Source organism: Pseudoalteromonas sp. SG44-8 (assembly GCF_014164125.1).
Taxonomy (GTDB): domain Bacteria; phylum Pseudomonadota; class Gammaproteobacteria; order Enterobacterales; family Alteromonadaceae; genus Pseudoalteromonas; species Pseudoalteromonas rhizosphaerae.
Map to the genome: position 1 here is coordinate 230,686 of NZ_JACJEQ010000002.1, position 57,671 is coordinate 288,356.

A 57,671-nucleotide genomic window follows, 5' to 3' on the forward strand; every position below is an offset into this window, starting at 1 on the left:
CGCTTAAATAAGGCCAGATCTCCCAGCTTGCAGCGTCAAACGCGATATTTGCTGTTTGACTGGCAATACTTGATTTATCAACAGCAAATGCGCGTTGATGCCAACGGCATAAATTGCTCAGCCCTTGGTGGGGGATCATTACCCCTTTAGGGTTACCCGTTGTGCCTGAGGTATAAATGACATACGCTAATTGCGCCGCCTCTATTTTGGGTAATTGCACTTGACTTAGTGTATTACATGCAAGGTTTAAAGTGTGCTTAAATTGCTCATTATCAAGGTAAATAAGCTGGCTGTTCGCACCACAATTATCTTCTAACAGCGCTGCAAATGCAGTGTGAGTGATAAGCCACTGCGCACCACAATCATTAATAATATAAGCAATTCTAGATGCTGGATAATTCGGATCAACAGGAACATAACAGCCACCCGCTCTCATAATCGCTAGCAATGAAACTATTAAGTCAATGCCGCTTTGCATGCTTACAACAACAGGCTGTTCAGCTTGTAAGCCTTGCTGTATCAAGTATTTTGCCAATAATTCACTACGCTGATGAATTTGCTGATAACTCGCAAATTGCCCTGAGGCTGCCTCAATAATGCCAGTGTCAGTTTTAGCATGCTGTTCGGCTACAGCAGTAAATGCATCTATGACGGTTGCAACTGGCTTATTTAGCCGTTGCTCACCTTTGAGCACGCAGTTATGCAGCTGTTTATCTGTCAACATTGTAGCTGACTGTATAGCAACCTGCGGATCGGCTGTGAATGACCTAATTAAAGTGCATAATGCCGTAGCCATGGTTTGAATTGTTTGTGGGGTAAATAACGCCGTGTTATAAGCCCAGCTAAAGCGTAACTCATCGTCATCTTCACTGCATGCCAGCTCAATATCAAATTTTACTTGCGGTGGCTGCTCATCAATCGCTGTAACCTGTATATTAGGTAATTTAAACTGTGTATTTAACCTTGGGTTTAACGAAAATGTAAGCTGAAAAACACTCTGTTGACTCATGCCACGCGGTAACTGCAAAGCATCAACAATTTTTTCAAATGGCATGGCTTGATGCTGACCAACGGCAACAATTAATTGTTTTTGCTGTGCGAGTAGCCCTTCAAAACACATATCTTCGCGCAATTGACAACGGATCGGCAGTGTATTAATAAAGAATCCAATTAAGGGAGTTAGTTGCGTTTGTGAACGCCCTGAAAATGGCGCACCAATCACAACATCATCACACTGACTATAACTAGCTACAAATGCGGCATAAGCACTATGCAGCCACATAAATAAGCTCACATCAAACTGCTGGCATTGCCTGTGGATCGCCGAAACCGTGGTTTTATCTAGCTGTATTTGATAGCTCGCACCAGCGGACGTAAGCTGTTTAGGACGTATTTTATCCAGCGGTATTTGATGTATCGGTGGGGCATCTTGTAACTGTTGTAACCAAAATGCTTGGTGTTTATCTAACTGCTGCTGGTGTAACTGACTACGCTGCCAATGAGCATAATCCCCGTATTGAATTGATAAAGGTTGCGCAAGCTGTTCAGGCAACCGAGTTTGACTCGTAAAGCTTTGATAAAACGCTTCAAATTCACTCGCTAATATTGCTAAAGAATGTGCATCAGAGGCAATATGATGCATATTTACCCGTAACTTCCAATGCTTTGCATGCAGCTTAACTAAAATAATACGCAGCGGTAACTGGCACCTTAAATCAAAGGCTGTTTGGCTGTCATCGCGCAGCGTTTTTAACCACAGTCGTTGCTGTTGCTCATCGTTAAGTTCACTGGCATCTATGATCTTTAACACCGATGGAAATGTGTCTTGGACCACTTGCTGAGGTAAGTTTGCTTTACCGACTGTGATAAACGTACGCAACACTTCATGACGCTGCACGATAGCGTCACACACGCGTTGAAATGTATCAACATCAAGCAAACCATGCAGTTCAAAATTAGCTGGCATATGATATTGCACGTTTCCCGGCTGCAATTGATCTATGGTCCATAATCGTTGTTGAGCAAAAGATACCGGTAATTGCGTTACTGATTGCACTTTCGGGATAACTGCTGATGCTACAGTGTAATTGGCAGCTTTATTGCGCGCAGCCGCTAACGCGAGTGTGTGGACCTGAGGCGCGTAAAACAGATCAGCTAAAGTAATCGACAACTGAGCGTGTTGCGCTAAGTGACTGACTAATTGGCTAGCTAATAATGAATGCCCACCCAATTCAAAAAAGTGCCCTTGCCTACCCACGTTTGAAACCTTTAATATCGCCTCAAATGCCGCAGCGATTGCTTGTTCGTCATCCGATCCTGGAGGCTCATCTGCAGTTGCTTTAAGCTGTAATTGATCCAGCGCTAAGAGTGCTTTTTTATCAATTTTACCGTTCACCGTTAATGGCATCTGCAGCACAGCAATAACATTCGTTGGCAGCATAAATTCGGGTAATGTGGTGCGTAAAAACTGTTGTACTTCGCTTGTGAGTGCAGCAAATACGGCATCACTTTTGACGATAACAAATGCTGTGATCCGTGGATTAGTCGGCTGTTGAGTATTCAGTAACACTGTTGCGCTACTCAGCTTAGGGTGGCCACGTAACTGGTTTTCTATTTCACCCAGTTCAATACGGTAACCGCGTACTTTAACTTGGTCGTCAATACGGCCCATATAACTCAATTCGCCAGTTACTAACTGACGTACTAAATCACCCGTTTTATATAGTTTTTTAGCTGCGTTAGCTGAAGAAAATGTATCTGCCACAAAGCGCTCAACGTTGAGCTCATCACGGCGCCAATACCCCCTGCAAACCCCATCCCCACCTACATATAACTCACCAACTGCGCCAACAGGTAGTAACTGACGAAACTTATCCAAAACGTAGCAACTGGTCGTTGGTATTGGCCGACCAATATTGTTTGCACCAGATCCCAGATCTGCGTCATGTAAACGCTTGAAAGTCACATGAACCGTTGTTTCAGTAATGCCATACATATTGATCAGTTGGCAGTCGCTAAAGCGTTTTGCCCAAGGGGCCAACTTAACGGGCTGTAATGCTTCGCCACCAAAAATGACGTATCTAATTTTGCTCTGCTGTATACGCTGCGAAGGCTTGGTTAACATTGCTGTTTGTAGCGCATAAAAAGCACTGGGGGTTTGATTTAGAACGCTGACGTGTTGATCTAGTAATAAATTTGCAAATGCATCACTGTCTTTTGCGGTATCTGCATCCACAATAACTAAGCGGCCACCAAAAAGTAACGCGCCGTACATTTCCCACACCGAAAAATCAAAACAAAATGAATGAAACAGAGTCCATACATCATGCTCATTAAAATCAAATAAACTCGGCTGTACACACAATAATCGGATCACTTGGCGGTGTTCAATTTGCACGCCTTTAGGCCGTCCAGTAGTGCCAGAGGTGTAAATCATATACGCTAAGTGGGATGGACAAATAGCTAACTCGAGGTTTTGTGTATCACTAATCTGATTAATGGCTGTGTAGATCGTGCAATCATCAATATTTATGCACGTTAAGTTATGCTGCGAAAACAACCCGAGACTACTGTTATCACACAACACTAAGTTACTCTGGACATCGTCTACAATATAACTGATCCGATCGCGAGGATAATTGGGATCAATAGGCACATAAGCAGCGCCAGCTTTTAGCACCGCTAATAACGTCACCACTAAATTAACATTGCGGGTTACGCTCACTGGCAGCATATCTTGCGCTTCAACACCCTGACTTAATAATACTCTGGCGAGGAGATTTGCCCGTTCATTAAGCTGTTTATAAGTGAGTGCTTCGTGCTCATCGACTAGCGCCAACTGGTCAGCAAACCTGATTGCTTGTTGTTCAAATACACTCACTATACTGGCGCTTTGATCCCAACTTGTACTATCCGCTTGCTGCGATGTGGCAGCGTCAGTTAATGCCTGTAGCTGCTGTTCATCAAGCAATGCCAATTTTGATATTTGGGTATCCGGTGCAGCAACAATGTTTGCTAATAATACGGCAAAACTATCTGCCCAGTGAGTAATTGTCGCAAGCTCATAAAGTGCTTCATCAAACTTCCAAGTAACTGTTAAACCTTGGTTGTCGATAACTGCATTAAGCTCCAAATCACATTTTACTGCGCTGTGGTGCTCTCGTGCTTCACTGCGAGCCTCCGCTATTTCAACACCCGGTAACTGAAAGGTTGGTTGCTCATCAACAGTTAAAGTGAAGAAAATTTGTACTAAAGGATGATGACTTAAATCGCGTTGACAATTGAGCCCTTCAACCAGTTTATCAAATGGCATATTGCGATATTCAAACGACTGTAAAATACGTTCTTTTTGTTGCTGCAACCATGCATTAAAAGTTAATTCATCCGGCAATACGGCATGCATCACTAAGGTATTAACAAACAAACCGATTAAATCGTTTAGCTGTGGATGCTCACGGCCCTGAGTTGGCGTGCCGATCAGTACCTGTTCCGTTTGTTTAATACGGCCAATAAATAACATAAAACTACTTAACAACCACATAAATGGTGTGACTGATTGACTCGCCGCATGTTGTTGTATTTTTTCAACTAACGAGCGACTTAACCGTTGCCGATAAACTAAACCAGACTGCTTTTGAACGCTCGATCTAACTTTATCCGTTGGTAGTGATTGCAACGGTTCAAGATCGCCAAGTGTTGTACGCCAATAATTAATTGCTGCTGTAAAGTACTCTGCTGTTAAGGTATTTCGTTGCCACGCAGCGTAATCAGCATATTGAATTGGTAACGAGTCTAATTCGACATTACCTTGCAGTAGTTGCGTATAAATGGTTTGTAATTCTTGAGCAAATATTTGCATTGACGCGCCATCACTAACAATATGATGCATATTAAATGCTAAATAATGTTGCTCATTATCGGATACCAATAGCACTCGTATTAATACATCTCGACTCAAATCAAATGGCTGAGCTTGATGTTGTATCAGCGCCGCTTTTATTTGGCTTTGTTGCTGTGTAACTGGGAATGTTGACGCATCCAGCCACTGAAAAGGCGTCACAAAGGTGTCTGTTACTTGCACATACGGTATACCTTGCGGATCAGTTATAAACTGACTGCGTAATATTTCATGGCGACCAACAATGTGTTTGATTGCCGCGCGTAACAACGGCACATCTATATGGCCTTTTAGAGTAAACTCAGCAGGCATATAATATTGTTGGCTGCCTTGTAACTGCTCAATAAACCATAAGCCTTGTTGAGCAAAGCTCAAAGGCAAACATCTATCTCGCTCAGCGATGGCAATTGCGTCCATATTACTTTGCAACGTAACCACTGACTGTTGTTGCTGAAAATAGCGGATAATCGCCGCTTTATGCTCAATGATCCGAGCTTTAAGTTCACTTGGAAAACCGTTACTTTGTTTAAATGCTAAAGCACCTTGTTTTTCATACAAAGTAACACCTGCTCGTAAAGCATCTGCGATTAACTCTTCAATTTCTAGCAGTTGATTTTCCATCACAAAAACATCTCTTCTGAGTTATCATTTTCACTCATGGCGTTATTAGCGGCTTGATGAATGGCGTACCAGCTAGCAATAGCCGCAATTGTCGGCCTTTCAAACAGAACTCTCACTGGAATATCAGCCTGTAACCGCGCCTTGAGCAACGCCATACATTGTGTTGCCAATAATGAATGCCCCCCGAGCGCAAAAAAGTTATCGGTGATGCCAACAGAGTCAACTTGTAACTGCTCTGCAAAGATATCGACCAAGGCTGCCTCAAAGTCATTACGCGGCGGCACATTTTCAGTTGCTACTGCGACTGATTGTCCCCATTGAAGCAGTTGTTTACTGTCAACTTTTGCGTTAGATGTCAGGGGAATAGCACTTATCGCATGCCATTTTGTTGGCATCATATAAGCAGGTAAATAGTTCGTAAGGTAGCTGCTAAGCATAGCCTGTTGCTGTGCGCCTAAGAGTGTTATTTGCTGCTCTTTCCCAAACGCTTTAATCAATGAGTTATTTGGCGTAAGCACTAAGTAAGCCTCAAGGTTTTCAGTGTCTTTATTTAATATTACACATGCCTCACTAATCTCTTTATGCTGGACTAACTGTGCTGTAATTTCGCCCGGCTCAATGCGATAACCGCGCAACTTAATTTGTTCATCGACTCGTGCACAAAATAGCAGGTGTTCTGGTTGGCCATGTTTATCAAGCAACCAACGCACTTTATCCCCAGTACGATAAAATCGCTGCACAGTTTGCTGATGCCCAAAAGGTAACCACACAAAACTTTGCGCCGTTAAACTCGCTTGATTTAAATACCCTTGAGCAACATTGTCACCAGCAATATAAAGCTCGCCAATGGCACCCATTGCGGTTAATTGCTGATGTTCATCTAATATCACCAACTGACTATCTGCAATCGCCCGACCAATTGGCACCTGGGCCATTTTAAGCCGTTCAAGCTCGCTAATTTGCTTAAGCTCGCAATGATAAACACTGCAACCTACCGTCGCTTCAGTTGGGCCGTACTCATTCACCCACTGGCAATTAGGCAAATACTGAGTTAACGATTTGAGCAACTGAGTGGGTAATGCTTCACCACCAATGACAACCACATGTGCAGTTGCTACTGCAGCAGCTGGAGCAAACGCAAGTAAGCCTTGTAAATGTGCAGGAGTAACTTTAAATAAGCAGGCTTGAGAGCTGAATATCTGCTTTGCAAGCTGCTCAAGCATCTGCTCATCATCAGCAAGTAGTGTAATATTGATACCCATTAGTAATGGTGCCCACAACGAAGTGACCGTAGCATCAAATGCCAATGGCGTACTCACCACACTGGTTGTTAACGCAGCTGATAGATACTCACACTGCGCATGTGCTAAGTAACAAGCTAAATTACCATGGCTGATCATCACCCCTTTTGGGGTGCCTGTGGTTCCTGATGTATAAATAATATATGCAAGATCATCCGCCGAATATGACGCAGGCAGTGCACTTTTCGAACCATTGAGTGAGCCATACTGCCAACTGTTTGGCTCATCAAGCAATACACATAATGGCGCAATAATACTCCCGGGCTCATCCGTTAGATGCTGTTTAGCAAACGCTGACTGTGTGATCAAACACTGTGCTTTACTGTCATCGATAATAAATTGCACTCTGGATACTGGTAATTTTGGATCAATCGGCACATAGGCACTGCCGGTTTTTAAAATCGCTAACATGGCGACCAGCATTTGTGCTGTTGCGCTAACACATAAAGCAACTTTACTTCCGGCGGTTATCCCTTGTTCTTGTAAATAATTGGCTAACAGCTGTGACTGAGTCTGTAATTCAATATAACTCAACACTTCACCATCAGGGCCAACGACCGCATTACGTGTTGGATATTGTTCAGCTTGACGTGCGATTTGCGTGACAAGGTTAAGTGACTGAGTGTGCCTTGCATAGGGTGGCGAAGATAAATTAAGCAGCACATTTTTTTTGGTTGCTGACACTACAGGTAATAGCTGCAACTTCATAAGAGGGTCACTTAGTATCGCATCAATCAATACCTCGAATGCTGCTGCATATTCAGTAATACTACTGGCATTAAATAATGTCTCACTAAAATTCCACTGCAGCTCAATGCCATCGCCTTGCTCAATTGCATTGACCTCTAAATCAAATTTCATTTTTGGTGCTGCGTGTGGCTGCATTTCAATATGTAAACCTGGCAGTGAAAAATCACTCGTTTCATTGTTTTGCAGTGCAAATAAAATTTGAAATAAAGGATGATGTGCTAAGTTTCGCTCAGGCTGCAGTACTTCAACTAATTGTTCAAATGGCACTTGTTGATGTTTAAAAGCATCTAAAATCACCTGTTTTTGCTGCATTAATAACTGCGTGAAGTTTTGCTGTCCTTCACTGCGGGTGCGGATCACTAAGGTATTAACAAAAAAACCAATTAGGTTAGCTATTTGTGGCTGTTCACGACCAGCAACTGGAGAGCCAACTAAAATATCCGTCGCTTCACTCAATCGCATCATTAACAAGGAAAAGGCTGTGTGTAACCACATATATAAAGTAACACCGTGTGTGGCACATTGTTGGTGGATAGCTTTAGTCGTTGCAGCGGACAAATGCTGGTTAAAACATTGCCCTTGCAACTGCTGTTGGATTGCTCGAGGCTGCTCTATTGGTAATTGATGAACAAAAGGGGCACCTGTTAACTGAGTACGCCAATAAGAAAGTGACCCATGCAAGGCACTTTCACTGCATACTAAACGCTGCCAATAAGCGAAATCGGCATATTGGATAGCTAATGGTTGCTGTAATAATGCAGGTAAAAAAAATCGCGGTTCAGCACTTGCAGCTCGGTAAAAAGCAATAAACTCGCGAACTAAAATTGCCATTGACCAGCCATCGCTTGCAATATGGTGCATATTAAAATGTACAAAACTTTGCTCATTGCTAATTTTAGCAACCACCACACGCAGTAAAACGTCGCTTGCCAAATCAAACGCTTTACTACTTGCATGTGACGACAGTAATTGCCATTGGTGATCTTGCTGTTCACGATTAAGCATACTTAAATCGTGCAGCTCAAGTGGGATCTCAAAGTGTTCATTAATACATTGCTCAGGCGCTGAGCCTTGGTCGCGTGTAATAATAACGGTACGCAGCACTTCATGGCGTTCAATAAGTGCATATAACGCGCCCGACAACGCAGTCAGCTCCAACTTCCCCGTAAACACAAAGCTAGCTGGCATATGATATTGCACACTTTCATTATGTACTTGATCAATAAGCCATAATCGTTGCTGTGCATAGGAAAGAGGTAGCGCTTGCTGGCGAGATATTTTCACAATCTCTTGGTGTGGCTGAATTTTTTCACAGTTTTGTAATGCTTGCGCTAACGTTGCAATCGTTGGGGTTTTAAATAATTGCGGTAATGTTATGTCGAGCTGCTTACCTTCACGAATCTTACCAATCAAGCGGATCGCTAATAACGAGTGCCCCCCTAAATCAAAAAAGTTATCGTCTAAACCAATATGTGTAGTGAGTAAAATCTCACTAAACAGCTGTAACAAATATTGCTGTAATGGTGTTTGCGCGTGCTTGCTGTGTGTTGTGCTAGTTGGCTGTAAACAACTAAGTGCGTCAGCTATCAATGTGGTTTTATCAATCTTGCCGTTTTTCGTAAGTGGCATCACAGTAATAGCATAACAGTGTGCGGGGATCATATACGGCGCTAAGTAATGCGATAAATGCGATTTAATGGTGTTAACGGCTAATGGCTTTTCATGTTGATAGAAAACAATATGTGCCGCTAACGTTTGCTGCTTGCTATCAACCGTCACCGCACAATCAGCCACTTCAGGGAGTTCTAGGATCAGCTGCTCAATCGCGGCTAAATCAACTCGAAAACCGCGCAGCTTGATCTGTTGATCCTTACGTCCACAGTATCTTAAATAACAAGCAGCACCTGTTTCATCAGCTTGCCATAACGCTATGTCGCCTGTTCTATAAAAACGCTTGGTCACTTTTCCACCCTGTTGGCTAGGCAGCTGCAAAGTAATAAAGCTGGTATTATTAAGCTCAGTCTGATTAATGTAACCTGGGCTGACAACAGGTCCTGCTATGAGTAATTCACCACGCATATTCACTGCTGCTGGCTGATCAAATTGGTCAACCACTAACAGCGTTACATTATCGTTAGCTAAACCAATTGGGACATCATTATGACGCAGTAAAACCTCATCACTGGTACTGTGATCAATTACAAAAGTACTTGAACCGACTGTAGTTTCTGTTGGTCCATATTCGTTAATCCAACGACACAGTGGTAACTTCGCACGGATCGCCAACAACAATTCAGTTGTGAGTGCTTCACCACCGATCACCAATGTATGGGTAACATTGCTTACACAATAGTGCTGCGATAATGCCAAAATGGCACGTAAATGAGCTGGCGTGAGCTTAAACAGTTTAGCGTCTGTTGCTGTAAAGAGTAGTTCCGTCAGCTGGGTTAACTGTTCCCCCCCTTGCGCAATAATTTCCACCACGCCACCTTGCATTAAGGCTGGATATAACGCCGTGACCGTTGCATCAAACGCCAAAGGCGTACTCAATACGCTGCTACAAAGGGCTGAATTATCGGGCATATAATGCGCAACCGCATGCTGTAAATAAGCCGCTAAATTGGCATGGTTTATCATCACCCCTTTCGGCCGTCCGGTCGAACCAGAAGTATAAATAATGTAACTCAAATCATCATCTTTGACATTGAGGCTGAGTTGTTCATCTGGCTGCTCCACCGGGTAGCCGTCGAAGTTAGAATCGTCATCAAGAAGATCATCAACGAGCAAAAAATCTGCGCCACTGTTGATCAGCGTGTCGGCATTCTCACTCAATGCTAAAATCATCATCAACTCAGCATCTTCAACAATATAACTTAACGTTTTTATTGGTGTATCTTGGTGTATCGGTACGTATACATGACGTGCCTTTAAAATAGCGAGTATCGCCACCACCATAGCGGCACCTGATGGCAGCACAATGGCAATTCGACTTTGCGCAGCAAAATCCATTTCGAGTAAACAATGCGCAAGCTGATTAGCACGTTGTTCAAGCGCGAGGTAACTATAGGTTTGGCCATTACATCTTACTGCGGGGTGTTGCGGGTGCTGCTTTGCAAAATGAGAAAAACACACATGTAAAGGCGATGGTTGGGTATTTTGTATATCAATTGAGTCACTATGAGATAATGCCGCTGCGTGCTGGCTCGGGCTCCACAGCATTAACTCTGCGAGCTTGACGCTTTGATCAGCCAAGCATTGCTGCAACACATAACTAAATTGAGCAAAGAATGTCTCTATATTCGCTTGATGCCATAGTGCGGTATCGTATAACCACTCAATTTCTAGCACGTCACCGGTATCTATAACTGAGACTTCTAAGTCAAGTTTAGCGCTACGCACCTTGCTCTGTGAGGCTTTAATTGATAGCCCTGCTAGCTGTAAATTTTCATTTATCGTATTGTTTACTCTAAAGATGACTTGTACTAACGGCGGAATTGCTAAACTGCGTTCAGTGGCTAATTCATCCACTAAGAGATCAAATGGGATCTGTTGATGAAGCAGTGCTTCACTCAACGTTGCTTTTACATCAGCTAACGCTTGGTTAAAGCATGTATCCGCTGACACCGTATTACGTAACACCAGCGTGTTAACAAAGTTGCCAATAATAGGTTCAAGCTCTGCGGCAACTCGCCCTGCAACTGGCGTACCTAGCACACAATCTGATTGCCCAGAAACTCGACTAAACCACAAAGTAAATACAGTTTGTAAGGTTACAAACAAAGTGTCACCTTGGTTTGCAATAAACAATCTTAATTGTTCAGTTAATGCAGGCGACAACACGGTTTTATATAAACCGCCGCCGCTGAGCACATCGTTACCTCGCTCGTACTGTGTAGGTAACTCATGCACTGTAGGTAATTGCGCTAACTGTTGACGCCAGTAGTCAATACTTATTTGCCACTGAGGATCAGCTTGCATACTATGCTGCCAATGTACAAAATCAATATAATTATGCTCTAGAGTTTGCAAATCAGTGGCGTTTGTCATACCAATATGCTGATTATAATTGCTAGCGAGTTCACGGCATATCAAGCCAATAGACCAGCCATCGGCAACAATATGATGAACAGTAACAAGTAACTGATAATGGTGATCGGCTATTTTAATCAAGCTTGCCCGTAACATCAGCTGTGAGGTTAAATCAAATGACTGATTATAATCTTCCACTATCATCTTCTGTAACAGCTGCTGTTGGTCTGCTTGTGTGCAAAGGTCTATCTGTTGCAATGAAAAAGCTAAATGGCCGTTAAAATATTGGCATGGCTGCGCATCAGCTGTACTTTTATAGTTATAACTTAGGATCGTATGGCGCTTAATGATATCTTTAAATGCCTGCTGCAATGCCACCACATCAACATCACCGCGCAGCGTAAACACGCCCTGTAAATTATATTGACGGCTGTGTCCCTGCAGCTGATCAACAAACCAAATACGCCGCTGAGAAAATGACAACGGGTGTTCCCCAGCTAAATCAATATGTGTTAATTGCACCTTTGAGCTAGCTTGTTCACTACAGGTTAAATACTGGGCTAACTCCTCAACGGTTGCATGATTGAAGATGTCTTTAAGTGACAATGAAACGCCAAACTGCTGACGAATTTGGTTAAGTAATCTAATTGCTACTAAGGAATGCCCACCGATTGCAAAAAAGTCATCTTCTAGACCAACCCTAGCAAAGCCTGTTAACTGTGCAAATAACGCCGCTACTTGCTGCTGCATTAGCGTTTTTGGCGCTACAAAAGTATCGCTGCTGCGTACCATTTGTTGTTGTAAGAATTTACGATCAACTTTGCCATTTTCAAGATAAGGTAATTGCTCTTTCAGCACAAAGAAACTGGGGATCATAGGCTCTGGTAATACACACTTTAAGTCCGTTTTGATCCGTTGTTGTAAGGCCTCAGCAGTTAATTGCTGGCCTTCATTAGATGCCACATAGTACGCAACTAAAGTATCTGCAGAAGCAATTTCGCGACAAATCACAGCACTATTTTTAACCACTGATAAAGCCGTTAACTTTGCCTCGATATCAAGTAAGTCAACTCTAAAGCCTCTGATCTTAGGTTGCTTATCTAAACGCCCTAAATATTCCAGCGCACCGTCTTTGCGCAAACGTACATTATCACCAGAGCAATAATAGCGTTGTTGTCCCTTGGTCGTGTTAATCACAACAAAACTTTTCGCAGTCTGCTCCGTTGCACGAATATAGCCTGTTGCTAAACTCTCACCACCAATATAAAGCTGTCCAGGCATGCCCATGGCAACGGGCTCGTGGTGTGCATCTAGTATGGCAAGTTCAACATGCGCAAGTGCGCTACCAATAGGATAACTCATCTGCTCAGCAGTTTGATGATCCTCAATTTCATAGGTAGCCACCCCAATGCAGGTTTCTGTCGGCCCATAATGATTGATTAATTTAGCGCTTGGATAGAGCGCCCGAATTTGCGCTACTAATTGCGCTGTTAATGATTCCCCCCCTAACACCCACTGTTGAAGAGGTGCGCGAGGTGCTTGACTCGCAGCAATAGTGGCTAATAGTTCAGCAGCAAAGCTGGGAGTGATCTTTAAAAAGTTAATTGCTTGCTCACTGAACGTATCGACAATCGCAACAGGATCACTTTTTACATGTGGTGAAATTAATACCACAGTGCCGCCACTCGCCCATACCGGATATATCCCAGTTAAACAAAGATCGGTCGCAAGCCCTGTAACCACAGCTGACTTGGTATCATTATTCAATTCAAGTCGCTTAGTAATACTTTGAACATAGTGCGCTAATGCAGCATGATTAATTTCAACCCCTTTTGGCGCGCCTGTTGAACCGGAGGTAAATATCACGTACGCGCTGTCATTAAGGTTTAAATTGGGTAAGCCAGTTAAATTAACCGCCGCTTTTGACAGCTGCGCAAAAGGCCATAATGTAATGTGTTGCTCATTTAATACCGTAACTGCTTGCTTTTCGAGCGCTGTATCATCAAATGTTACTAAATATTCACAGCCTGCCTGCTGTAAAATTTCCGCAATACGCGCCACTGGAGTGCCTTGCTCAATCGGTAAGTAAGCACGGCCTGTTTGCAATAGTGCAAACATCGTTAATAAGGCATCGATTGAGCGAGATACCAATAATGCAATGGGTGCTGCAGTTGTTTGTTGATGATGAGTTTGCAAAGCTAAAATATGGCTGGCGAGTGCTGCGCTTTGTTGCACTAATTGTTGATAACTCAAACTTCGTGCGGTTTTTCCATGTTGGTCAGCTTCAATACAAGCTGTTTTTTCAGCACTAAGCTCAGCCTGCTTTATCACCTGTACAGGTAATGCAATCACATCACTGCTGACTTTTTCATGATCTTTTTTACGCCCTAACAACTGGCTGGCATAACACGCAGAGGGTAACTCAACGGTTGCAATAGTTTGTGCTGCGTTATTGCCAAGAGATATAACTAATTCATTAAAATCATTGCTCATTTGCTGAATAACATGGTCATCAAATAGCGCACTGCAATAATCAAAACTAATATCTAAGCCCTGCTCTGATTCACTTACATTCAAGGTTAAATCAAATTTTGCAGTACCGTTATCTAATGGCAATAATTTAGCCGACAATGTTGCGGTTTCCACAGTACCGGTATCTACACCATTATAATTAAACAGTATTTGAAACAATGCTGAATGTGCTGACGATTTAGCTAAGCCAAGTGTTTCGATAATATCTTCAACTGCCACACTTTGATTTGCTAGCCCTTGCGCCACTAACACTTTAGTTTGCGCTATTAATTGTGCAAAAGAGCTCTGCGGTGACACCATTTGTCGCATAGGTAAGGTATTGATAAAACACCCTATAACATTCTCAAATTCGGGCTGTTCACGATTCAATACAGGCACCGCCACCGTAATATCCTGTTTTTGGCTATAGCGCTGTAATAGTACATAAAACACACTTAACAACCCGACAAACCGAGTAGCACTTAATTGCTGACAGCAACTGTCAAATTTGGTAACCAGCCGTGTCTCGATAACACTGTGCTGGCTCTTGCCTTGATAGGTTTTTTGTTTATCACGAGGATAACTCGTTGGCAGCTCAAATAACTCCATCCCTGTTAGCGCTTGTTGCCAATAACTTAGCTGCTGTTGATATATAGGTGATTGTTTAAACTGACCTTGCCAATGTACATAATCTAAATACTGTAAAGGTTTACATGCAGCCGCATTATTAACGGTATTATTATTATTTGTCAGTATCGCCAATAATTCTTGCACCAAAAGCCGTACAGACCAACCATCGGCAATAATATGATGCATCGCAATGTATAACCATTTACCCTCACCTGAGTGGCCAATTAACGTTGCACGTATCAGTAAATCATTTTCCAGATCAAAGCGGTACCTTAATTCATCGTGTAATTTTTCAACTATTTGTGTGGGTGTTTCATGCCGTGCTATCTCAAGTGCATTCAATGCTAAGCGCAACTGGCTATTAACTCGCTGCACAACACCTTGATCAGTGTTAAAAAATTGCGTTGTTAATATTTGATGGCGAGCCAACAATGTGTCAAATGCCCGCTGTAGTTCATTTATTGTCAATGAATCTGACAGCTGCAACAGACCACACATATTGTATGCAGTTGACTGCTGTTCATATTGATCAATAAACCAAATACGTTGTTGCGCACTTGATAAATCCCCTTGTTGCAGATGATGACGTTGCATATAGGCAATCAGCTCATCCTTACATGCTTTGATCTTTGCCAGTTCTGGTGCTGGGACTGTCGTTAACTTACTTCGTAACTTTAACCGCCCATCTTGCAAATAAACGAAGATACCTTGTGCGTCCAATTCGGCCAGTAAAGTTTTAATTGCTACATTATCCATGTTACAAGTCCATTTCAGTCATGCTGCTATCATCAAGGGCTTTACTAATATCACGGCCGCTCACTATATCGCTCACAACAGTAACCTGAGGCTGACTTTGCTCGGTACTTGCTGCTCGCGCTGATAATAAATCGTCAATTCGTAGCGCTAATTGCGCAACGCTAGGGTAGTCAAAAATATCGCCTACCGTCACCCGTACTTTAAATTGCAGATTAATTCGTGACACAAGCTGCATAGCGAGTACAGAGTTACCACCACAATCAAAGAAGCTTTCTTGGGTACCTAACACTGCAACCTTAAGTAATGCTAAATAATGTTGCAGTAAGCTCGTTTCAGTCGCGCTGCTGGGGGCAATACGTACTATTGCCGATTGCATAGCCGCAGTCGGAAGCGGTAATGCTTTCGTGTCTAATTTTCCATTTGGTGTGGTTGGCCACTGCGTTAACCAACAGATTGATTCTGGCACCATATAACTTGGCAATGATTGTGATAGCACACGACGTAATTCACTCACACTCCAAACACTTTCCAAACTGTCGTCCTCAAGGCTATAAGCACATAAACTCGGCTGGTCGTGATTGTTTGGTTTGATAAAAACACGTACATCTTGGTTCGCAAATAACAAGCGCAGGTGGTGTTCAATTTCACTTAATTCAATACGATGCCCGTTTAGTTTAACTTGTTGATCTAACCGCCCTTGTAGTTCAATACGGCCATCGAGTAAACGCCTTGCACGGTCGCCAGTTTTATACAAACGCTGATGCGATTGACCATTAAAAACATGACTAACAAAACGTTCAGCTGTGAGTGCTGGTTGCTGTAAGTAGCCAGTCGCTAATCCTAAACCACCGATCCATAACTCCCCCCACACGCCAATAGGTAGAGGTAAACATGGACTTTGTGCATCCTCAGCCATAACATACAAGCTCGTATTAGCAATTGCTGAACCTATCGTAATATCATCACTGTGCTGAATATGGCTAATTGCAGACCAAATGGTGGTTTCGGTTGGACCATACATATTCCATAAATCCCCCTGCTGCGACAGCACCGCCTGAGCAAGTGCTGGATCAAGCGGTTCGCCACCACACAAGACCTTGATACCAGCTAAACAATCAGGTGCTGCATTTATTATTAATCGCCATAACGTCGGAGTCGCTTGCATAATAGACACTGGGAAATGTGCTATTAGATCGGTAATTGCATATGGGTCACTGCATGTTTGCTCACTCGCAAGCAGTACATTAGCCCCAACAATTAAGGGCGAAAACAGCTCTAACATCGCGATATCAAATGCAATAGTGGTAACTGCCAACAAGCAATCGGTTGGCTCTATTCCAGGCTGTACCGTCATAGCGAGCAACAGGTTTTGTAGCCCTTGGTGATTAATTTCCACACCTTTAGGTTGCCCCGTTGAGCCCGATGTATATATAACATAAGCGCTTGATAAAGGAGCAATAACGCGATCTGGATTACTGCTTTGCAAGCCTGTAAGTACCACAGTATCAATATCTAATACGGGCAATTTGTTGCTCGCAATAATTGGGCTACTATCACTAAAACTGTCACACAACAGTAAATCAGCTTGTGCATCAGCCAGAATATATTCAATGCGTGCTTGCGGAAAAGTAATATCGAGTGGCAAAAATGCAGCCCCCGTTTTTAATACCGCTAATAAGCTAATAATCAGCTCCGCACGCCTTGGTAGTGCAATTGCGACTAAGCTGCCGACCCCAATACCTTGCTCAATAAGATAATGAGCAAAGGTATTTACTCGTTGATTTAACTGTGAATAGTTAAAGCTTTGGCCATCACAGGTAATAGCAATATTGTCAGGGTATTGAGTCGCAGCATATTCAAATGAAACGATACAAGAATCGACACAAAGTTGTTTATCAACACGCTCACATTGTTCAGTAACCAGTGTCGCTATTTGTAAATCATCTAACAATGAACAGTTCGCACTGTTTAGTTCGTCTGTCCCAACAGCGTTGCTAAACAACCCTATTAACCCAGATAACCAATGATTTACCTGTTCATATGTAAATTTATCTTGTTGATATTCAAGGGTGAGTGACCAACTGTTAGCAAACTGAGTTAAGTTACAACTTAATTGGAATTGGCTATAACAGGTGTTGCTTGGCATGGTATTTAATTGCAATTCAGTAAATGCCGGTAAGGAAGTAACTTTATCTAAATTAAATAAAGTATTAGGTAAATTAAGCGATTCATTTGCTAACGCTGAATAAGGGAAATGTTGATGTTCAAATGCAGTTAATAATTCAGATTGCACTGTTTTGATTAACTCTCGAACACTACTGATGTTTGTAACATCAATGCAAATTGGTAAAATATTCGTGCAATAACCGACTAATTCGCTATCGGAAGATTCTGCGCTATCAGCTTGAGGGAGTAATTGTCGATCAGAGCAAGGGATCCCAACGGTGATCATTGACTGCTGGCTAAGCTTACTTAACCACGCTATATATAACCCCAATAAAGTGGCAAATTGACCGCAGCCCTGCTGTTTAGCCAGATCAGCAATATTTCCTTTGGTGTGCTCATTGAGCTCAACAGTCAATACCGATACTGCATAGTTCGTTGTCGTTGCAATCGCAGTGTTTGTTGGTAGTTGCAACGGCATACTTGGCGCTAGTTGTACCAACCAAAATGCCTTATCTTGCTGGTAATTAGCAGACTCTTTATAGTGGTCAAGTGCTTTAACATATGCACTAAAGTCTACCGGTGCTGCCAACGCCTCTGTTGTGGTGTTGTTATAGTGTTGGGCAACTTTACTCAAAATAATCTGCAACGATACGCCATCACAGAGTAAATGATGCGTAACCACACTTAAGTAAGCAGTATTATCATTTTCTCTTAGTAGCGCAAAGCGACATGCAACTTCATTATTAAAATCAAAAGCATGGTAACGTAACTCCTGCAACTGAGTTGCTACAGCGATATTATTATCTGAGTGTTGTAGATTAATAACTAACAATTGAGGACGATGCTCAGCCACTAACCTATGGCAAAGCGTATCGCTATCAATTGCATACTGTAAAATAGTGCACTCGCGTACTGTTTTATCAACTGCGGTAACTAAGCGACTTATATCTAACTGACCTGTTAATTTAAGTACGGCTTGTAAGTGATACGCAAAAGCCCCCTCAGGTGACTTTGACGCTAAGGCAAGTAATTGCTGCTGCGCCTCGGTCAATGGAAATGTCGCCGCTAAGGTGGCCAAGCTCATTTTATCATCACGGTCACTACCAAAATAACCTGCCGCCTTTAAGCTCAAGGCACTGTCTTTAACTGCGGTAATAATGATCTCTATATCTGCATCTGTATGAGCTGCTGATAAAAAGCAGTTACGTCCTTCCCAAATAAAGATGCCACGATTAAGCATTTCATAAAAAAACATATCTAGATTTTGGCTAAATCTAAAACGAAATAAAGAGCTAAAAGCTTCAATTTGAATTGGGATCATTGCATCAGCAAAAAAGCGATTAAGGGTTGTTTTCAGATAACTGGTTTTATCACTTAGCCTTTGTTGTAACTGTGGTCCTTGGCGTTTAATTTCGCTTAAAACCGCTTTTGCACTGGCCATTGCCATTGGGTGTTTACAAAATGTTCCAGCAAAAAAAGTCGTATCTGCCTGTGGATAAGACTGATCACCATATTGCCATACTCCACCATCAATACCGTCTAAGTAATCGGCACTGCCGGCAACAACTCCGATTGGCAACCCTCCACCAACAATTTTGCCATAGGTTGCCATATCAGCTTGGATCCCCACTAATCCCTGTACGCCGCCTGGATGAGCGCGAAAGCCGGTGATCATCTCATCAAAAATCAGTGCTATTCCATGCTCTGTGGTTATTGCTCTGAGCTCTTTTAAAAATTCCCACGGTTGTATTTCTGGGTATCTGCTTTGAACCGGTTCAACCAATACCGCAGCAATTGTATGTGCATTTGCACGAATAATTTCCAGCGCCTGCGCGCTACCGTAATCTAATACTAAGTTGTCATTAACTGCGCCTTGGCGAACACCTGCGCACATAGGCTCGATGTCTCCTTGGCCCACAGAGTGCGCCAAAGTACCATCATAATGACCATGGTATGCCCCACTAAACTGCACAATTTTGTCACGTTTTGTATAATTGCGTGCTAAGCGCAGTGCGGTCATGACCGCCTCGGTGCCTGAATTACAAAACGTCACACGCGCCAAACCAGTTAATTCGTTGATCAAAGCAGCCACTTCACACGCTAAAGGACTGGCTAAGCCTAATTGAATACCTTGATCTACTTGTTGCGCTAAGGCATCAGTCACAAATTCGGCTTTATGGCCAAATAAATTAACTCCAAAATCCATTGTAATATCAATGTATTCATTGCCGTCTATATCCCATAATCTGGCTTGCTCGCAGTGGTCTGCATAAATCGGATAAAGCATTTCCTTGCTTGATAACCTAAACCCCGCTGAGGCTCTGCAATCAGCTAAGTTGCCACGATGTTGAGCAACCAGCTTTTTCGATGCGCTGGTTTTTGCGCAATAATCAGCTTTTAGTTGTTCAAAATGCTGCTGCATAGCGGGTGACTGATGCTGCATGTGTAATTGTCTACTTTGCGATGCAGGAAGTTCTGTGGCGCGCTTATTTACGGGCATTGCAACTGTTTTTACTTGCTGCTGAGGCATATTGTCTGGCGTTACACTTGCCGAGGAGGTTATAGCACTGCCCTGTAGAAAACGTAATTGTTGCGCTGTCACCGCGGCAATGCTTTGACGGCCAAAATCATTAGTTACACTCGCGGCAGCTTGCAGCTGCTGCTGGCAAATTGCCATGATAGTCTGTTGATCAAACCCCATATTGGCTGAAGAAGTTGTTGTATCAGAGTACGAAGGGGTATTCTGCTCTACAATTGCAATATCCGAGGTTAACTGGGCATCTTCAGTGTGTGGGTAAAAGTCACTATGTTGCGCAATATAATCCAATAAACTATCCACTGTGCTTAGTTCTTCGTAAAACTGGCGTACGCTAAACTCTAAGCCAAATTCTCTTTCATAGGTGCGTACGGCTTGCATTATCATTAATGAATCAACCCCCATTTCAAGTAAGGGAACATTCGTTTTTATAGCATCAACTGGTAATGATAATAAATTTGCAAGATTAGAGAGTACGATGTCACGAATAAGCTCAGTTCGTGCAACAACTTGGTTTATGTTTGTTACCGATTTATTGGCCTGCATATTTTCCTGCATTGCAGTACTTTTTAGCGCTGGTTGCTTTGCTGTTGGCACTATCCAATGTGCATTTTTTGCAAACGGATAAGCGGGTAATGGCTGTTTTTGAATATTTATTTGTGGATAAATATGCGCCCAATTTAGCTCAATGCCTAGTTCAAAAATACGCCCTAAACTGGTTACTAAACGTGTTTTATCAGCACCTTGACTGTGCAATATAGGTAAATACTCAGCATCTAAATGGGGCAAGTTTTCTTGCAATAACACCATCAAAACAGGTTTTGGTCCAACTTCTACCGCGCACAAATGCTCACGTTTATCTAACTCGCTCACGCATAAATCAATGCGAACAGGTTTAGTGATCTGCTCGATCCAGTATTGAGGTGTTGCTAAGGCGTCAGTTTCTAGCTGGCCAGTCACCGACGACAACAAGGGATAACAAGGTTTTCTATAGTTTACTTGCGCTGCTATAGCAGCAAAATCATCAAGCATCGGATCCATAAGTGGTGAATGAAAAGCACGTGCTGTGTTGAGCTGTTTAATCGTCAGATTTTGTTCTTTTAATAACTCAATGGCAATCTCAAGCGCTGAGTTTTCGCCTGAGAACACCACGCCAGAAGCCCCATGATAGGCTGAAATTGCAATTTGAGTCTTGCCATTATCATGGCATTTTGTAATGACTTGCTGGGCAACTTGCTCACTACAACGCACTGCAAACATGCCCCCATTATCAGCAAGTTCATGCATGAGTTGGCCACGCGCAGCTATCAATAAAATAGCATCAGCTAACGAAAACACCTGAGCAATGCATGCGGCTGCATACTCCCCAACACTATGACCTAATAACAGCTTAGGAGTGGCGCCAAAGTGGATCATTAATTTGGCCGTAGCATACTCAACCGCAAATAAGCCGACTTGAGTCCAGTTAGTTTGTTCTAAAAACTGTTTATGGCTTTGCTGATACAGAACCATTAGCAATGACTCGCCAAGTCTATCGCCAAGTAAATGATCACATTCATCAATCGCGTTTTTAAATACAATTTGCGTATCATACAATTGTTTTGCCATTGCCGGATATTGCGAGCCCTGACCAGTAAATAGCATTACTAACTCATAATTTGTCGCAGCTTTATCATTTTCAGCCGCACTTAAATGCGAGGTTGTATTTAAGCCACGCATCGCACGTAATAAACCTGCACGATCTTCGCCGCATACGGCACGTTTTGCTTCTTTAAACTTAGTCAGGTGTGCTGCTGTGTAGATCAGCGCATCAAATTCATTATCAGATAAACTCTTTAATCTCGTTTCATAACGCGTCAGCAAATTGGCTAACGCATCTGGAGTTTTAGCTGATAACGGTAACAGGTAAAATCCCGTTTGCGAGGCTAAATCAATGGTATCGACCGCACGTTGAGGTGCACTCGCACAGATAATATGTGCATTGGTGCCACCAAAACCAAACGAGCTAACACCAGCAATACAACCATTGTCTGAACCAACAGGCCACGGCTGTAAATCACGATTAATTTTTAACGCAATTTTATGCCAAGCAATGTGTTTGTTAAGCTCTTTAGCATGAGCTTGGCCGGGTATTTTTTTATGCTGCATGCATAACATGGTTTTGATCACACCAGCAATGCCTGCACCCGATTCCAAATGGCCAATATTCGCTTTCACAGCGCCCACAGTAAGTGGCTCAGCTAAGCTTGTTTGTGGCCTATAGACTTTACTCAGCGCCGATACTTCTATTGGATCACCAAGCTCTGTACCAGTGCCATGGGCTTCAACATATTGCACGTCATCTGCTGCAATTTGTGCATTAACTAACGCCGACTTAATAACACTTTGCTGTGACAAGCCATTAGGTGCTGTAATGCCATTACTGCGGCCATCTTGATTGACTGCACTGCCTTTTAGTACCCCGTAAATAGGGTCGTTATCCTGTACTGCCTGCGCTAACGACTTTAATAATAAACATCCCACCCCTTCACTTCGTACATAGCCATCTGCAGAGTCTGAAAACGTTTTACAACGGCCATCTTTTGCAAGCATTTGCGCGTTTTCACAGGCGTTCGTTACCTCATCACTGAGGATCAAATTCACCCCGCCCACCAGAGCTTGGGCTATTTCACCACTGTGAATACTTTGCATGGCTAAATGCAATGCAACTAACGAAGATGAGCATGCTGTATCAACTGCAACACTTGGCCCGCTGAAGTTGTAATAATACGATAACCGATTAGCCGCAATACTCAGCGCAGTACCAGTACCTAAATAAGCATTTTGCTTTTCATATTGCTGAGAAAGTAAGAAGTAATCATTTTGCGAGATACCAATATAAACCCCTACTTTTGCACCCGATAATTGCAGCGGCGCATAACCTGCGGCTTCAATGGCATGGTAACTGGTTTCTAGCAACAATCGATGCTGAGGATCTATATGCTTAGCTTCGGTTGGAGAAATACCAAATAAATTTGCATCAAATTGTTCAATGCCACTGATGTAACCACCTAAACGGGTATTATCCAAATGTGGGCATAACATGCCGCGACTTTCGTTTGGCAGTCCAATTGCATCTTGTTGGTTACATAATAGCTGCCAAAACGCCTCTATACTTTCAGCTTCAGGGTAACGACATGCCATCCCTATAATGGCAATGTCTTTGTCCGTGCAGTCCCTTAGAGATTGAGCAGCTTCATTTAGTGTGGGTATAGCCGCGGGCATAGTGACTGTATTTGATGATATAGCAGCGGTTCGGATCGCATCAAATTGCCATAAATAATTAGCAAGCTTTGAAATAGATGGATAGTCATATAAAACTGTCGGCTCTAACTCAATATCATGCAATTCCATTAACTCACCCGAAATACGCACCGCCTTCATTGAATCAACCCCTAAAGATTGAAATGAAGCATCAACAGCAAGTGATTGCGGGTCCACATCAACTTCCTGTGCAACGACGCTTTGCAACAAGCTAAGTAAATTTGCATGTTGTTCATCTTCAAGTGCACAGTGGCTACTGAATATATCTGCTGATTGTGGCTCAAACGTTTCGCTCTCAAAAGAACCACGCAATTGATAAAGTGGCGTTAGCTGCTGCGCTAAGTAATGACGTTTGTTTTCTTGACGTTGAATTTTTCCGCTAGATGTTTTTAATACTCGCCCAGGTTTTATCAGTACAACATCATAGGGCGTAATACCATGCTGCTCTGTAATCGCTTGGATCACATCTTTACATATCGCTTCAGGATCAAGTTTACGAACCGCAGTACGTTTTACTTGTTGCACAATGACAAGTCGCTCTTGCTGTTCGCACATTATTGAAAATGCCGCACCACCGTTATTATCAAGTGCAGCATTTGCGTTACTTACCGTCAATTCAATATCTTGTGGGTAATAATTTTTACCGCGAAAAATTAATACATCTTTAGAGCGCCCAGTGACGAACAACTCATCGCGATATACAAAGCCTAAGTCGCCAGTGCGTAAGTATGGGCCATCGTTATCATCAACATAGGCCTGAAATATTTCTTTTGTTAATGCGGCTTTTCCCCAATAACCTTGTGCAACACTTGCACCTTTGATCCAAATTTCGCCGGTTTCGCCATCAGCACAGCGTTTATTAGTGTCAGTATTAACAATGGCCATTGTATGGTTGTGCCACGTAATGCCACACGACACCGCATAATAAGGCGAGTTATCGGATGATGTGTGTAAATCACAAAATGAATCATCATCGCCATGCGTTACGTTTGTTACTTTACCTGTCTGTAATTCTGCAGTGATAAGACGTAACACAGTTGGCGAGTGTGATAATTTACCACCGCTTGCAAATAAAGTTGTTTCCGCCATACCATAACAAGGAGAAATACTGTCACGGCGAAAACCACACCCTTTAAATTTCTCTACAAAGCGCTCCAACGTCGTCGCTCGAACGGGCTCCGCACCATTTAATGCAGAGCGCCAATGTGATAAATCGAGGTTTTTTAAATCAGTATCTTTAACCGTATCGACACATAAATCATAAGCAAAGTTAGGCGCACTAGAGGTTACAGCTTTAGTATCACTTAACAGTTTGAGCCAGCGATACGGCTTTTGTAAAAAGTAAGTCGGATTCATCAAAGCCGCTGGTGCACCAATATAGATCGGATGCAAAATACCAAAAATAAGACCCATATCATGAAAGTGCGGTAACCAGCTGACAATACCGGTGCTGTGATCATGACCAAAGGCTTGCTTCATCATTTCTTGATTATCGAGAATATTGGCTTGGCTAACCATTACCCCTTTTGGCTCACCCGTTGAGCCAGATGTATATTGTAGAAAGGCTAATTCGTCAGCTGCTACTTCGCAGTGCTGAAAATCTATAGTGTCAATTTGATAAGTGGGTTCAGCGTCAGTGGTAAAAATAGCTAAATCAGCCAATAAAGGTTCAGCTTCAAATAATGGACGTGCTATTTCATTAATTTTTTCTGTGGTCAGTGCACCTTTCGCACCAGCATCAACAACAATAGTTCTTAAACGGTCAATATTTTGATTCTTTTTTGGAGGATAGACAGGAACAGCAACAATGCCAGCGTACAGACACGCAAAAAATGCCTCCACAAATTCAAAACCAGAATTAAATAGCAATAGCGCCCTATCCCCTTGCGAAAAATGCTCCTGCAAGTGCCGAGCAATTTGCTTAGCACGTTCATCTAACTGCGCATAAGTGAGTGTTTTACAAGGTTGCTGATCGTCATAAAAATATTGATATGCAGTATCACTACCACGCGTGTTAGCTAATTTAACTAACCTAGCCGCTAAATTTATATTCATTCCATGACCTATTTTGGTTTGCGGCTCACTGCAACACCAAAGCCAAAATAAAGCTCTGCACTTCTACAGCTTGGTTGCCTCAGTGTATAAACCACTAAAATTGAAATATAATCAATTAGATAGACTCATAACATTATTTAACGATTGCACATATTGTAATCCGCACAATATAAATAACGTATTGAAACTTAAAGGTAAACTAACCGCTAAAACCACCAGCTGCGCTAATCAACTGCACCTTAATTTTGCAATAACTTTCATTTAAAATTTGGTATATAAATACCAATAAATAAAGTTACTGTGATAAAAATAATTAATATTGCGACCATGAGAGTAGTACAAAAAAAACTAGACCAACATTAATAAAGCTAATAATTTACAAGTTAATACCAAAAACCATCCTAAAGGCGTATTTATTAATTAACCTCTATGCTAAGGCTCATGTTACTTGATCAAACCCTATAGAAATATTACAAAACATTACGTTTTGTTAAAAAACAATTAACCAAAAAGTGATGATTGATTTAAGGCAATAATTAGCTTTATTAGTAAATTCACTTTACCTACTTGAGCTATTTTCAGCATTTCCTGTATGAGTCTTATCGGGGTCTTCAAGTTACGTGACTAAATACACAAAAGCTAAATGTGATGCAAAGATGACCGACTTTAGCTACTGACAAACGTTCTACTCATTTAGTGCTAGTATTCCCTCACAAGGCACGCCTGCAATATTACGAACTCAATCGTCAAGTAAGTACACGGTTGATCAACTGCACATCATCTCTATTAAATAAAGTATCTAATAACTTTGATTAATCTGTCCTAAGGTTAGTCAATTAATGCTTGCTGTGGTCAGACTTAATAAGCTAGATTACGCGCTTTTTAAACTATACTTGAGGGACTATTAAGCAGTGAGAAACTTTATGTCGGTATTCAACTGGTACAATGCGTCAATAAAGCAAAAAATTGGTGGATTATTTGTTTTTTTATTAACGTTTTTGTTTTGTGTTATTGTTTTTTCGGCCTATAAAGTAAATCAAATAGAACGTGAAATGCGCGTAGTGGCTTTTCTGGATATTCCGTTAAGTCAGTTAATGCAACAAGTGGAGTTCATAGAGCTTGAACAACACCTGCAATTTGAGCAATTTCAACTAAAAAACCAAATGGGTGATAAGCCGCTCAACCCACATCAACAATTTGCTTTTGAAAAACAAAAAATAAAACAATTGCTCGATAAAGCGGTAGCAATGATTAATCACTCATTAGCATTAAAAGAAGTCATATTACAGCCTGAAGCACATCAAAAAGTGGCCACCACAATTGAAAACTATACGCAAAAAAGTGACGAGTTCGAAAACTATTTAGAAAATGTTTACCAACAGAATCAACTTACTGAGCAAGCGCGGTTGCAAGTCGAAACAATGGCAACTGAGCTAGAAAGTGCAGAAAAACAAATAATAGCGCAATTAAATAAATTAACCTCTGATGATGCGTATTACACAGATCAGCACGAAAAAGACTTTCTATTTGTCAGCAGCTTACTCGGTATATGCGCCATCATCCTCGGCTTGCTGTTAACGACCTTTATTATTCAAATTATTTTACGTCGTATTCAACGCATCCAATCTAATATCGAAACATTAAACTCTTCTGTTGAACACCATGAGTTACCTTTGGAACTTCAGAAAAAGATCAAAACTAAAGATGAGCTTGCAGCATTAGAACACGATATAAAAATTGTTATATCTCGTTTGAATCAGGAAATGACTAGCCGTGAGGAAATTGAAAAACAATTAATAATATTAGCAACCCAAGATCGCTTAACAGGTGTATTTAACCGACACAAGTGGGAAGAACAAATAGAAAACCAGATCAATATGGCAGCACGAAGCGAATATCTATTTGCTTTAATAATATTGGATATTGATCACTTTAAACAAGTTAATGACCAATATGGCCACCAAATAGGTGATAAGTTATTAAAACATCTAGCTACACAATTACAGCAACAAATACATGCCATGGATATGCTGTTTCGTATCGGTGGCGAAGAGTTTGCTATTATCTCTCCTATTCAAGATAAGCAACACGCCCACCAACTTGCAGAGCGATTACGAGTGTATATTAGCGAATTAGATGAAGTGAGCTTACCTAAAGTGACCGCAAGCTTTGGGGTAACATGTTATCAGGCAGATGACTCGAGTTCAGTTATTTTTAATCGCGCAGATAAAGCACTCTATGAGGCAAAAGCACAAGGTCGTAATTGTATCGTAGTCGCTTAACTTGTATTGGCTGTATTAGTTCAGAGCAAATTTATATATTTAGGCTGGCTTTACACACATGTAAATATCTATGTTGATACTGTTAACTGGCAAACTCAATACAATATTCCGCCGGCTCTATTCGTACTTGAGTTACATACAAATCATTGGGTAGCTGCACATTATTAGGCATATCAGCTGAATTAAGCGCGTTGAGGTTAGCCATTAACGCTTGCCGCTTTTCGATCCACTCACTAGGAAAGCACGGATTATCAATAAAATGTGATACTGCTCTGAACTCAAAATAGATCGTTCTACGTATAGCTGAACCTTTCTGTCTTCCTGATGCATGAACCGTGTTTACATGGTGAATTACCACATCACCTGCATTGGCCGTAATATCCACACTTTGTAATTGTGCAATGGATAGCTGGCGCTTTAAATCACACACACTTGCTTGGCTACAATGAGACTGCGGGATCACTGTTAACGCCCCTTGCTGCGCTATTGCATCATCTAAATACACCCCCACGGTAAAAATAGGCTCTTGAGTTCTCACCGCCATATCGCGGTGCCAATCAAATCCGCGTGCATCTAATGAATTTTTTATCACAAGTGACTCATAGCTAGGTAAAACAGCTTCGCCGATAATCGCTTCAACGTAACTCATTAGTTCGGTTTGCGCTAGCAGTTGAGCAAATTGTGGCTGAAATTGAAAAAGCTCATTAACGCGATAAACAAAAGGCTCATCTGCAGTTTGCATAACAGCAATATTATCAAATGGTAAACCGGCTACATAGCGTGACTGTGCTTGAGCAACCAACTCATCACAAAAGTGCTGCAGTTTTGAGATTACACTTGGTTTAAGTACTTGTTTAATTTGTACAAAACCCTGCTGCTTAAACCGTTCAACCACTAGATTGGTTTGCATATTTAATATCTCCTTTTAATATACAGGCACTAAAATTTGTAGTCCGGCGCTATTAATAACTAAACAGGCTGTATTTCACTTGCCCAACAGTTCAGAAAAATAATAAAAAAGCATACTAACCTTGCTCAAATCTAGCTAGCACATATTCGATGAATAATCTGACGCGCAATGGTAAATGGTCACGATCCCGATATAACATAAATAAAGTGCGTGCCTTGCTTTGCCAATCAGGCAAAACATGCTGAAGCTCACCTTGAGCTATCATTGGTAATGCATAATAGTCAGGAATATAACCAATCCCCAAGCCTTTTTTAACCGCGTGTGTGAGCATTTGAATTTCATCAAGCTCTAAACGAATGCCCTTACTGGGTTGAAAATCATAAGCGTCATCATTTTGTTTATTTACTAATTGCCAAATAGACATCGGCTGGCAAATCACAGCGCTTTTTGCACATAAATCAGTGGGATGCTTAACACTGTCGGCCACCGTCTGCGAATTACTGCACAAAATAAAGTGAATATCTTTAAGTGGCCTCGCAATCCAATTATCAACCACCGTATTACCCACCCTAAACACCACATCCATTGCTTGCGCTTCAATATCAATTAAAGTATTCGAGAGCCTAATATCTAGTTGGATCTCAGGATATTGCAGTAAAAAATCATAAAAAATATCCCTTAAAAATTGCGAGCCGGCATTAATAGGTGCACTGATTATGATCTTACCTTTCGGTTGATTCTTCTCGATATGAAGATCATCATTAATTCCATCTAACTCAGCAAACAATGCACTCGAACGTTGGTAATACAGCTCCCCCATATGGGTCAGCGATACGCGATGAGCATCACGGTTTAACAATCTAAGCTGTAAATCATCTTCAAGTTGTCGAATACGACGGCTCAATGTTGATAAAGGCACTGATAAAGCCAGTGCAGCATCTTTAAAACTTTTTAAATGAGCAACAATACAAAAATAGCGTAAATCGTCTAGTGAATATCTATATTTCATTTTTGGAATCTACTCTCTTATTTTTGCTTGTTTATCCACATTATGGAAAGTAATACACTTGCCGCAACTTTTCAACATCTCTGGATTGCTGATGAACTTCTCAGCCAACACAAAAGCTATTTTACTCCTGTTATTATGTGCATTTTTTTGGGGAAGTTGTTTTCCTATTGGTAAACATGCATTAAATCAAGTACACGCACTGACTTTAGTATTTTGGCGCTTTAGTATTGCCGCAATCTGCTTGGCTATCTACTTAAAAATAATTAACAGTACAAAACCAAGTTTAACGTTCAACCAATGGGCTTGGGTGATTATTGTTAGTGCTGTTGGCGTAGGTGGCTTAAACCTCGGTTTATTTACCGGGCTGGAACATACCAGTGCCGCAAACGGCTCGTTAATAATGGCGCTGAGCCCACTTGCAACCTCATTAATAAGCTCAGTTGCAAAGCGCTCAATGCCTACTGCAGCACAATTTTTTAGCTTAATCGTTAGCCTATCAGGTGTATTATTAGTTATCACCAATGGCGACTTAGCCGTGCTTTTGAATATGCAAATCAATGCCGGCGACAAAATGATCTTTTTAGGTATGTTAGCTTGGAGTTCATACACTTACTTTAGCCAAGGTATCAATCAGTACATGCCTGTATTGCCTTATACTTTTGTTAGTATGCTAAGTGGTGCAACAATCATTGGCTTAATGTGTTTAGTGACCGCCAATGTACACCCGCTTAGCGAACTCAGTAATAGCTCAATGGTAGGTATTATCGATGTTATTTATATTGGCTTATTTGGAACTGTTGCCGGCTATCTTCTGTGGCTTAATGGCATACGCCAACTTGGCTCAGCGAATGCGTCGTTATTTTTTAACTTCGTTCCGGTATTTGCCATGTTAACAGCATTTTTGATGGGCCAACCAATTACAGAACTACAATTAATTGGCATTATTGTTGTGATCATCGGCTTATTAATGCCACGAATTGTTACCCCAAAACGCATTCCTGAACCTTGTAAATAACAAGTAATACAGCACCAGCTCATGATATAGCGATGGGTTAACTGCAACTCTATCGCTATTTAACCGCGTATTATTTTAGGATAAACAGGTAAGTGTGGCAGTTACTCTTTAAATAGAAAGAGTTACAATAATGCATTAGCAGCACACATAAACACCAAAGAGCAAAAAAATGAAAAATAACGACACCTTTAAAACTATCGCCACCTTAATTTTTAAGCAGCTTTATCAGCAGTTTCCAACACCAGTCAATTTAGAGCCAAAAGCTATTATAGAAAGTGCATCAGCAGAGCAAATCGAATCAGTTAAAGGCACGATTGCGTTTCTTAACTACGAAGGCTATATTTTTGCTACCCCAAGCGCGACTTTTTTATTAACTGAAAAAGGCTTTGATCACGCTTTATGCCCAAAGTTTTAAACATTAAGTCAATACATTAGCCTATGTTAATTAAGATTAATCACAACCAACACTATATGAATAGTACTCACTAAAAATAACATTACGACGACCAAATAGACTTCTAATAACTTTTATTACCTTGAGGTGAAACTCTTTGGCTGGACTATTAATAGTTAAAAAACCTTCAGTAAAGAACACGTTTAGTTATATTTAGCTCACTAAACGTGTTTAAAAACATAAAAACGCACACTTATATTTACATTAAATTTACAAAATAAAAACATTAAACATGCACGTGTAACCAGCTCATTTGTTGTTAACCATCACATTTTTGTTTTCAACTGGATAACAAACAAGTTTTTTTATTGACTTTATTGCACTTATTGGGGGTTCTAAATATTTCACGCAATTTATTGGCATTGATTAAAATTCACTCTAGATTTTGCTTTAGCAATTGGGTTCTGATTATTTGCTAAGATTTTTATGAATCAAACATGCAATTAATCATTAGTTTTACATCAAACAGTCGGTAAATTAACTATGGTAGGAAATAAAGATGAAAAAATGTAAATATGCAGCATTAATTGCAATTGCCATCTATGGCCAACACAGTATTGCTGAAGTCGATGAACTGACTATTATGCAACATACCAATCAAGCAGCAAAAAAAACGACAATCGGTGCACAAGCCGATACTCATTTAAAACTCTCTAAGCAATTTGTAAATATTCAAAGCCAAGTAATCAGCCATACAATCAGTCATCCCGGTGCTGATTATATAAAAGTACATTTTAGTCGGGTGCAACTCAGTGGTAATGCAAAACTAGTCGTCAGAAACCAAGATAACACTGAACGATACGAATATAGTAGTGACAACATGAATGCTGCAACAATTGATGATGTTAAAGGTGATGACGGGGTGCATTCGTTTTCAGCTATGTCGGTCTCTAATGACAGCGTTATCATTGAATATTACCCCGACCCGACACTCAGTAAACAACAAACCCAGTTTGGCATTATTGATAGTTATTTTTATGGCACCGAAAGTGATATAAATACGAATACAGAGTTAAATAATGGCAATGAACCAGCGCTATTATCAACCTGTGGCGTTAATGAACGAAAAGATGTGCAATGCTGGGCTGATTCCCATCCAATAGAGTTTGACCGAAGCCGACCTATTGCGCGCTTAGTGATCGGTGGGCGCAGTTTATGCACGGGCTGGCGCGTTGGGAGTGATAATAAATTATTTACTAATAATCATTGTATTGAGACCGCATCAGAACTTGCCTCAACGGAAGTATGGTTTAATTATCAAAATAAAAGCTGTAATGGCTCAACTAAAGAAACTGTCGTAAAAGTCACGGGGAATGAGTTTTTTAAAACCGATTACACGCTCGATTATACTTTGTTCAGTGTTAATGATTTTAGCACTATCGAGCAGTTTGGTTATTTAGGGCTAGATGTACGAAACGCGCAACAAAGTGAACGCATATATATTCCACAACATGGATCCGGTAACCCCAAAGAACTTGCAATAGAGTCAGATCAAGACAATGATGGTTTATGCCAAGTTAATGCTCCTTCAACAAATGGCCGTGGCAACAACACCGATATAGGATATTATTGCGATACCATTGGTGGCTCATCTGGTTCGCCTGTTGTAGCTGCATCAAGCAATCGTGTTATTGCATTGCATCATCTAGGTGGCTGCTACAACAAAGGAGCTAAAATAAGTAAAATTTGGCCTCAAGTAGCCAGCTATTTTAACGGTACTGTGCCCATTGGCGATAATGATGGTAATACCCCTCCTGCGCCTACGGCCCGTTTTGAATACAATTGTGATCAATTGCAATGTAACTTTGATGCTACTGGTTCCAGCTCTTCGGGCACAATAACTAATTACAGCTGGGATTTTGGCGATAATCAAATAGGCAGTGGCGCAACTGTACAGCACACCTTCACTTCTACTGGAAACTACAACGTTTCTGTAACCGTTCAAGATAGCAATAACAACACCAACACACTAGCTCAGCTAGTCAGTGTTTCTGATGGTACGTCATCTGACATTGAGTTAAATAAAGGCCAAGCATTACCAGGTCTTAATGCAACAAGAAACCAAGAAAGTATCTATTTTATTGATGTGCCAGCTGAGGCCAATAATATTACGATGAGCATATCAGGTGGTAACGGCGATGCAGACCTATACGTTAAGAAAGGCGCTAAGCCCACCACTTCAGACTATGACTGTCGGCCCTTTAAAAATGGTAACGAGGAAATCTGTACAGTTAACCTAGGAGAGGGTCGCTATTATATTATGCTCAAAGCCTATAGCAGCTACAATAATGTCACTATCATGGCTGATTATAAAAACAGTACACCACCGACGGGAGATAGCACAATTATTACCTCTCGCGCCTATGGATTTCCCGGTTTTTGGCAACGATACAGCTATCTGGTTCCTACAGGAAAAACATCTGTAACAATAAGTACAGCAGGCAGCCAAGGAGATATAAGCCTATATGTAAATGCAGATGGTGCCGTCACGCAAACAAAGTATGATTGCCAGTCAAAAAATCCCGGCAGCAACGAAAGCTGTACTTTAGCCGTTAACGCTGGTCAATCGTTACAAATCGGGTTACTAGGGATAGTCAGTTATGACTGGGTTAAACTAGTCGCTACTGCACAGTAAAATAACATTACTCCCCTTGTACAAAGCACTTCAGCGCCCTCTGAAGTGTTTTTATTTTTTACTAGTTTAGATAAAGCCTCACTCTACAACTTAAAATTTAATATATTTAGTACAGCTAAACTGAGGCCAGTAAATACGTAAATAAATAAGTGAGTTTTACGGTTGGCTCAGAAGAGAAACACTTTAAAAAAACAAAAAACCACGTTGGCTAAGCCTAACGTGGTTTTGTCTTTAATCGTTTATAAAAACTATTATAGAGAAAGGTACTCTTTAGCGCGCGTCAGGTTATGAGAAACCATTTCGCTATCAGCGATTTGTGCCGCTTCGTATAAATCAGAAAGACCAGCCGTATCATTGTTTGCCATCATACGTGACACACCACGGTTGCTTAATGCAAATGACGTTAGCTCGCGAACTTTCATACGTGGACCATTACTTTGCTTTAGCAATGCAATTGCTTTGGTACAAATTTCATCTGCTTGTGCATAATTTTTTGATTTCACATTTAATGCGCAGTTATTAAATGATTGTTCAACTGGCTGAGACGCTGCCGCATTATCAATAATCATTAATTTGTAATCACTTTGATCAGCCATAACAGCCGCTGAGCAAGTAAATAATGAGCCAAGTGCGATGGTTTTGATTAGTGAACGTTTCATGATTATATTCCTATTTGGTTTGAGTCGTGTCATGTCGGCTCTGTTGCCGACAACTGAACTTTAGAGTGTTGGCTCAATTTCGACAAACGATAAAACTAAACCCGATAAGTGAAGAAAATTAACTTATAGACTTTAGTCTAATAAACGAACTGATATTCTATTTATTAACGGCATTAAATTGTTCATATACGCCTGACAATGAAATATTACTGGACTTGTACGTAATCGCTATTAGTATTGAATACAATACTAGTTGTGAACTTTATAATTAGTTTCAGCAACTTAATTATATAAATTAGCTGCAAATATGCTTTTAAGCTCTTTCTCGTCGTAACAACCTGAAAATAAGCAATTGATGATGAATTCCATCTGAGCAATAGGAAAGCTTTAAAGTGTAGAACATGATGAAAAGGTAAAAAACATTCGTGGCTAAAGCACACTCCTACTTATAGGGCCAAAAAGCTCAACAACAATTTAAATATTGCTTTTAATTTAGAACACTGATTTATAAAAACTTTAACGCTGATACTCGCCCTTGTTTTCTCGACCAAAAAATGCGCCAGCAAGCTTAACGCCTACGATAATGCTCTTGTAGCTCGCAGTAAAATTTTTTCAGGCTAAAACTCAACCGACAATTGAATATATTCATAGTTATGAGTTTTTAAGCAGGATTTTCTTTTAATGATTAATTAGGTTTCGCAATACTTAAGACAAGCTACCCGAGAATAGTATGATTACCATCATTTCATCATCCAAACCTATAAACTCCCTCGCCTGTATGCCATAATCTAAATAATTCATGAATTTAGTAACTTGGCGGTATTGCAACCGCTTCAAGCTAACTTAAAGGGTTTTTAAATGGCTTATCAAGAGCAAAATCAAGCAACAATCTACTGGCACGATTATGAGACCTGGGGGGCGAGTCCGCAAAAGGATAAGCCGAGCCAGTTCGCGGGTGTTCGTACTGATCTTGATTTAAACATTATTGGTGAGCCGCTGATTGAATATTGCAAACCTGTAGCTGATTATTTACCGCATCCTGAGGCATGTTTGATCACCGGTATTACTCCGCAAGTGGCGATGCAAAAAGGTTTAGTTGAGGCTGACTTTATTGCCAAAATTCATGCTGAATTTAGTGTGCCGAATACCTGCGTGGCCGGTTATAACAGCATTCGTTTTGATGATGAAGTAAGCCGTTATAGCTTTTACCGTAACTTTTACGACCCTTACGAACGCGAATACAAAAACAATAACAGCCGCTGGGATATTATAGATTTAGTGCGTGCTTGTTATGCACTGCGCCCTGAGGGTATTGAATGGCCGTTAAAAGAAGATGGCAGCCCAAGCTTTAAGTTGGAACATTTAACTGTTGCCAATGGCATTGAACACGCTGCGGCACATGATGCACTAAGCGATGTAACCGCGACGATTGCTTTGGCTAAACTAATAAAAGAAAAACAGCCAAAACTGTATAACTTCTTTTTTAGTTTGCGCGGTAAAAAAGCCTTAGCTGAGTTAGTTGATGTATTTAATATGACGCCGCTGGTGCATACTTCATCACGTATTCCTGCGACCCAAGGCTGTACCAGTTGGATTGCCCCGATGAGCTTTCATCCGACTAATAAAAATGCAGTAGTGTGTTTTAACTTAACCGAAGATCCACAGGTATTACTCGATTTATCAATTGAAGAGTTGCGCACCCGCCTTTATACCAAGCGCAGTGAGCTTGCCGATGATGAACTGCCTGTTGGTTTAAAACTGGTACATTTAAATAAATGCCCTATTTTAGCGCCTGCTAAAACCTTATTACCTGAAAACGCCGCCCGCTTAGGCATTGACCGCGAGCAGTGTTTAAAAAATCTTGCGATTTTAAAAGCCAACCCAAGTCTTCGCGATAAAGTCACTGAAGTATTTAACGATAAGCCCGATTACGGTAAAACCACCAATACTGATTACATGTTATACGACGGCTTCACCAGTCATGCTGATAAAGCTAAATTTGCCATTATCCGTGATGCCAGCCCAGAGCAATTAGCGGGTATGAAGTTGGATTTTGAAGATAAAAAGTTTGATAACTTATTGTTTAAATACCGTGCCCGTAACTGGCCGCAATCGCTTAATCAAGATGAACTTGATCAGTGGCGTCAATATTGCCAAAACAAATTAATGCATGGTGAAGATCAACCATCGATCAGCGCACAAGATTTTATGGTTACGCTAGAAAATCTCGCCCATGAACATGACGATAATGAAAAAAATCTGACTATTCTAAAAGCGCTTTATAACTACGCACAAAGTATGTAGTTTGCAGAGATTTAAAGCCGCGAGAAAAGTTTTCGCGGCTTTTTGCTTTAAAATTCAAACTCTAGGGCAAGGCGAAAACTGTGATCTTTACCTTGTTGGCTCAGCTCTGTCACAAATCCTGCTTCCCACTTTAGTTGTCGCTTCGCTGAAAATCGATGTAGCCCAATAAAACCTGGACCAATACCAAAGAAGTCTTCTCCGGCGTATAGCTCTAATGCAGGCTGAAACTCAGAGCGAAGGCGATAGCGATACTGTGCGCGAAACTCAGTTTCCCATTCGTTTTTAATATCACCGCCCCACTCGTAGACTAAAAATGCATTCATGGTGAGGCTAGTCCGGCCAAATTCTTTCTCCCATAAAAAGCCAGTTGTGGCTTCATAACTATCTTTGCCTTCTTGCATTTCAAGTTCAAATAAGGCGCCCCAGTCAGCCCACAGCCGCCCTTGCTCAACCAACTGCCAACGTAATTCTAATTCGTAGGCTGAGAAGCCAAAATTACCGTTGTCATCGCGCTCTCCAACCGCATAACCTTCCAAACTCATGGTATCGTTAAACGAGCCACCTAAGCCAACTCGTTGGGCTAAAATATTGCCCTTATCTGTTTGATGAGAGATCAGACGCCATTCAAATTCGCGCTCAAATGGTAATACATAAGGGTGGTAAACTTTATCTACAACTATTCCATCGGCACGCACATTAAACGATGCCATGAACAAAATCGAAGTTAAGCACCACGCGAGAATAAATCTCATGATGGCTCCTTTTGAGAAAATTGCCGAGTAAATACTATGCTGGTGCCAATAAAGGCTAAAACCGCAACTAGATATAGCCATAATGCAGTTTTGCTTGGCGTTGCCTCATAGCCGACTAAGGCTTTGAGTACACGGCCTAACTCTGAGTTTTCGACTAACACTGCACGCCAATCAAAGTAGTTGGATGTAATATTGATCAAGTCAATTTGGCTGGCCAGATCTAACACTATAAGTAGTTTTGCCGAGACATTAAAAGCCAATAACAACATCAGCGGATACACACCAAATCGTGCTCTAACACTGTGCAGTAAAAATAATAGCAACACACCAAAACTACCACAGATCCCTATTCCCAAGGATGTACCTATAAGCAAGGGTTTTGATGTGTCGGTGTTATGCCAAAAACCAACCAGATAAATAAAATAGTGACTCAAATACAGCGCCATAACCGCGACTATTGCAAGCAATGCGAATAAACGCCGCTGTTTACAACTTATTAGTGATGCAACATACACGATGACACATAACAGCATTTGACTAAACTCTAGACCGCGATGATCAAATAACTGGCTCAACCAAGCGGCACTTTGTACATAAATAATACTACAAAGCAGCCCAACAAAGGCGGTTACTATCAACACACGCTGGTTTAGTTTTAGCAATGACTGTAGCAGCACGAGCAAAATTACAACCGGTAACAGCTGATTTATACTCATCAATAAACTAGTTATCAGCATCAGTCTTTCCTTCTACTAATACTGCACCACGGGCTGTGTTAGGTGAAAACTCACCAAAAAACTCATAACGCCCAGGGCTCAGTGGCCCGATATAAATCACACTACTACGATTTGGATACAGCACTTTCTCTCGATTTAAATCAAAGCTGTCAAACTCTTCTGGCGTACTATCTTGATTTTCAATTAAAAGTTTTAGTTTAGTATTGGCTGGAACGATGATCTCCGCTGGATAAAAAAGGTGATCTTTTAAAATTAATTTATATTCTTTAGCAAAACACGAAAACGGTAATACGCTAAATAGCAGCAGGCTGATAAACCCTAACCAGTTATTCACTCTCTGCTCCTTGCATAAATTCAACTCGCACTCGTAAGCCGCCTAATTCACTGTCGGCTAAAGAAATACTTGCACCATAAATTGTTACTATATGTTCAACTATCGCCATACCTAACCCGGCACCTTGCTCTCCGGAAGGATGTTTATCACCTCCAACACGGTAAAAGCGGTTAAAAATTCGTGCTTTATGGGCATCATCAATGCCAGGACCTGAGTCATCAATCTGCCAACCATACGCACCTTGTTGATTGTTTAAGCGGATCACTATGTTACCACCACTGGGCGTGTACTTTATGGCATTACTTAATAAATTACTAAATAAAGTTGCCAAGGTAAATTGGTCACCATTAATAACATAATCATCGCCTTCAATACTGATCATATGTTGTTTTTCATCAAGTCGTTCGTATAGCTGTGCAACCACTTGTTGACTGACCTCTAGCACTGAAATTGAGCTAAATTGTGCCTGCCATTGCTCTGGATAGGTGCGTCCCAAAATCAACATTTGCTCAACAATATTACTTAGTTTATCGATACCTTGCGCCATTGCATCAAGCTCCAAGCAACCATCACCTTGTGCGCGTAGATTATGAACATTTATTTTTAGGCTACTTAGCGGGGTGCGTAATTCATGGGCAGCATCTGAGGCAAAAAAGCGCTCTCTTAAGTAGGCACTTTCTACACGTTTAAACAGATCATTTAAACGTGAGATCACCGGTTTAATTTCGTATTCATTCACTTGCCAATTAATGGCAGTAAAGTCATTGGCTTGTCGCGTTTTTAATAATGTTGAAAGGCGTGTTAATGGCCTCAATCCTTGTTTGACAAATAGACTGATCAACACCGCAAGCAGTGGCACACTCCAAAGCAAAGGTGTCATTGCTGACAAAATCATGGTCTCGCTAAGTTCATAACGTTTACTCAGCGGCTCTGCCACCAGCACTTGTTTAGTGCCTTCGGTTAAATGAAATACGCGCATTCGCTGTCCGGCAAAGTTTTCGACACTAAATCCGTTAACCCTTGAGTTTTGCTCCAGCTCAGCTAATGATTTAGATGCGCTAAGCAAATTGTTATCTTGCCAAATTTGAAACAGTAATCGATGTAGATCACTTCTTAACACTGGCTTGTCGCTGTGTATAGGTTGCTCGATCAGTACATGAGCAATGGTTTGCAATTCGTTATCAAGTAGCAGCTGGGCCTGGCTCATACTTTCGCGGTAACCTTTACTGAATGCCAAAAAGCAAGTTAGGATCACCGTTGATAAGATAATCAGCGTTAGTCTGCGTTTAATTGACACTAACGTTTACCTACCACATAACCTATACCACGTAAGGTTTTAATTAGATCTTTAGGGAGCTTTTTGCGCAAATGATGGATATGCACCTCAATGGTATTTGAACCGACTTCTTCGCCCCATTCATATAGTTTGCTTTCTAATTGTTGTTTGGACAATACGCGCCCTTGATTTTCAAAAAGCGCTTTTAGTAACATAAACTCTTTACGCGGCAGGTTTACTGGTTGCTGATCAAGTGTGACTGTAAAAGCGGAGGTATCCATTTCTACATTTGCTACATTAATAGTACTTGATTGCGCATGAGTTACGCGCCGACTAGCGACTCTTAAACGGGCAAATAATTCAGCAGGATCAAATGGCTTAGCTAAATAATCATCAGCACCTAAATCTAGCCCTTGTACTTTATCATCAATACTACCGCGTGCCGTTAAGATTACTACTGGTAAGTTAGGGCGATGCTTTTTGACGTATTTTAATACATCAATACCATCGCCATCAGGTAGCCCTAAATCAAGTACAAGTAGTTCGATCTCGTCATTTTCGAGCCATTGCATGGCTGATTTTATACTAGCACAGTGCTCGACACTGTAACCTTGTTGACGAAGTGAACGACACAATCCTTCAGCCACTAACTTATCATCTTCAACCAGTAGTAAATGCATATTATCTCTTAAGTTTTTTATCTACTTTTGCCAACAATTGGGTGATCTCTTGCTGGCGGTATAAATCCGCTTTTGGCCTATCAGGACGTGCAGGAGCCTGTTGAGCGGCAAGTAAATGTGTTTTTGCCTTTTTGTATTCTCTTTCGTCATACAAAAATGCCGCGTATAAGTAATTACTATCGATACCATTTGGATTAATAGCAAGCGCTTGGTTAAATAATTTATTCGCTTTGTCATCATCACCAAATCCAATTGGCCAACCCGGTACTTTACTATAAAGGGTCGCTAAACTGGTGTAAGCAGAGCCTGACAACGCATTGGCATCAATTTCTATGGCTTGCTCCAACTGTGCTTTAGCATCTTTTGCTAATCCTAATGCACCTAAGCCACCTTTTGCCCCAGCATAACTAGATAGCACAATACCATACCAAATATGGCTTTGTGCCTGATCATCATAGGTCTTTGCAAACTCAGCGGCCTGCTCTGATAACTTTTCAAATGCATTGAGCTGCGCTTTATCTACTAATTCATAATTCACAGTTGCCCAACTTGTTTGCACCTGAGTTAATTCGCTAGCAACATCAGCATGCGCTGCACTGGTTAAAAATATCCCAGTTAACAAGCAGCTAGTATAAAGTAGTTTAATCATAGTCATTCACCTTTATCAATTTTATCTGCAAAAAAACTTTTAATTTTAGGAAGTTGTTTTGCAATTGCGTTATCTACTAAGGATGGAAAAGCACCATTTAGTTTGACAAATAAGCGTTCTGGAAAGCCAATGTAACTGCGTGAATTTCCAGATTTCAATAATGAAATGAGCGCATCTGCCACTTTATCAGGTGGATCCATTGTATTGCCTAAAGCTTTATTCATCGCGCGTACTTGCACTGAATTGATATTTGTATCAGTTGCTCTAGGTGCTAAATATAATATTTTTACATCACAGTGACTGAGTTCGCGGGCCAGCGCTTCGGTCATTCCTCGTAAACCAAATTTACTTGCGCAATATAAGGTTTGATAAGGGTAACCAATACTACCAAACGATGATCCCACATTAACAATTGAGCCTTTTTTAGCTAAAATTTGTGGTAAAAATAGTTGGCATAACTTAATTGGCACCGACAGATTAACGATCAGTAAGTCATCTATTTGCTGCTCCGTCATTTCACTAAAACCTTGCATCACATTAATGCCAGCGTTATTGATAAGCATTGTTGCACCGCCAAGTGATTTAGCATGTTCAAGTAGTTTTTGGCGAGTCTGTGCTGATGTTAAATCACCAATAAATATCTCACAGTCTTGGCCACACTTAACCTGTAATGCCTCTAGTTGTGCTTGTTGACGACCAACTAACAGTAAACGCCAGCCATGCTGAATCAACTTTAATGCCACGGCTTGACCAATTCCGCCTGTCGCACCTGTTAACACGCAAAGTGGACGGTTCATGCAGTTTGCTCCAAGTCGCTACTTGCAAACTGTGGATCTGTATCTAATTCACGAAAAATATTGCCATATAACTTATAAAAACATTTAGCGGCATGCACAATCGCTTGTTGATCTGCAGGAGACTCTATTTTATTCATCAGATCTTCAAAAAACTTCACATGCTCAATATCCAAAGCCCCATGAGATGTTAAATAGCTAAATGCCTTTTTAGGTAATCCGGTCATATTGGCTATATTACTTGCCGCATTATCGGCTAACGCAATTGAAGTACCTTCGAGTACATGCACCATGCCAAAAAATGCCAATGGATTACCACGATTAATTGTATCGTAGGCATAAGCAACCATTAACTCGGTGGCAAATTTGGGAGCACTTTGACGTACTTGTTGTTTATCAAAACCACAGGCTGCAATATCATTGAGCACCCACTCTTGATGACCTATTTCTTCTTCTATATATTCCGCAACAGCCTCGCGGATCCACTCTTGTTCAGTCGATAATTTCGCGCCCACGGCCATCATTAATGGCACCGTATGTTTAACGTGATGATAGGCTTGAGCTAAAAATGAAGCATACTCAGTTGTGCTTACTTGCCCCTTGAATACTCGAGCAATGATCGGTGCAGCCAGTAAATACTCGCGTTCTGCTTGGGTTTGTGATTTTAATGTCTCGAAAAAATTGCTCATAATATTGCCTCACTGTACAGTGCTGTTAGTTGTGCATAATAATAGTTTGCTATTGCTTGGCGTTTAGGGCGGTTATTACTGGTTAATAATCCCCGCTCTGCAGTAAGTGGTTCAGCTAAGCGATGAAATGTTTTAATTTGGGCATATTCAGGTAATTGTGCGTTAATACCTCTACAATGCTCCGCTAATACCTCATCAGTCATATTTACTGATGCATAAATAAGTGCTACTAAATGCGCTTTACCTTCACCAAAGACAACAGCTTGTTGTACTTCACTGTTACTGAGTAGCAAAGATTCAGGCCACTCAGCGCTGATGTTGCGCCCAAAACTAGTAATAATTTGGTTTTTTAAACGCCCCTTAATAGTTAACCGACCTTCTTGTTGATCAACCAAATCACCGGTTGCATACCAACTCGTTTGATCATGGGGTTGTTGACCTAAATAGCCTAAAAATAAGGGTCCTTTAATAAATAGCTGCCCGTCTACCAGTTTGCTTTGCAAGTGATTTAACACCCGCCCTGCACACTCTATGTCATCATCATTTGGCGTGTTTAAGCTCACCACTGATGAAGCTTCAGATAAGCCATAACCTTGATAAACTGGTAACCCTAAACTACGCGCCACAGTGATCAATTCACTGCTGACCACAGCGCCACCAACGGCAATAAATTTCAGGCTCTTTGGTACTGTCCATCCCTGCTTGGCAAACCAGACTAAACAGGTCAATAATTCCGGCACCAAAATAAGCGTATTCGGTTGCACACGATCAATGGCATTGATCAGTTGACTGGCATCATTTAATTTTGCCCCAGAGAAGCCTAATTCTGGCAGTGTCATAACATGCACTTCACCTGCGGCTAATAACGGTGCAAAAACCCCTGCAATGTTTTCAAGTAATACTGGCAAAGGTAATAAACACAGATGTTTTGGCTGTTTTATCGCTATTTTTTTATGCAATGAGGTCGCCACTTGTAATTGGCTTTGTAAAGATAAACACACTCCCTTTGGCTCACCGGTAGAGCCTGAAGTAAACGTCACTTTTTGAGTATCTGTAAAAAATGTTGTAGGGCTCGAAGCGCTTACTTTATATATATAAAGCGGGTAGCGGGTTAACACGCTCAAGGTCGCAATACATTCTAACCCGTCAAGTTCACAGGGGGTGTCGCTGATAAAATGCGAAACGCCGCTTTTATTCACGCTATTAGTTAGCTGTTGTGGGCTAAAAAAGGTCGGCAGCGGAATGCTTACTTGTTGTAACTCAATCAATGCAAAGTCAACAATTAACCAAGCAGGCGTATTGTCCATTACAAACGCCACGGCTGACATATCAAGCGCTTTAAAGTCGATAATTAACTCTGCCACTGCTTGCATCAGCATCTGTTTACTGATCGGCTGCATTTGTTGGTCATGATGATCAACAATCACAGTATCAAGCGCTGCGTGTGGTAATTTCGATAAAAACCCCATTATGCCTCCAATTGCGATGCTAATTGGCAACTCGCTTGATGATAGTGCTGTTTAATATTAAACAAATGAGGTGTGTTTATTACGCAATCATGAGCAGCCGCTAAATCAACCACACACAGTGTTGGTTTATTTTCATAATAAGTCCCCCAATCTGCTGGGTTATCAAGTGCCTGACTATTGGCTAATGCTATTTCAGTGCAATTAACTCCGAGCATTTTTAATAATGCTCTAACCTTTGCAGTGGCACAAAATACCAAACGTTTTGCGCCAATTTGATAAAGTGCTTCATTCATTAGTACAAAATGAGCGAGAGTCGCTTTGCGATTTGTTGAGCATAAATTACCAAGCTCGTAAATATCTTCCCTCGGTACATCAACAAAGTATTCAATCGGCTCTGGTAAGTATTGCTCGATAAAAAGTGATTGAGTAGCAGCTCTAAGTCCCAGCGTGCAAGAATCAGCGGCAATACTTAATTGGCATAACACCGGCATAAACTGCTTAATATTGGCGCCGTAAGCTCTGGCAAAACTCGCTTTAACGACTTGCTCTAATTGCACACGAAATGGCATGTTTGCATTTGCACACACATAATCATGTGTGTTGGTAACAGGCAAGTTAGTAACTTGAAGTGATTGCATAGTGTTCGCTCTTTTTAGACTATGGGTAAAATCTAACGAGCAAAACTTAAATAAACCTTAAGAAAAATTAATTTTTATAAAAAACCCAAACAATGTTTGGGTCAGTGATTACGTAACTGGAGATTTCAGGAATAATAAGCCACATCTACCCGCTAATTGCGGGCTTATGCAAGTAAATTTAAGACAGTTAGCGTTTAATTTACTTGCTGGCGATAGACTTATTATCCGACGCTCTGATTATCTATTTTTTATGTAACGCTTCGATGCGCGCCAATAAGCTTGATGTGTCAAAACGCCCACCACCAAGTGCTTGTACGTCAGCGTAGTACTGATCGACCGTCGCGGTCATTGGTAAAGTGGCACCATTATTTTTTGCTTCATCTAACGCAATACCTAAATCTTTACGCATCCAATCAACAGCAAAACCAAATTCGTACTCACCTGCCCACATGGTTTTGTAACGGTTTTCCATTTGCCATGAACCAGCCGCACCTTTTGCAATCGTCTCAATGACTTTTTCGCCATCAAGTCCTGCTTGTTTTGCAAAATGTAAGCCCTCGGCCAAGCCTTGCACTACGCCAGCGATACAAATTTGATTAACCATCTTACACAACTGCCCAGAGCCAACCTCGCCAAGTAACTGGCTAAAACGGCTAAATGCCGCCATAACTGGTTGTACTTTTGCAAACACTGCTGAGTCGCCACCAGCCATGACTGTTAATACACCATTTTCAGCACCAGCTTGACCACCCGATACTGGCGCATCAATAAACGCAATATCTTTTAGTGCCGCATTAGCGGATACTTCGCGCGCAACTTCGGCTGAAGTCGTAGTGTGATCGACTAAAATAGTGCCTGCTTGCATACCTTTAATCACCCCGTCAGCACCATAAACGACTGAGCGTAAATCATCATCGTTACCTACACACATAAATACGATATCTGCATGTTCTGCGGCTTTTGCTGGCGTTAATGCCACCTGACCTGCGTATTTTTCTGCCCATTGCTGTGCTTTTGCTGTGGTACGGTTATACACGGTTACTTGATGACCGGCAGTTGCTAAATGACCCGCCATTGGATAACCCATTACACCTAAACCGATAAATGCGACTTTCATTGACATAAAATTGACCTATTTCAGTGGTAACTTAAAAAGATAATTTGATTATCTCAACCGAACAGTAAAAAAGCGAATGAAAAAGTCTTCATTAAATTTCTTCATGGACGACACAAAATAGGTAACCTATGGATAGCATATATCAATTCAGTGCCCCGCTTTATAACGGCGAAAATTTTGCCTTAAGTCAGTTAAAAGGCAAAACGATTTTAATCGTCAATACCGCCAGTAAGTGTAACTTTTCGGTGCAGTTAAGCGCACTCGAGAAACTATATCAGCAATATAAAGCGAATGGTTTTACTGTGCTGGCATTTCCGTGCAATCAATTTGACTACAATGAGCCAATAGACAACATTGATATTAAAGACTTTTATCAACAACAGTTTAATGTTAGTTTTCCTGTGTTTAGTAAAGTAATGGTCAATGGCCCTGATGCTCACCCGTTATTTAACTATTTAAAAGCACATACCCGAGGAATTGCACAAAATCGTGCTATAAAATGGAATTTCACCAAGTTTCTAATAAACTCTGAGGGACAATTGGCGGTACGTTATGCACCGCGCACTAAACCCGACACCTTAAAACAGGTCATAGAGAGTAATATTAATGATGCAACTAACGGTAGCGCTTTTCAGTTCGCAAAAATATGAACATGCATCTTTTGATGCCTGTTTAAACAATCAAACACGCATCAAATTAACCCGTTTTGAACAATCTCTTGATGCGAAAAGTGCCATACTTAGCCAAGGCTTTGATGCTGTATGCGTATTTGTAAACGATATCGTTGATAAAACGGTTATTGATCAGCTTGCTCAATTCGGCGTGAAATGTATTTTATTACGCTGTGCTGGCTTTAATAACGTTGACCTAGCTGCGGCACATGCCCATAACATCAAAGTATGCCGAGTACCCGCTTACAGTCCTGAGGCAGTTGCAGAGCACTGTGTAGCATTAATGCTTACCCTCAATCGCAAAACTCACAAAGCCTATAACCGTATCCGTGAAGATAATTTTGATTTAAATGGCTTGCTTGGCTTTAACTTATTCAAGAAAACCATTGGTATCATTGGCTGTGGAAAAATTGGCTTGGCTTTAGTAAATATACTCAATGGCTTTGGTGCAAATGTATTGGTTTGCGACCCTTATGCAGTACCAGGCAATTATACAATTTGTGATCTAGACACTTTATTAAGTCAAAGCGATGTGATCTCTTTACACTGCCCGTTAACCGAGCAAACTCATCATATGATCAACGAACACGCTTTTGCCAAAATGAAGCAAGGGGTGATGCTTATAAACACTTCCCGCGGCGCATTAGTTGATAGCAAAGCCTGTATTGGCGCACTTAAAACTAAAAAATTGGGTTATTTAGGGCTAGATGTGTACGAACAAGAGTCAGAACTATTCTTTAAAGACCGCAGTGATGAAATTATGCAAGACGATGTGTTTTCGCGTTTGGTAAGTTTTCCAAACGTACTGGTCACCGGCCACCAAGGCTTTTTTACCAAAGAAGCATTAAGTGAAATTGCGCAAATCACCGTAAATAATGCACTTGAGTTCGCCAATAACCAACCACTAAGTAATGAAGTTAAATAAGGGGTTGATTTAGGTGCTAGGTGCTAGGTGCTAGGTGCTAGGTAAAAGTTTAAAAACTAAGTGTTGTGGTCAACTAATTCCGGACAGTAAATTAAGTTTTTCTTCTGCTATAGCAGATTGAAAAAAGTCACAACCTTCATCCGGCCTTTAAAAAGGCCTTGTCAAACTTGTATGGGTACACAAACGACTCTGGGGGTATAAGACACGCCCTCCTTGAGGAGGACTCCATTAGCTATAGTGACGCAAAATACATGTTGGTTTCTTGTAGCGCATTTATAAACTACGTGCTTGGAAAGGTCAGCGAAAAAAGCTAACAAAGCCAGCCAGAGTATCAACTAACGCAGACAACTAACGCAGACAGCCACTCCAACTAACGCAGACAGCCACTCTAATTGAACAAGCAAAACTGTGTCACTAAATTTACTCTTTTAGGCTAAAATATATCTTTTGCTACTTGGTTACTTTCACCTCATCCATTAAATGGGTCATTGTCACTATTAAACCTAAATTACATGCATGACAATAACTGCATGATGCAGTTTTAAATTTTTACTGAGTAGTTTGATTCTCATGCAAGTAACTTTTCACAGTTACTCATATTCGCTCTTCGTTTCCTTCCTAAATTATCACAATAGCTTTCATGTGACGAAGGTCTTCCAACAGCGCCATGGAACACGCGGGTAAATTGCGTTGTGAGTTTTAACCAGTTCTCTGGGCTAATATTGACTCGCTCTAATAAAGGAAGGGATGTGTTTTCAATGTATCCTCGCTTATCTTCTCGCATTACACGGCCCGTTAATTCAACAAGTTCAAGATACGATTTAAGCTCAAACGGGAGTCCTTTTGGCATTCTTTGCCGTGGCATCCCTGCAAAACGTAATAGCTTTTTAGGTTGCTTACCTGTGGTTGCACTTTCAATTCGTTTTTGCACACTGGTATGAATTGATTCTTCTGGCGTGTTGGCTATTTTTGCTCTTATTGGGTTTAAATCAACATAGGCCATACAGGCTGCAAGTGCTGCTTCATCTAGTAGAGCTTGTGATTTAAAGCGACCTTCCCAGAATCGGCCTGTGCAGTTATCTTCTTTATTGGCTCTGCGGGCAATATCTTCATTTAACAACCGCATAAACCAGCTAATACTGGATAACCGCTCTCGATATTGCTCAACCGTTTGATTAAAAAAGATGAGCTCTGATTTACTTAATTTTTCACCTTGCAAATACTTTTTCGTCAATAACGTGCCTTTACACAGCTTATGCCAGCGTAGAATAATGGCTTTGTCATTAAGGCGTTTGGCTTTTTTATCATCAACATACAACACTAAATGTGTGTGATTGCTCATCACTGCATACGCACACACATCAATGCAAAACACCTTAGCCAATGCGAGTAGTTTATCTTCTACCCAGCCTCTGCGGTGCTCATAGGACTGACCTGTAAAACGGTCTTCACCGCATAAAAAAAGCACGGCGTACACACCGTGAAATACAATGATAGTACCTTGTATCAATCAAACTTACTTGACGCTTTCTTGCAATTGCCATGGAACACCCTATTTGTTTTTCATACTAATTTAAAGTTAGTAAAAAATAGGGGAAATACAAACTTTAGGATGGGTGTCATCTTTGTTCTTTTTTCATCTTTGTTCTATTTTGGATGAGTATGAAGCAACAGGTAACACTTTCTCATTATTTGAGATAATGGAAGACGGAAATTTTTACCTAAAATCAATATGTAATGCTTGGCCTGAGGGCTCTGCTAATTGGACAATTCTAAAAGAAAATATGCTTGAATCATCAGACTTGTTAGAGTTTAGGTGTTGGGGGTTGTGTCAGAAATATATGAATTAGAGCTTGCGACGGCATATGAAAATGGATATTTAGATATAAAATATGAATACCCTAATTTCGGCTTATGGTTTGTTGAAAATAAGCTTATTAATGTGTAGTTTGTTGTTATAACAAGGCAATAAGCGGCCTTATAACTCCAGGAGAGAGTATTTTGCTTTTCAAATACCTAGAGCCCGATAGAATTGATGTTTTAGCCTCTGGTCATATACGTTTTACTCAGCCAGCCGATTTTAATGATCCTTTTGAATTTCGGCCTGTAATTTCGTCAGTGACCTCAAAGGAAGAGTTCGATAAGGCTATGGATGAAGATCTTAAAACAATCGTCCAAGAAGAACTTCAAAAATTACCCTCAGAAATACGCACACAAATTTCACCTGCACAGCTAGAAGCAGTTACACGTAAATTATATGAACAGCATTGGCCTTCTTTGAAAACTAAATTGAAAGAAATGGGCAGTGAAACAACTAGAGTTTTTATTGATAAAGCAAACACATTAATTGGTGTTCTTTCTCTAACGGAAAAAAACGACAATCTTCTGATTTGGTCACATTATGCGTATTCGCATAAAGGGTTCTGTATCGGGTTTGATAATACTTCACCCTTTTTCAACAGAAAGAGAAGCGAGGTTGATGAGTTTTATCATTTGCGTAAAGTTTCATACAGTAAAATGAGACCGTCCAAACTTGTAAGTCAATTGAATGGTGTAGAGCTATTTTTAATAAAGTCACAGGCTTGGGAATATGAGCAAGAATGGAGAATGTGTGCTGTACTGGAAGATAGCGAAAAAACTATCAGTACAACACCCTTACCGGTACACCTATTTCAATTTCCAAATTCAGCGGTCAAAGAGATAATTTTAGGTGCTTGTATAGAAAAAAATGTGAAAGAAAACATTTTATCGGTGGTAAGAAAAAATTATCCTCACATAACGATTAAACAAGCACAAATATCAAATGAAGAGTTTGGCCTTGAGTTCATTGAGTTATAACAAGTGAATAAGGTTACGACCCGTCTGCTCATGGCACATCTGTGACAGTCAGACTTGATTGAGTCCTATTTATCGGATCTGACAAATCAAGTTAAGACTTAATCACTTAGGTCTGTTGACCACATAGGTCCCTTAAATACGTCTACTTACATTTTTCGGATAGCATTTATTTTATTAATCTTCTTAATAACTCGGGACTCAAAAAGTTGCTGCGTGCTGAACTTGAGCAATTGAGTTTCCTCAAACGTTATATGCTCTTTAATGATTAAGTTTGCATAGGTAATTTGAGCCGAAGGGGTCAAATCTTGACTTCAGACATTAAAACTCCTGAACGCCTGCAATTGGCAGGCTTCTGACTGTCAGGTTTAGTCAAGTCCTGTTAATCGAATCTGACAAACAAGCTTATACATATAAGTATCTTAAACACTGGCACTTACATTTTACGGATAGCATTTATTTTATTAATCTTTTTGATCACTCCTGACTCAAAAAGTTGCTGCGCGCTGGACTTGAGCAATTGAGTTTCCTCAAGCGTTATATGCTCTTTAATGATTAAGTTTGCATAGATAATTTGCAACTGGTTTATTGCACGGCTTTTCTTTCTGCATTCAAAGCACTTGATCGCATGTGCATCAATCCAAAACTTTAATTCTTCAAACCAATATTGCTGCTCTTTAGCAAAAAATATAAACGCTCTATGACAATCGACACATTGCTCTTCTATATCAACATAGAGTTGCCTTGGATATAAACTGTCACATTGTTTTTCGATAACTGCGGGGATTGCCGTCTCAGGAAAGTAGCGAACACTTTTATACCACCAAAAGGCATTCTCGATTTCTTGCTTTGTATAACTATTACCAGAGATGATTGGCTCGCTGCCATATCTTGGGTGGTTTACATAATTGGTCATTTTAGCTATTTACCCAGCACAATGAGGGTTCCTAAAACACCTGCAGCCACACCGATAATAAAACCAATTACCCAGCAGATAGTATTTAGTTTACTAAATAATGCAGAAGCAATAGCGTCTTCTTCTGCTGAGCCGCTTACTGACAGTTTACTGACAGTTTACTGTCATGGGTTTGGTCTACTGTTGGTCGTGCTGGCAGTTCGCTGTCTGCAAGCTGCTGCAAAGTCATTACAACCTGTTCAGGATTAACATGGTCGCCATTTGCAATCGTTATATTCTCAATAATGCCACTGCAGTCGGCCATTATTTCTAAAACAACCTTTTCAGTTTCAACATCAAATAACACATCACCGGCATAAACGAGTTGGCCTTCACTAACATAAAGTTTAGCGATATCTGCTGTGTGTATTGAGTCTGGAAGCGTAGGGACTTTAACATCTATGTTCATAATTCCTCCTTGGATATAATACCAATCGACTTAAATATTTAACCATTCTAGCGAGCTAAATGGTCAGTAACTTAAAACGATTGGTATAACACTATGTATTAAACAATTAAAACTAAAAAACTGACAGCTAAATTATCAACCAAACGCGACATTAGCGAACACGGCGGTCATCAGTATCGGACACACATAACGTATGTACTGAGCAAACCAATAACGCATGCCACTTGCAGCCTCATTTAATTGATTACCACGGCGCCACAACCACCCTACAGTGATAAAGTAAAATAAGCCCATAAGCGGTAATTGATACTGAGTCAGTACCATGATCACTAAACCAAATAGCCAATCAAAATTGAAAATAATCAACGATGACGCGGCTAAAACCGTTAAGCTCACTAAAAACGTCGCTTTTTTACGCTCTACTTGATGGTTTTCAACTAAAAAAGCCACTGGAATTTCAGTTGATGAAATAGTCGATGTGAGTGATGCAATCGACATAAGTACAAAAAACAGTAAACCAACCAATAAGCCAATTTCGCCCATAGTATTAAATAACTGCGGTAGAATTGCGAAAATTAGTTGCCCTTCTCCCACTAATTTTCCATCACTAAATACTTGCACGCCATTGTGCTGCGCCACGTAAATTGCAGGAATAATTAATAAACCAGCTAAAAAGGCAACCCCTGTATCAAGTAACGCTACCGACGCGGTTAACCGCGGCAAATTAGCATCAGGCTGCAAGTACGAGCCATAAATCATCATACAACCGACACCCAGTGACAGCGAAAAGAACGCCTGCCCCATTGCCGCAATAATTAAACCTGGGTCGAGTATTTGGCTAAAGTCTGGCACTAAATACGCAGCAAAGCCTTCACTTGCGCCATCAAGCGTGGCTATATAAGCAATTAGCACAACGAGTAACACTAATAGCATCGGCATTAACCGTCGCGACCATGTTTCTATGCCAGATTTAACACCTTTGAGAATAATACTCGCAGTGAGGATCAGCATCAGTGGTGTAAATACAAAATTACGCGCCATCGAATCCGTGTGTAAAAACGTACTGACGGTGGTAAATCCAAAAAAGCTAGCAATGGGTTCAAGGGCATAAGCAAGCATCCAACCTGCAACAATTGAGTAAAAGCTCAGCATCACAATCGCACCGGCTAAACCTAAATAACCAGCAGCAGCGCCTACTTGCGGTGCTTGCTCTTGCCATGCTTGTCTAAGTGCTTTAACCGGATTAGCTTGCGCTTTATGACCTAAGTACAACTCAGTGTATAAAGCTGGCAAGGCTAAAAAAAAGATAACTATAAAATAGACTAGTAAAAACGCGCCGCCGCCATGATTTGCCGCTTGCGTGGGAAATCCCCAAATATTACCTAATCCAACTGCAGCGCCAGAAGCTGCTAAAACAAAGCCAAGGCGGCTTTGAAAACCATCACGCAATTGTGCCATACATCTACAAATCTGTTATTATTTTTCATTATTGTGAATTAAACCATATTTAACTCTCACAGAGTAATAAATTTGCCTTGGCTTAATTAACCAGCGCACAACCGCACAAAATATAAACATGTTTGTTCTTTTATCACTTTAATTGTGGATTTTATGCCTGCGTTATTTTTTCAACAGCAACTCGTTATCACCAAACACAGCGTGCAGCCGTTCAATGCGAATACTATTTTATTATTTGATGCCCAGCAGTTAAATGTTGATGAATTCGATTTAAACGCACTATTAAGCCCATTTGAACTGGCGGTTATCACCCGTAGAAAAAGTTACAAAGCCAAGCAAGAATATTTAGCCACTCGGCTACTGCTTAAGTATTTGGTAAAACAAACGATGCCACAATTTCGTGAGCTAGCAAATAACCATATTAGCTCTGAATTTGACCAGCAAAGCAGTAAATTACTGCTACATATAACTGACAGTGACACTGTATTGCGTAGTTGTTTATCCCACTCTAATGGTTTTGTGGGTGCTGCATTAAATGTAGAACGAATTGAATTTGGTTTTGATATTGAAAAAATAAACCTGAAGCGTCCATTTGCAAAGCTCGCTAAGCATTTTTATCATCTTGATGAGGTAAATTTAATAACGCAAGATCAGCAAAGTGCAGAACGATTTTTTAGAATATGGACCTTAAAAGAAGCACTTGCCAAAGCCACCAGCCAACCAATTGCAAAATTACTCAGCCCCAATGTATTTACTGAACTTGAGCGAGCAAATTTAACAGCGCTGAGTTGTCAATATCATGAGTTTGATATCAGTGTGGTAAGTGACAAGAGCACTGACTGGCAGTGCTCTGTGGTAAATTCTACCGCCCAATTACGCGGCGTTTTGAACTTCTAATAAACGGCTGTGGATCGCTTGCACAACAAAGTCTGACTCGCTCTGCTCCACTAAAAAGCACAGGTTATGTTTACTTGCGCCATGACAAATTAAGCGAATATTAAAATCGCTTAATACATTCATTAAGTTAATTTCTTGCTGACGTAATTGAATTTGTGAACCAATTAATGCCACTAAGGTTAAGTTGTTCTCAACCGACACGTGGCAAAACTCCGCTAACTTATCAAGGCATTCTTGATCAAGCTCAGGACGCGAGGCATTTGGCGCATTATCTAAAGTAATTGCAACACTTATCTCAGAGGTAGTTACCAAATCAACCGAGATATTAAACTCACTTAAAATTGTAAACACGTGAGCTAAAAAGCCACTAGCCAAAAGCATTTCGGGGCTTTTTAAGGTTAACAATATTTGATTTTTACGCTGCGTGACAGCACGAATTCCGGGGATTTGTGATTTCTCACGTTCGATCCAGGTACCACCACGTTCAGGCTCACGGCTAGAACCAACAAACACACTAATATGGCTGCGGCTCGCAGGTAAGATAGTTGCAGGATGTAATACTTTCGCCCCAAAGGTAGCCATTTCGGCTGCTTCATCAAAACTTAAACGCGCAATCGGCGTAGCCTTAGCACATAAGCGCGGATCGGTGCTAAAAATGCCCACGACATCAGTCCAAATGTGCACGCTTTTAGCGTTTATAGCTTCGGCCAGTAATGCCGCACTGTAATCTGAACCACCACGACCAAGTGTGGTAGTTTGACCATGCGCGTCGCTGCCTATAAAGCCTTGAGTTACAATAACCTGTTCAGCTAATAACGGAATTAAATGCTCTTTTGCGGCCATTGCTGTTGCAGCTACATCTGGGGTTGCTTTAGAGAATTGGCTGTCGGTTTTTAATACCTGTCGCACATCAAAACGCACCGCATTTAAGCCATTTAAACGCAGTACCTGAGTAAATAAATAGGATGATAAACGCTCACCAAAGCTCAATAACTCATCATGTTGTTGCTTTGATTTTAGTGGTTCACTGGCAAGTGACTTAAAAGCTTTAATGGTTTCATCAAAGCCATGAGCTAAATCAGCATCCAATGACAGCTCATTTAAAATAGCTTCTTGAATAGCAATAACGCCAGCAATGTTCTCATTGCGCTCATCTGCTGATAAATCTTTTTTACATAAGGTCACAAGGTGATTAGTCACTCCTGCGCTGGCACTTACGGCCACTACTCGTACGTTGTTATCGGCTACAATAATTTCACTGCAACGGCTCATCGCTTCAAAGTTAGCCACACTGGTGCCACCGAACTTTGCGACTACGTAGTCTGATTTTTGATTTTGTGCTGACTGTTGCAAGTTAGTTGCAGCTAATTGGGTATTCATGTCGTCTCCTTTTGTGGCATTCATACCACGATAAAACAAGAAGAACTTGGCAAAGGGGGGCTCGATAAGAAAAGTCCACTGCCAGAAGCTCTCCACCTAATTGGTGACAGTTTTGAGGATTCAGCCCCATAAACCGAAAAACCACTGTGACGTCCAGTTGCTTTCCTCGGCGAGTACTTCCCTCCTTAATGATTACAGGCATACGTCGCCTAACATTAAGTACCTAAGTACCGCACCTCTTCTGAATGTTAGATTAATTACGTAAATTATTAGCAATTAAATAACAAAACCCGCTATTAAGCGGGCTTTGAAAGTTATCGTTTAGACGTCTAGCTGTCAAGTTGTTTTAAATAATAAAAGCAATTAAATAAAGCTACCAGCTAAATACGATCCCATATAACCAATTGTATAAGCGATTAATAAATACACCGACATACGTAAATAACTCATAAAGGTAAGCGCTTTTACTTTACTCATAGCGATAATACCGGCAGCCGAGCCAATAATAAGCATGGACCCCCCCACCCCAGTTGCATACGTAAACGACAACCATTGTTGTGGACTCATAACTATTTCAGCTTTAAGTAACGCAGCCGTTAGCGGCACGTTGTCAACCGCAGCGGATAATATACCCATTAAATAATTAGCGTATTGTGCTGGCATTAACTCGTAAAGATGAGTGAACTTACTGAGCATACCGACTTCTTTTAGGGCGCCTACAAGTAATAATACGCCAACGAAGAACAGCAAGGTGTCGTATTCTATTTCGCGAATATAATCGATGATTTTTTTATTCACATCTTTTTTGCGCATTAAAAATTGCGCCACTAAAAACATCAACGACAAACCAAATAAGAAAGTTAACAAAGGCGGCACATGATAAAGCACGCTTAACGTTAATGTCCCGACAATCGTTGATAAGAAAATCACTGCAATAGTGATATCTGTTTTCTCAATGCGACGGTCCTCTTGTTTGGTAAACTCAACTTGGCCGTTGAGTCCAAATGACAGCATAATGGCCAATAGCGCCACGCTAAATAACGCAGGCACAACCAACAATAGCAAGTGACCAATGGTAACTTTGTCATCAAGGAAAATCATCAAGGTAGTAACATCACCGGTAATTAACGACACTCCGCCCGAGTTCACACTAAAGATGATAAGCGTAGCGTATTTAATTAGCTTTTTCGGATCGAGTTTTAACGACATCACCACCGCAAGGGAAATTAATGTGGCTGTGATATTGTCTGAAATCGACGAAAATAAGAAGGAGAACCCGCCAATCAAAAACATCAGTTTGCGTTCGCTAATAGCACTGGGCATTATCTTATGCACAATATTTTGGATAAAACCTTTGGAGTTCAAATAGGCTACAAAGGTCATTGCAGCCATTAAAAACAACCACAGTGTGGCAATCTCTAAAATATTGTGGTCAAGTTGATGTTGTACGTTTTCGGGGCTTTGCCCGTGAAGCGGCGAGATAAATAAGATAATCCAGCATAAAGTACCAAAGAAAAGCGTGGTTTTGGCCTTGTTTACATGGATAATATCCTCTATAACGATGAGCACGAATGCTAGCGTTATCAGGGTTAGGATAATTGCAGTTACCATTGTGTTTGAACAACCTTTATAAAAATGTAAAAATTGTATGTTATGAGCCGCAGGACGACACGGCGCGCAGTCTAGCACCAAAGAATGTGTAAAACTATTGTCAATTTGCTTTTCTACGACTAATCGCTGAGGCCTAACAAGACGGCTTTACAAGATAAATTAGGATTTTTGGAGTTTTATGATCCCAGCTAAAAAGTTGCTAAATACCCTAACAGAGCACTGGGGAATGTTAGAGCTGCTATTTAAACGTTTTAAAATGGCTGATTTCAGCCTAAAAGACGTGCAAAATGCGATCAAACAAAAACAACCTACGTGGTCAAATGAGCGCATTTACAAAGAAACCAACCGCCTTTTAAACCAAGATATTATTATTCCCTTGGCTAAATCGTCACAACTTGAAATTAACCGTGCAATTGCAGATTTTGCCACTTTTTTATTGCAGGAAGAACATTTAGGCTTGGCGCAAGAAATTAGCGTGCTGGTTGAAGATTTAGCCCGTTTGGGTAACCGTTTAGACAATGCCGGTAGTATTGAAGACTACGACGAGATGCGCCGTTTTAGCCGCATTATGG

At 40.9% G+C, this 57,671-nt stretch carries 32 protein-coding genes, 1 pseudogene and 1 riboswitch (2 of these 34 only partly in view); of the genes and pseudogenes, 10 read left to right on the forward strand and 23 right to left on the reverse strand.

What is annotated here, in order from left to right; all coding sequences use genetic code 11:
• The 3 genes in view from H5163_RS03280 to H5163_RS03290 are tightly spaced (at most 1 nt apart) and all read right to left on the reverse strand, a layout consistent with a single transcriptional unit that may run on beyond the window.
• Nucleotides 1-5,518, reverse strand: the start of a protein-coding gene (locus H5163_RS03280) for a non-ribosomal peptide synthetase (protein ID WP_182734316.1). Its footprint begins 6,644 nt before the window's first position; only the first 5,518 of its 12,162 coding nucleotides appear in the window; its start codon is at nucleotides 5,516-5,518; the stop codon falls past the left edge of the window.
• On the reverse strand, nucleotides 5,518-15,495 hold the full coding sequence (locus H5163_RS03285; RefSeq protein WP_182734318.1) for a non-ribosomal peptide synthetase: 9,978 nt from the start codon (nucleotides 15,493-15,495) through the stop codon (nucleotides 5,518-5,520). Before H5163_RS03285 ends, H5163_RS03280 begins: the two co-directional genes overlap by 1 nt.
• 1 nt (nucleotide 15,496) lies before the next feature.
• Entirely contained in the window at nucleotides 15,497-25,555 is a 10,059-nt protein-coding gene (locus H5163_RS03290) for a non-ribosomal peptide synthetase/type I polyketide synthase (protein WP_182734319.1), read from the reverse strand.
• Between the two features lie 923 nt (nucleotides 25,556-26,478).
• Between H5163_RS03290 and H5163_RS03295 the strand changes: the two genes are divergently transcribed.
• On the forward strand, nucleotides 26,479-27,837 hold the full coding sequence (locus H5163_RS03295; protein ID WP_182731265.1) for a GGDEF domain-containing protein: 1,359 nt from the start codon (nucleotides 26,479-26,481) through the stop codon (nucleotides 27,835-27,837).
• An 82-nt stretch (nucleotides 27,838-27,919) separates the two neighbouring features.
• Here H5163_RS03295 and H5163_RS03300 read toward each other — a convergent pair whose 3' ends face one another.
• A complete protein-coding gene (locus tag H5163_RS03300; protein ID WP_182734320.1) occupies nucleotides 27,920-28,747 on the reverse strand; it encodes a phytanoyl-CoA dioxygenase family protein in 828 nt (275 codons plus the stop codon).
• Nucleotides 28,748-28,862: 115 nt separating this feature from the next.
• Nucleotides 28,863-29,756 carry a LysR family transcriptional regulator gene (locus H5163_RS03305; protein ID WP_145233038.1) on the reverse strand — a complete coding sequence of 298 codons (894 nt, stop codon included), beginning with the start codon at nucleotides 29,754-29,756 and terminating at the stop codon, nucleotides 28,863-28,865.
• A 91-nt stretch (nucleotides 29,757-29,847) separates the two neighbouring features.
• Between H5163_RS03305 and H5163_RS03310 the strand changes: the two genes are divergently transcribed.
• The 3 genes from H5163_RS03310 (at nucleotide 29,848) to H5163_RS03320 (ending at nucleotide 33,860) form a co-directional block, all read left to right on the forward strand.
• On the forward strand, nucleotides 29,848-30,771 hold the full coding sequence (locus tag H5163_RS03310; protein WP_182734322.1) for a DMT family transporter: 924 nt from the start codon (nucleotides 29,848-29,850) through the stop codon (nucleotides 30,769-30,771).
• Nucleotides 30,772-30,940: 169 nt separating this feature from the next.
• On the forward strand, nucleotides 30,941-31,186 hold the full coding sequence (locus H5163_RS03315; protein ID WP_182734323.1) for a hypothetical protein: 246 nt from the start codon (nucleotides 30,941-30,943) through the stop codon (nucleotides 31,184-31,186).
• 538 nt (nucleotides 31,187-31,724) lie between these two features.
• The gene (locus H5163_RS03320; protein ID WP_182734324.1) at nucleotides 31,725-33,860 is read left to right on the forward strand and encodes a pre-peptidase C-terminal domain-containing protein; all 2,136 of its coding nucleotides are present in this window, start codon (nucleotides 31,725-31,727) and stop codon (nucleotides 33,858-33,860) included.
• A gap of 251 nt (nucleotides 33,861-34,111) precedes the next feature.
• Here the strand turns inward: H5163_RS03320 and H5163_RS03325 are convergent, their stop codons facing one another.
• A complete protein-coding gene (locus tag H5163_RS03325) occupies nucleotides 34,112-34,519 on the reverse strand; it encodes a hypothetical protein (RefSeq protein ID WP_149980964.1) in 408 nt (135 codons plus the stop codon).
• 858 nt (nucleotides 34,520-35,377) lie between these two features.
• Between H5163_RS03325 and sbcB the strand changes: the two genes are divergently transcribed.
• On the forward strand, nucleotides 35,378-36,823 hold the full coding sequence (gene sbcB, locus H5163_RS03330; protein WP_182731262.1) for an exodeoxyribonuclease I: 1,446 nt from the start codon (nucleotides 35,378-35,380) through the stop codon (nucleotides 36,821-36,823).
• A gap of 47 nt (nucleotides 36,824-36,870) precedes the next feature.
• Here the strand turns inward: sbcB and H5163_RS03335 are convergent, their stop codons facing one another.
• From H5163_RS03335 to H5163_RS03385, 11 genes are all read right to left on the reverse strand, one after another.
• Nucleotides 36,871-37,533: a hypothetical protein gene (locus H5163_RS03335; protein ID WP_259397125.1), complete on the reverse strand. Its 663-nt coding sequence runs from the start codon at nucleotides 37,531-37,533 to the stop codon at nucleotides 36,871-36,873.
• Nucleotides 37,534-37,571: 38 nt separating this feature from the next.
• Entirely contained in the window at nucleotides 37,572-38,312 is a 741-nt protein-coding gene (locus H5163_RS03340; RefSeq protein WP_182734326.1) for an iron transporter, read from the reverse strand.
• On the reverse strand, nucleotides 38,299-38,625 hold the full coding sequence (locus H5163_RS03345) for a cupredoxin domain-containing protein (RefSeq protein WP_246175520.1): 327 nt from the start codon (nucleotides 38,623-38,625) through the stop codon (nucleotides 38,299-38,301). The genes H5163_RS03340 and H5163_RS03345 overlap by 14 nt, the downstream gene beginning before the upstream one ends.
• Nucleotides 38,626-38,638: 13 nt before the next feature.
• Nucleotides 38,639-39,853, reverse strand: coding sequence for an ATP-binding protein (locus H5163_RS03350; RefSeq protein WP_220493594.1), 1,215 nt, complete (start codon nucleotides 39,851-39,853; stop codon nucleotides 38,639-38,641).
• An 89-nt stretch (nucleotides 39,854-39,942) separates the two neighbouring features.
• Nucleotides 39,943-40,602 (reverse strand): response regulator transcription factor, encoded by a 660-nt coding sequence (locus H5163_RS03355; protein WP_182734329.1) that lies wholly within the window; start codon nucleotides 40,600-40,602, stop codon nucleotides 39,943-39,945.
• 1 nt (nucleotide 40,603) lies between these two features.
• The gene (locus tag H5163_RS03360) at nucleotides 40,604-41,257 is read right to left on the reverse strand and encodes a hypothetical protein (protein ID WP_404936304.1); all 654 of its coding nucleotides are present in this window, start codon (nucleotides 41,255-41,257) and stop codon (nucleotides 40,604-40,606) included.
• Nucleotides 41,254-42,048 (reverse strand): SDR family oxidoreductase, encoded by a 795-nt coding sequence (locus tag H5163_RS03365; protein ID WP_149980955.1) that lies wholly within the window; start codon nucleotides 42,046-42,048, stop codon nucleotides 41,254-41,256. The genes H5163_RS03360 and H5163_RS03365 overlap by 4 nt, the downstream gene beginning before the upstream one ends.
• The gene (locus tag H5163_RS03370) at nucleotides 42,045-42,734 is read right to left on the reverse strand and encodes a TenA family transcriptional regulator (protein ID WP_145233019.1); all 690 of its coding nucleotides are present in this window, start codon (nucleotides 42,732-42,734) and stop codon (nucleotides 42,045-42,047) included. The genes H5163_RS03365 and H5163_RS03370 overlap by 4 nt, the downstream gene beginning before the upstream one ends.
• Entirely contained in the window at nucleotides 42,731-44,203 is a 1,473-nt protein-coding gene (locus tag H5163_RS03375) for an AMP-binding protein (RefSeq protein ID WP_182734331.1), read from the reverse strand. The genes H5163_RS03370 and H5163_RS03375 overlap by 4 nt, the downstream gene beginning before the upstream one ends.
• Nucleotides 44,203-44,841 carry a thermostable hemolysin gene (locus H5163_RS03380; RefSeq protein WP_182731254.1) on the reverse strand — a complete coding sequence of 213 codons (639 nt, stop codon included), beginning with the start codon at nucleotides 44,839-44,841 and terminating at the stop codon, nucleotides 44,203-44,205. Before H5163_RS03380 ends, H5163_RS03375 begins: the two co-directional genes overlap by 1 nt.
• A 241-nt stretch (nucleotides 44,842-45,082) precedes the next feature.
• A complete protein-coding gene (locus H5163_RS03385; RefSeq protein ID WP_145233016.1) occupies nucleotides 45,083-45,964 on the reverse strand; it encodes an NAD(P)-dependent oxidoreductase in 882 nt (293 codons plus the stop codon).
• 122 nt (nucleotides 45,965-46,086) lie between these two features.
• Here H5163_RS03385 and H5163_RS03390 point away from each other — a divergent pair, with 122 nt between their 5' ends.
• Both H5163_RS03390 and H5163_RS03395 read left to right on the forward strand, forming a co-directional pair.
• Complete coding sequence (locus H5163_RS03390; RefSeq protein ID WP_145233015.1) at nucleotides 46,087-46,608, forward strand: glutathione peroxidase; 522 nt, start codon at nucleotides 46,087-46,089, stop codon at nucleotides 46,606-46,608.
• Nucleotides 46,568-47,554 (forward strand): 2-hydroxyacid dehydrogenase, encoded by a 987-nt coding sequence (locus H5163_RS03395; RefSeq protein ID WP_149981180.1) that lies wholly within the window; start codon nucleotides 46,568-46,570, stop codon nucleotides 47,552-47,554. Before H5163_RS03390 ends, H5163_RS03395 begins: the two co-directional genes overlap by 41 nt.
• Nucleotides 47,555-48,122: 568 nt before the next feature.
• Here the strand turns inward: H5163_RS03395 and H5163_RS03400 are convergent.
• A pseudogene (locus tag H5163_RS03400) lies at nucleotides 48,123-49,098 on the reverse strand (transposase).
• Between the two features lie 457 nt (nucleotides 49,099-49,555).
• Here H5163_RS03400 and H5163_RS03405 point away from each other — a divergent pair.
• Entirely contained in the window at nucleotides 49,556-50,392 is an 837-nt protein-coding gene (locus tag H5163_RS03405; protein WP_182734333.1) for a DUF2971 domain-containing protein, read from the forward strand.
• 433 nt (nucleotides 50,393-50,825) lie between these two features.
• On the opposite strand, the gene H5163_RS03410 is transcribed toward H5163_RS03405, so the two are convergent.
• From H5163_RS03410 to H5163_RS03420, 3 genes are all read right to left on the reverse strand, one after another.
• Nucleotides 50,826-51,305, reverse strand: a complete 480-nt coding sequence (locus tag H5163_RS03410; protein WP_182734334.1) for a zinc-ribbon domain containing protein — start codon at nucleotides 51,303-51,305, stop codon at nucleotides 50,826-50,828.
• 136 nt (nucleotides 51,306-51,441) lie between these two features.
• On the reverse strand, nucleotides 51,442-51,753 hold the full coding sequence (locus tag H5163_RS03415; RefSeq protein ID WP_182734335.1) for a biotin/lipoyl-containing protein: 312 nt from the start codon (nucleotides 51,751-51,753) through the stop codon (nucleotides 51,442-51,444).
• A gap of 135 nt (nucleotides 51,754-51,888) precedes the next feature.
• On the reverse strand, nucleotides 51,889-53,211 hold the full coding sequence (locus H5163_RS03420) for a sodium-dependent transporter (protein ID WP_182719136.1): 1,323 nt from the start codon (nucleotides 53,209-53,211) through the stop codon (nucleotides 51,889-51,891).
• A gap of 153 nt (nucleotides 53,212-53,364) precedes the next feature.
• On the opposite strand from H5163_RS03420, the gene H5163_RS03425 reads away from it, so the two are divergent.
• A complete protein-coding gene (locus H5163_RS03425) occupies nucleotides 53,365-54,108 on the forward strand; it encodes a 4'-phosphopantetheinyl transferase superfamily protein (protein ID WP_182734336.1) in 744 nt (247 codons plus the stop codon).
• Here H5163_RS03425 and lysC read toward each other — a convergent pair.
• Entirely contained in the window at nucleotides 54,085-55,488 is a 1,404-nt protein-coding gene (gene lysC / locus H5163_RS03430; RefSeq protein WP_149982695.1) for a lysine-sensitive aspartokinase 3, read from the reverse strand. The two genes, H5163_RS03425 and lysC, sit on opposite strands and share 24 nt — an antisense overlap.
• A 77-nt stretch (nucleotides 55,489-55,565) precedes the next feature.
• Nucleotides 55,566-55,737: riboswitch (Lysine riboswitch) on the reverse strand.
• Between the two features lie 114 nt (nucleotides 55,738-55,851).
• Nucleotides 55,852-57,099, reverse strand: coding sequence for a sodium:proton antiporter NhaD (gene nhaD / locus H5163_RS03435; RefSeq protein WP_145242276.1), 1,248 nt, complete (start codon nucleotides 57,097-57,099; stop codon nucleotides 55,852-55,854).
• A gap of 178 nt (nucleotides 57,100-57,277) precedes the next feature.
• On the opposite strand from nhaD, the gene H5163_RS03440 reads away from it, so the two are divergent.
• Nucleotides 57,278-57,671, forward strand: partial view of a hypothetical protein gene (locus tag H5163_RS03440; protein ID WP_182734337.1) — the start only. 887 nt of this gene lie beyond the right edge of the window; only the first 394 of its 1,281 coding nucleotides appear in the window; it begins with the start codon at nucleotides 57,278-57,280; the stop codon falls past the right edge of the window.

Bases quoted from the DNA above. Each gene is read 5' to 3' on its own strand.
- sbcB (WP_182731262.1), top strand. From the start codon at position 35,378: ATGGCTTATCAAGAGCAAAATCAAGCAACAATCTACTGGCACGATTAT.
- H5163_RS03285 (WP_182734318.1), bottom strand. From the start codon at position 15,495: ATGGATAATGTAGCAATTAAAACTTTACTGGCCGAATTGGACGCACAA.
- H5163_RS03395 (WP_149981180.1), top strand. From the start codon at position 46,568: ATGCAACTAACGGTAGCGCTTTTCAGTTCGCAAAAATATGAACATGCA.
- H5163_RS03385 (WP_145233016.1), bottom strand. From the start codon at position 45,964: ATGTCAATGAAAGTCGCATTTATCGGTTTAGGTGTAATGGGTTATCCA.
- lysC (WP_149982695.1), bottom strand. From the start codon at position 55,488: ATGAATACCCAATTAGCTGCAACTAACTTGCAACAGTCAGCACAAAAT.
- H5163_RS03295 (WP_182731265.1), top strand. From the start codon at position 26,479: ATGTCGGTATTCAACTGGTACAATGCGTCAATAAAGCAAAAAATTGGT.
- H5163_RS03305 (WP_145233038.1), bottom strand. From the start codon at position 29,756: ATGAAATATAGATATTCACTAGACGATTTACGCTATTTTTGTATTGTT.
- H5163_RS03360 (WP_404936304.1), bottom strand. From the start codon at position 41,257: ATGACTATGATTAAACTACTTTATACTAGCTGCTTGTTAACTGGGATA.
- H5163_RS03335 (WP_259397125.1), bottom strand. From the start codon at position 37,533: ATGGCATCGTTTAATGTGCGTGCCGATGGAATAGTTGTAGATAAAGTT.
- H5163_RS03390 (WP_145233015.1), top strand. From the start codon at position 46,087: ATGGATAGCATATATCAATTCAGTGCCCCGCTTTATAACGGCGAAAAT.
- H5163_RS03340 (WP_182734326.1), bottom strand. From the start codon at position 38,312: ATGCTGATAACTAGTTTATTGATGAGTATAAATCAGCTGTTACCGGTT.
- H5163_RS03320 (WP_182734324.1), top strand. From the start codon at position 31,725: ATGAAAAAATGTAAATATGCAGCATTAATTGCAATTGCCATCTATGGC.
- H5163_RS03415 (WP_182734335.1), bottom strand. From the start codon at position 51,753: ATGAACATAGATGTTAAAGTCCCTACGCTTCCAGACTCAATACACACA.
- H5163_RS03370 (WP_145233019.1), bottom strand. From the start codon at position 42,734: ATGAGCAATTTTTTCGAGACATTAAAATCACAAACCCAAGCAGAACGC.
- H5163_RS03420 (WP_182719136.1), bottom strand. From the start codon at position 53,211: ATGGCACAATTGCGTGATGGTTTTCAAAGCCGCCTTGGCTTTGTTTTA.
- H5163_RS03310 (WP_182734322.1), top strand. From the start codon at position 29,848: ATGAACTTCTCAGCCAACACAAAAGCTATTTTACTCCTGTTATTATGT.
- H5163_RS03325 (WP_149980964.1), bottom strand. From the start codon at position 34,519: ATGAAACGTTCACTAATCAAAACCATCGCACTTGGCTCATTATTTACT.
- H5163_RS03380 (WP_182731254.1), bottom strand. From the start codon at position 44,841: ATGCAATCACTTCAAGTTACTAACTTGCCTGTTACCAACACACATGAT.
- H5163_RS03290 (WP_182734319.1), bottom strand. From the start codon at position 25,555: ATGAATATAAATTTAGCGGCTAGGTTAGTTAAATTAGCTAACACGCGT.
- H5163_RS03410 (WP_182734334.1), bottom strand. From the start codon at position 51,305: ATGACCAATTATGTAAACCACCCAAGATATGGCAGCGAGCCAATCATC.
- H5163_RS03315 (WP_182734323.1), top strand. From the start codon at position 30,941: ATGAAAAATAACGACACCTTTAAAACTATCGCCACCTTAATTTTTAAG.
- H5163_RS03300 (WP_182734320.1), bottom strand. From the start codon at position 28,747: ATGCAAACCAATCTAGTGGTTGAACGGTTTAAGCAGCAGGGTTTTGTA.
- H5163_RS03375 (WP_182734331.1), bottom strand. From the start codon at position 44,203: ATGGGGTTTTTATCGAAATTACCACACGCAGCGCTTGATACTGTGATT.
- nhaD (WP_145242276.1), bottom strand. From the start codon at position 57,099: ATGGTAACTGCAATTATCCTAACCCTGATAACGCTAGCATTCGTGCTC.
- H5163_RS03355 (WP_182734329.1), bottom strand. From the start codon at position 40,602: ATGCATTTACTACTGGTTGAAGATGATAAGTTAGTGGCTGAAGGATTG.
- H5163_RS03365 (WP_149980955.1), bottom strand. From the start codon at position 42,048: ATGAACCGTCCACTTTGCGTGTTAACAGGTGCGACAGGCGGAATTGGT.
- H5163_RS03350 (WP_220493594.1), bottom strand. From the start codon at position 39,853: ATGAGCCAGGCCCAGCTGCTACTTGATAACGAATTGCAAACCATTGCT.
- H5163_RS03425 (WP_182734336.1), top strand. From the start codon at position 53,365: ATGCCTGCGTTATTTTTTCAACAGCAACTCGTTATCACCAAACACAGC.